The organism is Bradyrhizobium sp. Ec3.3 (assembly GCF_000472925.1).
Classification (GTDB): domain Bacteria; phylum Pseudomonadota; class Alphaproteobacteria; order Rhizobiales; family Xanthobacteraceae; genus Bradyrhizobium.
In genome coordinates this window covers 115,344-171,832 of record NZ_AXAS01000001.1, presented here as the reverse complement: position 1 = coordinate 171,832, position 56,489 = coordinate 115,344, and the positions used below count along the sequence as shown (strand labels likewise).

The following is a 56,489-nucleotide window of genomic DNA, read 5'->3' as shown; positions in this document are numbered from 1 at the left end:
GTTTCGTTGTCCGGCTTGAAACCAGGCGGCGCGACCATCTGCGGAGCGGGCCCGCGGGTCCATGCCATGTTCATGGCAGCCGAAACGTCCGGTCTCTGCGACCGCACACGCGCCCCCCCCATCTTCATGGCATGTATCGGCGCGCGATCTTTTGCCATTGAGCCCTTACGTCGGCCCGCGAGAAGCGATGGTTGCATCGACAGGCCGGACGGCAAGCAGGAGAGCTGAGATGGCAAGGAAAGCAGGAACGCTGAGCATCGGCTTGGCGATTGCGGCGCTGGCGGGTGCAGCGATGCTGTCGCTGGGCACAAGTCCGGCGCAGGCAGTGGTCTATTGCAAGACGGTCGGCGTGCCCAAGGGCTGCGTCGTGCGGCCCACCGCGGCGGTGGTGGCTCCGGCCGCGCCGGTCGCTGCCACTGTGGTAGCGACCCCCGGCGTCGGTGCGCCCGGGGTCGGTGTTCGAGCGGGCACGCCGATGAACCGCGGCGGCCCGGTCAACCGCGTCGGCGTGCGCTGAGCGAGCTCCTTCTCCACCTCGGCCGGTTTGCGGGGAGAGGAAGAAGATCTCGGGCGCAGGGATGCCTGCAAGCGCACCCCCTCTCTCCGCGCGTCGCCCACACGTTCGGGGAGGGGGCTTTTTCAGCCCTCGGCCGCATCGCTGTCGGGAAAGCGCTGCGGCAGTTGCAGCCGCACGGATGTGCCCGAAGGGGAGGAGTCGAGTTCGAGCGTTGCACCACAACGGCCGGCGCGGCTCTTCATGTTGCGCAAGCCCCGCGCGGTCTGGCTCGCCCCTGTCGCCTCGCCATTGCCGGCACCATCGATGGGAAGAGCAAAACCCTGGCCGTCGTCCGCGATGCTGATCACGCCGCGCTGATCTTGCGGCGCCCCGCCGAGCATCTCGATCGTCACCGTGATCCTGCGTGCCTTCGCGTGCTTGACCGCGTTGGTCACGGCCTCATCCAGGATGCGCACGATCTGGATGACGTGCCATGGCCGCAGCTCCGGATGCAGCGGCAGGCCCTGTGGCGTCGTCACGTGCCAGTCGAGCGCGATGTCGTGCGGGCGCAATTGTGCCGCGGCGCGCTCGCGCCATGAGCCGAGCGCCAGCATCAGATCGCCGCCGATATCGTCCATGGAATCGATCACGAGCCGCAGATCCTTCAGCGCGGCGCGCGCGGCGTCAGCGATCGGCCTGCCGTCCGCGCCGCGTTCGGAGAGCGCGACGATGCTGACGAGCTGACCGCCGAGGCCGTCATGCAGGTCGCGCATCAGCCGGGTGCGCTCATTGGCGAGGGCTGCGGCCCGCGCACGCTCCTCCTCGCGGGCAAAGCTTGCCTTCAATCGGTCCTCGGCCTCGCGCACGCGTGCGATCAACTGACCGGCGAAACTGTCGACCTGGTTCAACGCGCGGGCGAACCGCCAGGTCAGGCCGGCGCCGATCGCCACCAGCATCGCCGAATAGGACAGGCGCGAGACAAAGGTGCGTTCATTGGGCAGGATCTCGAACACCGAGAGCATGTCGTGGCCCCAGCAGGCCAGCACGATGGTCACCGCGCAGCCGAGTGTGAGGCTCGCCGCATCCTGGCGCCGTACCACCGCCGTTGCCGTGACGCCGGCCATCAGCAACAGGCAGATGCCGACCGTCGGGATGCCGAGAAGCAGAAAAAGGATGCGCGGCAGCGGCTGGCCCGCGACCAGCCCGACCGCGAACACGGAGAGACCGGGCGCGAACAGTAGCGTGCCATAGCGCGGCCAGCGCCAGCCGAAGAACAGCACGGCGAAAACCACGATCAGGGCGCTCTCGATCGGGGCGGAGGCCAGCAGCACCGCGGCGAGCCGCGAGGGGTGGGCTGGCGGCACCGGCGGCGGCAGGAACGCCTGGATCACGCCGAGCACCATCGCGATTGCCAGCACGCCATAGACCGGCTCGTGGCGCCGCATCAGCCACATGATCGCGAGAATGACCGCCAGGATCGATTGCCAGGCGGAGAACACCACGGGCAGCGTGACGAACAGCAGCATACGCGTCTCGTAGGCGCCGCGCAGGCTCTCATCCGGTCCGACATAGACGGTGTCGAGAAAGCCCTTCAACGGCCCCCACACGAACAGCCGCAACGTGAAGGTGTTGGCGCCGTCGCGCAACAGCGCCGACGGGATCGGTGCGATCTCCGGCGTGTTGCGGTCGGGCCGGTTGGCGGTGGCGTCGCGCCTCGAATCGAGGATCACCACGTCGTTGACCGCGACCTCCACGGCGTTGCTGAAGCGCGGCAGGAACACCGACCACGCCGCCGCGTCAGCAGTCCTGAAGGTGAAGCTGCCCGTGTAGAGCGGCGGATCCGCGAGCGAATAGCGCGAGTTGGTGAAATGCGGCAGCGTCACCGGGCGTGTCACGCCATCCTCCAGCTGCGTGAACTCGCTCAGCGCAAAATCGTCGGGGTCGCTCGGCTGCAACAGCCGCAGCACCAGGATGCAGGCGATCACGATCAGCACCTGGAGCAGCAGATAAGGCACCAGCCGCGCCAGCCGCAGCCGCGCCCTTGCGGTCACGAGCGGCTTTACGGCGACCTCGCTCACAGCTTGATCAGGCCCTGCTGCACCGCCTCGAACACAGCTTCGCTGCGGGTATGCACCTCGAGCTTGCGATAGATGTTCTTGATGTGGCCGGGCACGGTCTGGCGCGACAGGCCGAGATGGCTCGCGATCTCGGCGTAGCTGAAGCCTTTGGCGATGCCCCAGAGGATGTCGATCTCGCGCGGCGTGAGCCTTGCGGTGTTGAGCGCCGGCCCCGGCGGCGGCTCGGCGGTGGTTTGCGTTCGCCGCACGATGAAGCGCGCGATCGAGGCCGAAATCGGCGAATGCCCGGCGACCAGTTCGCGCACGGTGGTCGCGATGTCGGTCGGGAAGGCGTCCTTCAGGAGATAGCCGGTGGCGCCGACCGTGATTGCCGAGATCACGCTTTCCTCGTCGCCGAGTGCGGAGATCACCATGATCTCGGTGTCGGGAAAGCGCCGCCGCGTCTCGCGGATCAGCTCGATGCCATGGCCGTCGGGCAGGCGGAGGTCGGTCAAGAGCACCCGCGGCGCGCGTGCATTGAGGGCTTGGCGCGCCTCACCGAGCGTGCCGGCCGTGCGCACCTCGTACTCCGCCTTGACCAGCGCATCCTGCAAGCGCCAGCAGGTCGGCGCATCATCCTCGACGAGGAGTATGGTGATCGCAGCAGGAGCCCCGTCCCGTTCCGTCATGGCAAAAACCTTGGGCCGCGTGTCCCCCGCGGCGCAAAACCGAGCTTAGCTGCGCCGCGTCGCCTGCGACACCCATAATCATGGGGCGGAGTGGCGGAGTGCGTTGTTTGCGGATCAGGAGCGAGCTGCATCAAGTCGCGCGCGGACGTTTGACGGCCGCGGCGATCCTCTCCCCGCGGATCGTGCGGAGAGAGGGGGAGTCGTCTGACCTTCCGTTCCCGCGGCAACCGCCATTGGGGCCGATGTGATAGCCGCGCGGGCAGGCGTGGGCGGCGGGATTGGCGTAGTTCTTCAGGCAGCCGCCATAGGGTCCGCGATGCCAGCCGGCGCCGCAGCCGCCGGCCACCGCGACGATGTCGCTCGTCGCGGGCGTGCCGACCGGCGCGAGAGGAGCGGCCTGGGCGGAGCCGGTGATCGCGGCGAGCGCAAAGGCGGCGGCATGGATGTGTCGCATCATGTACTGTTCTCCGTCCGGCGGCTCAATGCGTGGCGGCAAAAGCGATACCGGCGCGCACTTCGGCGATCGCCTGGTCGATCAGGCCGAGCGCCTTCTCGCGGTGGCCGCCCTTGTTCGGTTCGGCCTTGGCGAGCTCGGCGCGGGCCTGTTGCAGGATCGTGACGCTCTCGTCCATGTGCGGCTGGGCGCCGATTGCGTAGCCGATGCCGAGGCTTGCGGCGATCGTCGCGCCGAGCGCGAGGCTGCGGGGTAGAGAAGTTCGCATGTCGTTGTCTCCTCCAGCGGGCGTCAGGCGGCGGCCGCCCGGATGCCGGGATGCGCCGGCGCGAAGACGAGCCCGACGCATCCGCGGCCTGAATAAGGCTCTCGCCCGCGCGCCGTCTTGGACTGTCCGGCGTCGAATGATTTCGGGTTTGGACTGACCGGCGCTGTTTAAATCACGTCATCGTGCTGATAGCCTGACGAGGTGCGTTCACCGGGCGTTCAGTCCGCGCCCGGCAAGTTCGCTCCGTTTCTTGCCAGTCAGTCTTCACAAGTCTCTCTTCAAAGTCCTTTCCCCAAAAATTCCTTCCCCGATGCCCGTCATCCGGAAAGCGTTATCGACCGATATGCTGCCGCAGGGGCTGTCTGAGCGGCAGCGCTTCATTCGCTTTGCGGAATTGTTCGAACATTTTTCCAACACCGGTGAGCTCGACCCCGCGTTCGACGTGCCGTTTCGCGCCGCCATGAACTCGATCCACATCGGCACCACCATGCTCGGACGCTGCGACGGTAGCTTCGTCACGGTGCGGCGTGAGAAGCGGCAGGTGATCGAGACCGGCGACGACCGCTTCTGTCTCGTGCGCAACACCGGTGATCGCGCTTCCTATGTGCGTCACCGTGGCCGCGAGATCACCTTGCGGCCGGGATCGATGGTGCTGCTCAAGCTCGACGAGCCGTTCTTCGCAGCTGACGGCGCGAACCACAAGCGCTTCACCAACGTGCATCTGCCGGTCGCAACCTTGCGCGCGATGGTCGCCGACGTCGATGAATTGGTCGGGCAGGAGCTTGCGCCCGGCGGGGCGCTGTCGCTCGCGATGGACTACAGCGATCTTCTGCTGCGCCATCCGGTCGCCGTCGACGAGGCCGGCATGGCGATTGCGGCGCATCTGCTCGACCTCGCGGCGCTCGGGCTCGGCGCACGCGCCGACATCGCGTCCGCCGCCAGCCGGCGGGGCCTGGGTGCCGTGCGGCTCCAGGCCGCGCTGGCGATCCTGCAAGCGCGTTTCCAGGAGCCGGATTTTTCTGCGCAAAAGCTCGCGGCTGCCGCCGGTCTTTCCGAGCGCTATGTCAACGAACTGCTGTTTGAGGCCGGCGCCAGCTTCACCACGCGCTTGAACGAGCTGCGCCTGCGCAAGGCTGCGGATCTGCTGGCCCGCAGCGAGGGACGCATCAGCGACATCGCCTTCGCCTGCGGATTCAACGATCTCTCCTATTTCAACCGCTGCTTCCGCCGCCGCTTCGGCCTGACGCCGACGGCGGCGAGGGGGAGGTGAGCGCTCGCTCTGGTGGGTTACGACGCCTCCAGTCGCGGCGGCGGATAGCGCCGCGCGAGCGCCGACAGCGACAGATGTCGCTCCTCCTCCGGCAACTCGAGATAGGCCAGCACCTGCGCCCGCTTCCAGCCGTCGACGCCGAAATCCATCGCCATCCATTTCTGCGGCTCGGGCCCTTCGAGCCCACGCACCCAGACGAAATAGCGGGGGAGGTCGCCTGGCTCTGCCTCGGTCGCGCGTCGTCTGGCCATCAAGCTGCTCGCTGAGTGGAGACCTGCGGAGGAGAATATAGGCGGACCAGATGATTGCTAGGGGAGGGCTTCGCTTCACTGCGAGAAGAACGGCGAGCCGGTCCGTCTTCGCCAGGTCCGTCTTCGCCAAGAGGCTTCGCCGCACACGCTTCGCGCTTTCGGTCTCGCATGGCTGCGCCACGCGAAGCCCGAAAGGGCGTAGCGTGGTGCCCTGGCCGATAATCAACTAGTCGCATAACAAATTGAATTTGCGATACTTTTAGTCGTCAATTGCCTCAGATACCGACAGGAATACCGACAAGATGATGGACGGGAGGCGCTCGCAAAAAATAAACTTGCGAGCGCTCTGCAGCACGCACAGTCTTGCGGTTCTTGTCTTCATAATCGCCGGCCGGAGTCGAACCCGGGTCAGACTCGAAATTATTGATTGTTCTTGCCCAGTAGCTGCCTCTTAATCAGCGGGTCCCAGGTTCGAGCCCTGGTGCGCCCACCATTTCAAGGCCCTGTTGATGCAGGGCTTCTTCATTTTCGGCATCAGAACAAAACGCGTCTCGTGCGACGCCTATGGGGTCGGACGTCGCGCGGCCAGCCTGTTGTGCGATTTCTTGTATCTTGACCTGTTCGATACAGCGCAGCCCCGATGATACAGGTCAATTGCCCGCTCGTCGTAGAATAGGATATCGGGGCGAGCAAAGCGGACAGTCTACCCCCATGATGCGAAGGGCGACGTGCTGCATGGAAGCAGGGGCGGTGATCCGTACCGAAACGAACGCACAGACCACGGCCCCGGCAAGTGTGCTGGCATGTAGCCCCAGCGCGATCGCAGTGGCGAGCGTCACAGCCATTGCCGTCATGGCGCATTGTCAGGCCCTTGTGCTGCGAAGATGCAGCGCCGCCACTTCGTCGTGAAATCCGGCAACCATGCCTCGCACAGTACACGCAACCGGAAATGGTCATGAGCCCGGTCTTGGAAAGCCGAAACGCGAGCGTCGGCCACCAAAAGAGATGAGAATCTGACGGTGGATCGACCAGGATCAGCGCCCACTCGCCGCCAGCCGCGAGCACCGCACCGGAGCACGACCACAGCGAAATTGCCTAGGCGACCACATCCGGCAAATGGATTTGTGGATCCCAATCCTTGATTGAAGTTGGTTGATACCGTAATACCGTTGCTGACGGCAACAAAGGTGCGGATCGGTGCGGACGATCATTGCTGACGATCACGCCATTATGCGGGAGGGTCTGAAGCAGCTTCTGTCGACCGTGGACGGGCTGATTATCAGCGGAGAGGCGGCGGACGCAGAAGCTGTTCATCGGCTGCTGAACGAATACTCCGCCGATCTTCTCATCCTTGATCTCGGCATGCCGGGTGTGAGCGGCTTTCAATTCATAGCTCACCTCAGAACCGCCTGGCCGGAGCTACGGATTCTTGTCCTCACCGCCAATGTCGAGCCGCGTTCCGTTCGAGCGGCTCTTTCCGCGGGCGCGAGCGGGTATTTGACCAAAAGCGGCGATCCGTCCGAACTCGTCGCTGCGATCGATGCCGTCAGGAAAGGCAACACCTATGTGGCGCAGGAGGTTCGCTTTGCGGTGGACCACCACGACGGCCCGAGCGAAATCCCCGAGCCCTCGGCAGCGAACATATCTCCGGTCACGCTGACAAGGCGCGAGCTGCAAATCCTGGCGATGATCCCTCACGGCGCCAGCAACCGCGACATCGCCAGCCGTCTCGGCATTAGTCTGCTCACGGCCCGGAAACATCGCGAGAATCTCATGCGGAAGCTGGATCTGCACAGTGGTGCGGAGTTGACCGCCTACGCGGTTCGTCTCGGCCTTCCAGCGGGGTAGCGCTACGGCAACTCGCAAAGGAAGCCGCTGTCGGCGCTTGGAGAGGTCTCGATGCAAGAGGACAAGATACGTGAAGCGCTCGTAGAGCTCCTGTATCGCAATTCCTATGGAGTCGTGGCTTCCAACGTCCTCATCTCCCTGGCGGCAGCATACGTACTGAGGACCACCGTACCGGCGAATTGGGTGGTCGGATGGCTCGGTGCGATTTATCTACTCACCGCCATACGCGTCCTGGCGGCGCGCCGGTTCTTCAGCCGGAAACGAGAACCAGCGTCTGTGTCGCGATGGGCGTGGCTCGCGGCCGGGTTTTCCTGCGTGTCGGGGCTGCTGTGGGGAATGCTCGGCTGGGTTGGGTTCGTTCCTGAACAGCCCGTTCCTTTCATATTCACCATTATTGCATTGGCCGGTCTGGTCTGCGGCACAGTTCCGTCGCTCTCGGCCTTTCCGCCGGCTCTCGTCGGCTCGATCATCGTAACTGTGCTGCCGGTCATGGTGCGCTCCTTTATCATTGGAGGTGATGGCTCCGGCGCATATCTCGTCCTGTTCACGGGGCTTGTGACCATCAATCTCTATTATTGCCGCACAACGCACCGTATGCTGCGTGAGTCCATCAGATTGCGTTTGGAAAATGTCGAGCTGGTTGGCCACCTCCAGGAAGAACGCGACCGCGCGCAAGCCGCCGATCATGCGAAAACGCGCTTCCTTGCTGCCGCCAGTCATGACCTGCGCCAGCCGATTCATGCCTTGAGCCTGCTGATCGCCACGCTGGCGGCGCTGGGTCGTCGCGGCGTCGTCCAATCCGGCGATGCGCGCGATCTCGCCGGCAAGGCAAAATCCATCGTCGGAAACCTCAGCGCTCTTCTGAACGGACTGCTCGACATCTCCCGGCTGGATGCCGGCGTCGTCACTGTTGCGAGGGAGACGATGAACCTGTCCCAGCTTTTCAACCAGCTCAGCAACGAATTCGGCGCGGAGGCAGAGGATCGCGGCCTTGACTGGCGTGTCGTTGAAAGCCGTCTCCAGGTGGACAGCGATCCCATGATGCTGAAACGGGTCCTGGGCAACCTGCTGTCGAATGCCTTTCGATACACGAGATCCGGAGGCGTTCTGCTCGGTTGCCGCAGGCGCGGTGCTTCGGTGGAGATCCAGATATGGGATACCGGACCCGGCATCCCCGCAGATCAGCAAACGATGATCTTCGAGGAATTCGTGCAGTTGCAGAACCCTGCCAGGGATCGCGCGCAAGGCCTTGGCCTCGGCCTAGCCATCGTTCGCCGCACTGCCGCTCTGCTGCAACATCCGCTGAAGCTGGTCTCCGTCGTCGGCCGCGGTTCGATGTTTTCCGTGACGGTTCCGCTAGCCAGCGCAGTAGCGCCTTCCCCGCCCGATCATAGGGCACCATCCGCAGACATCGCCGTCAGCGTCATGGTAGTGGAGGACGAGGAGGATGTTCTCGATATCATGGTGCAGCTGCTCACGCTGCAGGGGCATCGGGTCTATGCCGGCCGATCTGCCGCCGAGGTGCAAAAGATTCATGCGGAGGCGATGGCGGCCGGCGATGCGCCGGTCGATCTGATCGTGGCCGACTACCGCCTCGGGGGTGGTGCGACTGGCCAGGACGCAATCGAGGCTCTTTGCGCCTATATCGGCCGCTCCCTGCCTGCAATCATCGTGACTGGCGATACCTCGCCGGCGCGCATCAAGGAAGCCACCGCCAGCGGTCATCGTATTCTTCACAAGCCGATCACCGGCGAGCAATTGCACGAAGCGATCATTGCGGCCTTTGTAGATCGCAAGCGATCGATCAGTAGTGGCTGGCAAGAGCACGTGTAGCTGCTCCCAGGTGCGGCTACGGTTGAGATTGTGAGGCGGCCCTGATCTCGCACCGCGCCGCCGATTGCGGCGAGTTGGGCCTTTCGACATCAGCCTCCTGAGAGCGCCGAAATACGACATCTGCCGTATCGTCCGCGAATCGACCCGGCGATATCTTTCCCCACAACTAAACGCGTTTGGACAGCCCCCCGAACTTGAATCCGGCTGGGAGCAGGGCTGCACCATCACGAGGGCCTATCAAGACGGGGCAGCTTCGCTTCGAACGCGGACAGAAAGGTAATTTGGATATGGCAATGCCGATAGCTGCCACGCGCGGCGACCACCGCCGCCGCTCAAGACGTGGACAATCGCTGTCCTTGCCGGCTTCGGCATTTTGCACGTCGTCGCGGGAGACATGCTGCATCACGCGCCGGGTGACCACCCGGTCGAAACGGCAGCGATGGCGATCCACTGCGACTAGATGGATTGGTTATTTGTCGCCCGGTTGAAAACGTATTTTCCAGAAAACAATGCCATGTCGGATATAGCGGTTTATTTGGTGCTAAGCGCGGCGGTTTTTGCTGGCGCGTTTGTGTCTGGCCTATCCGGGTTTGCCTTCTCGGCGGTCGCGGGCGCCATCCTGCTACACGTGTTTCCGCCCATAGAAGCTGTCCCATTGATGATGGCCTGCAGCATCACCGTGCAAGCGGCCAATCTTTATGCGCTACGCAAGAGCATGCAATGGAAAACCAGCCTGGTGTTCATCGCTGGTGGACTATTGGGCATTCCGATCGCGATCTACCTGCTCCAGAATGTGGATACCGGCGTTTTCAGGCTGGGATTTGGAGCTCTGGTGTCGCTTTACGCGGCATATGCCTTGGTGCGGCCGACGGCTGCCTACCTGCGTCAAATGGAGAGCCAGAGCAGGAACGCGCTGGTGGGGTTTGGCGGCGGGCTGGTCGGCGGCTTGACCGCGATGCCCGGCGCGCTTCCTGTGATCTGGTGCGACATCCATGGTCTTCCGAAAACACAGCAGCGCGGCCTGGTTCAACCCTACATCGGGGTGATGCAAATATTTGCCCTCGCTCTCATGCTCTCGCATCACAGCCTCTCGTTAAAGGTCTTGATCGACTTTGGCATTTCTCTGCCCGCCCTGGCTGCCGGAACGGCTGCAGGGATCGTCCTGTTCGGTCGGATCAACGAAGCAGCCTTCAAACGCATCATCCTTGGCTTGCTGCTGATTTCTGGACTCTTCCTTGTGATCTAGCTGGGGTCTCGTGGCAAGGCGTGCGTGGCTCCTGCGTGCGGCCGGTTCGGAGTTCACGCTTTTGATCCAGTCGTGTCGCGGCAAGCGAACGGTCAAAACTTTGCCTGTGCTGGCGAGCAATATCTGCTTGAAAAAACGAAAGCGTTCCGGCCAAATCGAGCCTGGTCGAGAATGGCCCGGTGTGTTGCGGGGGCTGCATGAAACGAGGCACAGAGCGAATCTTTCGTGAAGCGGCCATCGAGCGGCTTTCGAATCCCGAGCAGCTCGACCATGTTGTCGGCGTTACCCGCCCGTTTGACTGGTTGGCCGCCGCGACGCTGGCGCTGGGTCTTGCCGTGCTATTGGCCTGGAGTGTGCTGGGGCGCATTCCAACGCGCGTATCCGGCGATGGCATTTTGCTAAGCAGTGGCGGTCGCCTGGTCGACGCCGTGTCCGCCGTGAGCGGAAAGCTGGCCTCGCTCGACGTCGGCATCGGCGACGAGGTCCGTCGTGATCAGGTGATCGCCCACGTCGCGCAGACCGAGACCGAGCAGCGGCTCGAGCAGGCGAGGGATGTTCTGCGCGAGCGCGAGCGCGAACATGCCGAGCTCACCGGCGCGATCTCGCGGGAGATCGATGCCAAGCTTGCCAACTATGCGGCTCAGGAAGCGGGTCTGGCCAACGTGATTGCGGCCGCCGAGAAGCGCACCGCCTATCTCACGGACGAGGTGGGCAAGCTCGAGCCGGCGGCGGCAAGCGGAATCGTGACGCGCAAATATCTCGAGGACCGCCGCGTCGAGCTCAACAATGCGCGGGAGCGCATTACCGACGCCAACAACGACATTCTCAAGCTCAATGCGCAGCGGCTGGATTTGCGCAGCCAACGCGAGCGTGATCGGTTGCTTTCGGAATTCAGGGTCAATGATGCGAAGCGGTCGGTTGAGCAGCTTGCGGCCGAGCTCGAGCGAGGGTCGCGGATTGTCAGTCCCGCAGACGGTCGTGTCGTCGAGGTCAAAGTGTCCGGCGGCGCCGTGCTCGCCCTGGGGACGCCCATTATCGAGATCGAGACCGCGGGGCAAAGGTTGGAGGCGACTATCTACATGCCGCCGGATCGCGGTAAGACCATCAGGCCCGGCATGGAGGTTCGTGTCGAACCGACGACGATCAAGCGGGAAGAATACGGCGCGATTGTCGGTAGTGTGGTGGCCGTCTCGGACTTCCCGGTGACGCCCCAGGGCATGCTGGCGGACCTTCACAACGACGCCCTTGTCAAACGCTTCTCGCAGGACGGGGCACCCTATGCGGCGAAGGTGGCCCTGGAGCGCGATCCTTCAACCTTCAGCAGCTATCGCTGGACGTCCGGCAAGGGGCCACCGATCCTGCTCTCGAGCGGTACGTTGACGCGCGCCGAAGTCACGACGCGCGAGCAGCCGCCGATCGATCTGGTGATCCCGTTGATGAAGCGGCTGAGCGGAATCGGCGGCTAGGATCGGCAGTGCATGATCCCATCGCGCCAAACCGACGCCCGGCCGCCGCTCCTCGATCGTCTCGGCAACTGGATCGGGCGTCTCCCGTTGCCGGGGCGGCGGCGCTGGGTCACGCCCACGGTGTTCCAGATGGAAGCACTGGAATGCGGCGCCGCCTCGCTCGCGATGGTCCTCGCCTATCACGGTCAGTGGGTGCCGCTGGAAAAGCTGCGCGAGGCATGCGGCGTGTCCCGGGACGGCAGCAAGGCCAGCAACGTGCTGAAGGCTGCGCGGCAGTTCGGACTGACGGCGAAAGGGTTCAGGAAGGAGCCGGCGACGCTCCATGAGCTTCCGATGCCATCGATCGTTCATTGGAACTTCAACCACTTCGTGGTCCTGGAGCGGCTGGACGCGAACTACGCCTATATCAACGATCCCTCGACCGGGCGCCGCAAGGTCGGTCACGACGAGTTTGACTCCTCCTTCACCGGTGTCGTGCTGGCGATGGAGCCGGGACCCGACTTCAAGCCGGGCGGGCGCGAGCCCGATTTCTTTCCGCTGCTGCTGCGGCGACTGTCGAATTCGGCTGCGGCGGCGCTGTTGCTGGTTGCGCTCAGCATGGCGCTCGTAGTGCCCACCATCCTGGTTCCGGCATTTGCAAAGATCTTCATCGATGACGTCCTGATCAAGCATGTCGAGGGCTGGTTCACGCCTTTGCTGATCGGAATGGCGATCACAGCCCTGGCGCGCGCGCTGATCACGGCGTTTCAACAGTCGCTGCTTCTGCGCATCCAGACCAAGCTGACGGTGACGATGGTCAGCCAGCTATTATGGCACGTCCTGACCCTTCCGATGGAGTTCTTCACCCAGCGGCACTCGGGCGACCTCGCCAACCGCATCGCCGCCAGCGAACAGATCGCCCAGCTGCTTTCGAACGGGGTGGCTGCCAATGCACTGAACCTGATCTCGGTCATCTTCATCGCCGTTACGATGGCGTGCTACGATGCTTTGCTGGCCGCGATCAGCATCGCCATGGCTCTCCTCAATGTCATCGTCCTCAGGCTGGTCGCGCGCCAGCGCGAGGACCTCAACCGCAAACTGTCAATCGAGCGTGCCAAGCTGAATGGAAGCACCATCGAAATCATCCGCACGATCGAAACCATCAAGGCCGGTGGTCTGGAGGACGACGCCTTTGCGCGCTGGGCAGGGTTTCAGGCCAAAGTCCTGAACGCCGAGCGTGATCTCGGCGTCTACTCCACCTTCCTCGACACCTGCCCGATCTTTCTGACCGGATTGACGACCGCGATGGTGCTTGGGTTGGGCGGCTTACGGATCGTCGATGGTGCATTGACGATCGGCGGCCTCGTCGCTTTGCAGGCGCTGCTCACCAGCCTGGTCGAGCCGATCAACGCGCTCGTGCAGCAGACCACAGCCTTCCTGGCCATCAAGGGCAACCTGTTCCGGATCGAGGACGTCTTCAACTATCCCGCCCGTCCCCTGGTGGGAATCGAACGCGCGCCGGCAATGCTACCGGCGAAACTGTCGGGCCGGGTCGAATTGAAGGACATCTCGTTCGGCTATTCGGCGCTCGAGCCGCCGCTGATCGAGGATTTTTCGCTGATCGTCGAACCGGGCCGCCGCGTGGCCCTGGTCGGATCGTCTGGCAGTGGCAAATCCACCGTTGGACGGCTCGTCGCCGGACTCTACCGCCCGTGGTCCGGCGACATCCGCATCGACGGCTGGTCGATGGTCGAGATCCCCCAGGAAATCTTCACCAACTCGGTCGCCTATATTGATCAGGAAATCCTTCTGTTCGAAGGCACGGCGCGCGACAACCTTACGCTCTGGGACGACACCGTGCTGGAAGCCAGCGTGTCGCGGGCGCTCAAGGACGCGCTGATCCACGGGGAGATTGCCGTCCGCGCCGGCAACTACGATTGCCATGTGGCCGAGGACGGCAGGAATTTCAGCGGCGGCCAGCGGCAGCGGCTCGAGATCGCGCGGGCGCTGGCGGGCAATCCTTCCGTCGTCGTCCTCGACGAGGCAACCTCGGCGCTGGACCCGATCGTCGAGAAGGCGATCGACGATAATCTCCGGCGCCGGGGCTGCACCTGCATCATTGTTGCGCACCGGCTCAGCACGATTCGCGATTGCGACGAGATCCTCGTGATGAGCAGCGGGCGGGTCGTGCAGCGGGGAACGCATCAGGAGCTGCTGGCCGAAGGTGGCGAATATGTCGAGCTGGTGTCGAGCGAATGAGCAGCGCCTACCAGCCTCCGCCGCTTGAAATCGCGCCCCGCCGTCCCGGCACGGCGTCCGCTCCGGTCGCGCTCGAGAGCCACCGGCCGTTGCCGATCAATGATGTCGATCTCGTTCTGCACGTCGTGAGCGGCTATGTGGACCTGTTCGCTGTGAGGGAGAGCGGGAACGGCGCGCCGAGCCGGCGGCACCATCTGTTCCGGGTCGAGCAGGGCGCCGTCATTTTCGGCCTGCCAACCATCGGCGATGGAAACGGGACTTCGCTGAGCGTCATTGCGGTCGGCGGCCTCGAGACCGAAGTCATGATCGTCCATCGCGGCCGTTTTGCCGATCGTGACGCGATCGACGCATGGACCGCGCTTGTGTCGGAGATCATCGCAACGTCTCCTCGAGGAGCGGTGGTGCAGCAGGCTGCGATCGGCTCGCGATACGCGCTGGCATCCGGCGATATTCTCCGGCTGTCCGGCCAGCGAACCGGCTGGATCGCGATCGAGCATGGCACCGTCTTCATGATGGAGATGCCGCAGCTGCATGGCGCCGGCGAGCGTCCCTTGCCGATGCCGGCGGGCTCGTGGATCGTCGCCCGCGAGGAGACGACGCTGGAGGTTTTGGAGAGCGCGGCATTCCCGCTTGCCGAGGTCTGGGCTGCGCTCGATCGCTTCCACCTGCGCGTCATGGAGAGCCTGCGTCGCAGGATCGACGAGGAACACGTTGCGGAAGCCGACCGTCTGCGCCTGCGCTCGAACCTGAACCGGCTACGCACAACCAGCATTGTCAGCCGTCTTGCCGGCATCATCACGGCCGGATCCGGCGTATCGCAAGCCAGCGCGGTTGGCGCCAGCCATCTGCTTTCCGCCTGTCGGGAGGTCGCCGACGCCATGGGCATTTCGCTCCAGGCTCCGGCCAGCATGATGTCCGGCAACGACGATTTCGTGGACGCCGTGATGATCGCACGGGCCTCGCGGGTGCGGATGCGGCGCCTGCTGCTACGAACGGATTGGTGGACCAACGGCGCCGGTCCATTCGTCGCGTTTCTCGGTGAAGACCGGCGGGCCGTCGCGATCCTTCCGGTGGCAGGCGGGCGCCACATCATCGTCGATCCCGGCGCCGGCACGCACCGCGAACTGACGCCGTCAACAGCCGCTGAACTCGCGCCCGAGGCGGTAATGTTCTATCGGCCACTGCCGTCGCGCGCCCTGACGGTCCGCGATCTCCTGCGATTCGGCGCCGCGACGGTTCGCGCCGATGTCCTGCGGATCATGCTGGCGGCCTTGTGCCTCGGCCTTCTCGCGCTGGCGACGCCCCTGGTCACCAAGCTGCTGATCGATTCCGTCATCCCGCGCGCCGAGGCGGACCAGCTCCTGATCTGCGCCATCGCGCTCATTGTCGTCACCCTGGTGGCCGGCGGTTTTCAGATGATGCAGGGCATCGCCATGCTGCGGCTCGAGAGCCGGTTGGACTGGGTCTTGCAGGCCGCGGTCGTCGACCGTCTGCTGCGGATGCCGGCGGCTTTTTTCCGCAACTTTTCCGTCGGCGACCTCGCGGATCGCACGCTTGGCATCGAGGCCGTCCGCACGGTCATCACCGGCCGGGCGATCCGCGGTTGCCTGGCCCTGGTGTCGTGCTTCTTCAGTTTTGCCGTGATGCTGTACCTCGATGTCAGGCTCGGCATGCTCGCGGCTGCGCTCGCGGGCGTGCGGGTCGCCGTGGTGGTGGCGATCAATCTGGCGCGACTGTCCAACGAACGGGAGAGCCTGCATCAGCAGGGACGGCTGGAGGGGCTGGTTCTGCAGTTTCTCACCGGCGTCGGAAAACTGCGGATTGCGAACGCGACCATGCACGCGCTTGCGATCTGGGTCGAACACTTCGGCGAGCAGAAGCGCAATTTCATCGCATCGCAGCGTGCGGCAAACCTCCAGAAGAGTTTTGATGCGGCGTTTCCTGCCGTGGCGACGCTGCTCATCTTTGCCCTCGCCGAGAACGTGTCCAGCCTCAGGCTGCAGCATGATCTCGGCACGTTCCTGGCATTTTACGCGGCGTTCGGGCTGGCGCTTGCCGCGATCGGCGAATGGGCGCTGGCGATCGGAGAGCTGCTAATCGCAATCCCCAGGATCGAGCGGCTGAGGCCGATCATCGCGAGCGCGACCGAAATCAGCGACGAGCAGAAATCGGTTGGTGAGATCGGCGGCTCGATCGAGTTTGCCAACGTGTCGTTCAGCTACGGCGAGGGCGGGCCACTGATTCTCGATGATGTCAGCTTCAGCGTGCGCAAGGGAGAATACCTTGCCATTGTCGGCCCCTCCGGAAGCGGCAAGTCGACGCTGTTCCGTCTGCTGCTCGGCTTCGAGAAGCCGGAATCCGGCGTGATTTTCGTGGACGGTAAATCGCTCGACACCATCGATCTCGGACTGTTGCGCCGCGAGGTCGGCGTCGTGCTGCAGAACTCCAGGCTCGCCTCCGGCAGCGTCTACGAGAACATCTGCGGCGGCGCCGAGCTGTCGCTTGATCAGGCCTGGGAGATCGCGCGCTTGGCAGGACTGGACCGCGACCTCGAGGCCATGCCCATGGGCATGCAGACACTCATTGCCGAGGGCGTCAGCACGCTCTCGGGCGGCCAGCGCCAGCGATTGCTGATCGCGCGGGCGCTGGCGCATCAGCCGCGGCTCCTGCTGATGGATGAGGCCACCAGCGCGCTCGACAACCGGTCCCAGGCTATTGTCAGCGATTCAATATCCAGGCTCAACCTGACCCGCATCGTCATCGCGCACCGGCTCAGCACCGTTCAGTCGGCAGACCGAATTCTCGTCCTGGCCGGCGGCAGGATCGTGCAGAGTGGCACCTTTGCCGAACTGATGGCGCAGCCGGGCCTGTTTGCCGATTTCGCGGAACGTCAACTGATCTAGGGGGTCACCGATATGCGCAAGGTCCTCTTCATATTCGGCGTGCTGAACGATTCCGACATCGACTGGATGGCCCGAGCCGGCTCCCGCCGCACCATCCCGGGGCAGGACGTCCTGATCGCCGAAGGCGTGCCGATCGATTCGGTCGTTCTGCTGCTGCAGGGACGAATGGGCGTGAGCGTATCGGGCATCGGCGAGATCGCCCAGATCGCGGCGGGCGACTTCATCGGCGAGATGTCGCTGGTCGATTCAGGGCCGCCCTCGGCCACGGTGGCCGCGAAGGTCGATTCGGTTGCCCTGTTCCTGGACAAACAGGTCCTGCTGCGCAAGCTCGCAGCCGATCACGCCTTTGCCAGCCGCTTTTATCGCGCGCTCGCCATCCTGCTGTCGGACCGCCTGCGCGCCACCGAGCGCCGGATGGCCTATGGCGAGCAGGACAGCGCTCTCGGCGACGAGTCCACGCGTTTGAAGGATGAGCTTGATCCTGCCGTGCTCGATCAGGTGTCGATGGCCGGCGAAAGGTTCGACCGGCTGCTCAAGCTTGTCGAGCAGGTCGCGATGAAGGGCGCCAAATCCTGAGGTCGAAGGCAGGGCTTTCGACACGTCCCCGTGACCGACGACGAAATACGACATCTGCCGTATCGCTCGCAAATCGATCCAGCGGTAGCTTTCGGTTTCAATGTAGGGTTTAGCCGATCAACATTGACCAAGGTGGAGATTGAATATGACAGGCGGGCAGGATACGAATTCGACGGCGCAAGCCGAGCCTGGCGAGAGCCTGAAGGACGGCGCTCAGAACCAGGCGTCCCAGATCTCGGCGACCTCTGATGCGCTCAGCGACAGCTCGCTGGACGAAGTGTCGGGCGGCTCTTGGCCGTACAATACCACTGTGCGTGCCGGCATCGGCTCCGCAGGTGGCGGGGGCTAGGTGCAGGGAGCCCTGTCACCCCCCGGGGGAAACAAGGGCGGGGAGAAAGCGCTCTCCCGCGATTTTGATGCGCTCAGCGACAGCTCGCTGGGCCATCTGTCAGGCGGCTCTTGGCCGTACGGTACCGCTACGTATGCCAGCATCGGCAGTTCAGGCCCGGGGGCTAACCGAAAAGCGCTCGCCGGGATCTGTGCCGCGGTCAGCCCGTACGCCAAGACGTTCTTCCGAAAATCATCGGAAACCATGCCAAGCTCCATTCCCTCCACGCTGGTCTATTCCAGCAGATCATCTTAGCCGTCGCGATCTTACACACCGCTTATTGCTCCCAAAGCAACGCGCCGTCTGTCTTGGCAATCACCGACCAGGGTCTCTGCAGCCGCCTTTACACGGTCTGATGACGGAATTCGGATGTCGCGTATTGGCCCCAAAGCGCACGTCCGATGGCATTTGCTGCGGCGTCAGCTTGTGTGAATCGTAGCGGGCTTTCTGCAATTCGATAGTATGTGCGCCACGTGTTGCCGTTTTCTGAAGGACGCGACGAGCGCAGCAGGTGGATCAGTTGGAACCTGGGATCATCATACGGCCGTTTGCCGAAGAGGACGCAGACCAAGTCCGTCGTCTATTTGTCAGGGTCAATCGACTTCTTGCGCCTCCACACAGGGCGGAAGCGTTTGAGCAGTACATCGCAGTGTCTCTGGATGAAGAGATTGGTCAAATCAGCCGCTACTACAGCCGGCGGCAAGGTGGGTTCTGGAAGGATAACGGTGACAGTGTACAAAACTCAGGTGGGCTGAGCAGAGGACTGTCGGTAATGAATCTCGGCGCGTATAATTTCTCTTTGCATCCCTGAGGTCGAAGGCAGAGCCTTTCGAAGAGGGGCCTTTCGACACGTCCCCGTGAACGACGACGGAAATACGGCATCTGCCGTATCGCGGGCAAATGGATCCAGCGATAACTTCACCCCCCGAGGCGCCTGAACCACAGGGCGGCGCCGGGAAACCGGTTCTCAAGCCCTTGAATATTCGGGAAATGACCTCATCGGACCGCTGCAAATTTTGAATTGGAGATTGAAGGATGACCAATAGGCAGGACACGAATTCCACGGCGAACGCGGCACATCAAGAGACTATCAAACCCGGCGATCCCGCCCCGGCGAAGACGCCCGTCGCGGCCCTGAATGAGGCGCTGCCGGATGATCAACTCGACGCGGTCTCGGGCGGCGCTTACCCGCTTGTCATTACCACGTACGCCAACACCGGCATCGGCGGTTAGTCTCCATCTGATCCTGGAAATACGAAGCTCAGTGCCGGCCTCAGGCGGCCGGCATTCCCGTTGATGTCGTTCTCGTATGCGCAAGCAGCCGGATCTACGATCGAGCGACCGACACGGTATTCGGACCATGGAGCGGTAGTCTGCGGACTGCTGGATGAGCATTGAAGTGAGGCATTGCTGGTGTGGTGCCTCTGATCTTGCGCCAGTCCGCCTTCGCCTTGCGAGCTTCGGCGTGACAGCCTTCACTCGCTTCGCCCGGAGTTCGTGGCACTGGCTTGCCAAGCCGAAGCTTGCGAACAGTTGTTCTCCCAAATACCGACAAAAATACCGACAACACGCACGGCTGGAGCGAATTTTTACGCGTGTTTTCAATGTGCGTTGAGAATTTTCCCGAAAATCTGGAATCGAACCATCATTGTAAGCTATTGTTATTATTGATGTTTTCGTCTTGGTGCCCCTGGCCGATAATCAACTAGTCGCATAACAGATTGAAGTTGCGATACTTTTAGTCGTCGATTGCCTCAGATACCGACAGGAATACCGACAAGATGATGGACGGGAGGCGTTCGCAAAAAATAATTTGCGAGCGCTCTGCAGCACGCACAGTCTTGCGGTTCTTGCTTTCATAACCGCCGGCCGGAGTCGAACCCGGTTCAGACTCGAAATCTTTAGGGAGGCGGGCGAGCGCTTACTCAGCAGCTTTCAGTTTTCTTCAAGAAGAGTGATCAAAGATTGTGAGTTTGACTCCCACTCTCTCCGCCATTTGCACGATTTTGTGCGCCAGTCTGCGATTTTCCACGATGGCGCTTTCTCGGTGGAAAGTGGCGCCGGCCGTAGAAACTTTGCGCGGCGGATTTATGCCTCTGTCCGCGAGGTGTTTGCGCACACTCAATCTCAGCACTCCGGCAGGTTGACCGCCAATCCGCCAAGGCTCGTTTCCTTGAACTTCGCATTCATGGCTTCGCCTGTCTGGCGCATTGCCTCGATGCAGTTGTCCAGCGGCATGAAATGCGATCCGTCGCCGCGGAGGGCGAGCGAGGCCGCCGCGACTGCCTTGATGGCGCCGATGCCGTTGCGCTCGATGCATGGGACTTGGACCAGGCCCGCTGCCGGATCGCAAGTCATGCCGAGGTGGTGCTCGAGGGCGATCTCCGCGGCATTCTCAACCTGTTCGGGCGATCCGCCCAGCACGGCACAGAACCCGGCCGCAGCCATCGCGGCCGCTGACCCGACTTCGCCTTGACAACCTGCCTCGGCTCCGGAGATCGAGGCGTTGTGCTTGATCAACCCGCCGATCCCCGCCGCCGTGAGCAGGTAATCGGCAATCTTGTCGGGCTCTGCCCCGATGCAGTGATCCAGATAGTATCTCAGCACGGCGGGCACGACGCCGGCGGCCCCGTTGGTCGGCGAGGTCACCACCCTGCCGCCGGCCGCGTTTTCCTCGTTCACGGCCATCGCATAGACACTCAGCCAGTCTGCTGCCGCGTGGGGTTGAGAGCGATTGGCCCGCCGCTCAGCCATCAATTGCTGATGAATCCGCGCGGCCCTGCGACGCACGTGGAGCCCCCCGGGCAACTCGCCTTCCTGGCTCAGCCCCCGTTCGATGCATCCGTTCATGACCGACCAGAGACGGGCGAGGCCGCGTTCGACGTCTTCAGGTGTGCGGAGGTGGATCTCATTCGCGCGCTTCATGTCCGCGATGGACAATCCGCTTTCGCGCGCCATGCGCAGCATCGCGCTCGCGTTCGCAAATGGATAGGGCCACGGTACCGCGTCAGCGGCAGCCGGAGGTGTTTCGCGCTCCCGCGCCGTCACCACGAAACCGCCGCCGATGGAATAATAGGTCTCGTTCAACATTACGGCCCCGGTGGAATCGCGGGCGGACAGAACGAGCCCGTTGGCATGGCCGGGCAACGGCGGTCCGTAGTCGAAGACGATGTCGAGGGCTGGGTCGAACCTGAGCGGTGGCAGCCCATTGGGGCGCAGCAAACGACTGCGGCGGAGCTCCTCGAGCTGGCGTTCGGCCGCGTCGAAATCGAACTCGGCGGGCGTCCAGCCGAGCAGGCCTAGCGCCACGGCGCGATCCGTGGCGTGGCCTTTCCCCGTGAATGCGAGCGACCCATGCAAGGTCGCTCCGACGGCGGCCGCTTGGCGACCGGACGGATGCTGCCGCAAGAGATTCAGGAAGTGCCCCGCGGCCGTCATGGGTCCCATCGTATGCGATGACGACGGGCCGATGCCGATCTTGAAGACGTCGAATACGCTCAGAAACATCACACGCCTCTGGTCGAACCTGTTTCCTGTGCGACAGGCCGTGCGTCAGTCGCCAACCTCAGACGGCGATTGCCATTCCATCGCGCTGCGGATCGGCTCCTCCCGTACAGGTACCGTCGACGATCCCGATCGCATGGAGCGCGGCGAAAGGGAACGTCTGGGCCGAACGTCTGACGTCATAGCCGGCGGCGGTGAGCTCGTCACTAACATTGCGACGAATGCGGTTCGAGATGTCGATCGCGTTTGAAACGCCCATGATCCGTGGCGCCGCCACGGCTTCGAAGGTCGACATGCCGAAATCGAGCATGTTCATGATGCCTTGCGCCACGGCCGGCGCGACATAGCTGCCGCCCGGCGCGCCGATCACGATCCGCGGTACTTCGCCATCGAAGACGATGGTCGGCGCGGCGGACGAAGCGCGGCGCTTGCCGGGTGCGATCGATGCCGCCCGCCCGGGGCGTGGATCGAAGCGGCTCATCGTCCCGTTGTAGATGAATCCGAGGCCGTCGGAGATGGCGCCGGAAGGGCTGCCCAGCGTGTGGGTCAACGCGACGGCGTTGCCTTCGCGGTCGATCACCGAGACGTGCGTCGTCTCACGCTGCGAGCGGTCAAGCCTTTCGACCACCGCACGCTCGCCACGCTTGATTGCGTCGGCCTGCTCGGCCGCGTGCTCTTTCGAGATCAGCCGCTCGACGGGCACGTCGACATAGGCTGGGTCGCCCATGAAGCGATCCTTGTCTATGGTCATGCGCTTCATGGCTTCGGCGAGCAAGGCGATGTGCTCGGCACTGCCGTGGCGCAGCGCGCCGATGTCGAAATTCTCGAGGATGTGCAGAATCTGCAACATGGACATACCGCTCGCCGGCGGCGGGCTCGTCGAGATTCGGCGGCCCCGGTACGAGCCCCAGATCGGGCTGGCGACGGATAGTTTGTATTCCGCGAAGTCACGTTCGGTGAGAAGCCCTCCCTGCGAGGCGAAGTCCGCTGCCATGCGACTGGCGAGCGCGCCATGGTAGAAGTCGTCCGGACCGCGTCTGGCGAGGTGCTCGAGCGTCGCGGCGAGGTCGGGGTTGGACAATGTGTCGCCGGGCCGCTTGGGGCTACCGTCGGGTCGAAAAAATACCTCTCGTCCGGTCCGGCTGTAGCGCAGCTTGTCGCCGGTGTTCACCTCGCCGCCGCCGCTTTGGTCCTGGGTCCAGAACCAATGCATGTGAGGCCTTACGAGCACGCCGCTTCGAGCCTGGCGGATTGCGGGCGCCATCACGTCCTGCCAGTCCATCGTGCCGAACTGCGAGAGCGCGTGAGAGTAACCCTTGACGCTCCCCGGCGTGCAGACGGCGAGGTGGCCGAACTCATTGATTCCGCCCTTGAGCAAAAAGGCAAAGCCGTCCCGCGTTTGCCCTTGCAGATGTTTCAGCCACATGTCGGGCGTGGCAGAGAGCGGAGCCCTGGCGTAGAACTCGACGATCTCGTGAACGCCGCGGCGCGGCATGTAGACCTGCATCGAGCCGAAGCCGCCGATGCCGCACATCAGCGGATCGACGACGCCCTGCATGAAAGCGCAGGCGATGGCGGCGTCGATGGCGTTGCCGCCGCGCTCCAGCACTTCGGCACCGGCCTCTGCCGCTTCAGGCTGCGGCGCGACGATCATCGCGTTCTTCATTGTAACCATGATGCAGCGTCCTCTTTCCCCGTCGCCAGGGCCATGAGCTAGAGTTGCAGAACCAGCCTGTCGCCGTCGACCGTCAAGGCGGCGCCGCTGGCGGCGGAGGAGGCGATCAAGGCGTCGCGCTCTCCGGACTCGTCGTGAACCGAACGGACGATCGTCCGACCTGCTTCGTCGCGGCGGACGAACGAGATCTGAAGGCGCCGGATCGACCGTTCGACGATCTCCGCGTGCACGACCATGCCGACCCAGTCTGGATGCGGTTTGTTGCCGTGCTCGTACAGGAACGCGAAGTTGCCGCCGCCGTAGATGACGGGCCGCCCGGCATGAAGCTCCAGCGGCATGATCATGTGCGGCCCGTGGCCAAGAACAATGTCGGCCCCGGCGTCGATCGCGGCATGCGCGAACTGGCGCTGATATTGCAGGACCTCGCGCCGGTATCCCCAGTGGAACGAGGCGATGACAATATCGGCGCGCGTCCTTAGTTCCGCGACTGCACGCGAAACCTCTGCCAATGAATCGGGATCGGCCCAGGTTACGACCTCCGGCGGCACGCCCGGGCGCGTGCGGGCAGCCTGCTGTTCGTATCGCGGACGATAGGCGGTGTGCGCCTTGACCACGGCCACGCCCGGTTGCCCAACCTGGACCTCGTGACCATCTGGCCAATACACGGCCGTGCGCTGCAAGAAGCCAAAGCGCAGCCCGTTCCGTTCGACGACAAGTGTCCGGTAGGCGGCCGCCGGCTCCAGCCCGGCGCCGACCTGCGCGATCCCGGCGGAGGCGAGCGCGGTCAGCGAGGAGGCGATAGCCTCCGCGCCGATGTTGACGTTGTTCGCTGCGCCGACGACCTGCAAGCCGCCGTCCCTCAGCAGCGCAGCCGATCGCGTCGGAACGTAGAAGCCGCGTTTCTCTGCGGCGTTTTCGGCGCCATCGAAAAGGCAGCACTCCAGATTCGCGAAGACCATGTCGGCCTTCGCGAGCCGGGGGCCGAGGACGTCGAAGATCCGGGCCGGATCGGCAATGCCTTTGAGATTGATGTCGCCAAGCAGATAGAGGGAATGTGTCACCGGCATCAGTCCTTCCGGACCTCCCAGAGCAGCGGCGCGCCGAACACGTTGGAGACGAAACCCTTGACGTTCTTGCGGCTCGCGCCCGCGGTGACCGTGCTGAACAAGGGGATCAGTGGGACCTGGTCGATCATGGCCGCGTGCAGCCGGTCGAATAGCTTCTGACGCTCCTCGTTTCGGGCTTCGCCGGTGACCTCTGCGAGTGCATCGAGCGCCATCTTGTCTTCCCAGACCTTGCGCGGTTGCGAGTCCTTTGGACCGACCGCACCCTCGTAGTTGAGCGCGGGGTCCATCCGGCTCGAATAGCTGAACGACATGATCTGATACTTGCCCGATTGCCAGCGATCCGTCTGCACACCCCATTCGAGCACTTCGACTTCGGCCTTGATACCGACAGCTTCCAGCATCGCTTGCAGGATGATGGCCGCATCGAAATTCGCCTGGTTGCGCTTGTTGGTCGTGATCTTGAGTGTCTGCCCCTTGTAGCCGGCTTCCTGCAGCAGCTTTTTCGCAAGCGCCGGATCATGGCGGAAGCCGTTCTGGTGCACGTTAGTGTGAAAGAGCGAGGCGACCGGGACAAGAGAGCTGTTGGACGTGGCAAGATCGTAGGTCACGCTGCCGACGAGCTCATCGTAATCGATCGCCGCCGCGATCGCCTGGCGCAATTTGACGTTCGACAGCAGCTTGTCGCGTGTCTGCAACAGGAAGGTCGTCGCAGCCAGGCCCGGCTGGGCGGAGATGGTGATATTCGGGTTCGGCTTGAGCTCATCCGCCTCCGAATACGGAAGTCGCGGCAGGATGTCGATGTCGCCGCGGATGAACGCCGCCTTCGCGGTTGCCGGATCGCTGATGACGACGAAGCGCACTTCATCAACCAGCGGCCGCTTGCTGCCGACATAGCCGTCCGGCTCGCTGTCGGGATTCGAATAGTCGTCGAAGCGGGCCAGGCTGACGAACTCCCTGCGGCGCCACTCGGCCAGCTTGAACGGCCCGGTGCCGATCGGCTTGTCCCAGCTGCCGTCCGGCTTCACCGACGAACGATGCGTGATCGCCGTCATGCCGCAGTCGCTGCGCGCGATGTTGGCAAGGAACAGGGGGGATGGCTCGTTGATCCGGATCGTGACGGTCAACGGGTCGACCGCCGTCACGCTCTCGACTTTCAGACCGACATCACCGTTGAAGTCGGTCAGGCAGCGCCAGCCTGTCTTGGGGTTCAGATAACGGTTCCAGCTCCACACGACGTCGTCTGCCGTGAGTGTCGCGCCATTGTGGAATTTCACGTCGGCGCGGAGCTTGAAGGTGTAGGTCAACCCGTCCGGGGACACCGCGATATTCTCGGCCAGAAGCGGCTTCGGCACTCCCCGCGCATCGTAGCCGACCAGGCCCTCGACCATGTGCAACACGACGCCATCGGTGTTGCCGTCCCGGTTGACGCCGGGGTCCGTGCTGCGGATGTCTGCGTCCAGATACACCCTAAGCGTCGTCGCGGTTGCTTGCCCGGCCGCAAAGCCGAAACCCGTCACGGCGGTGGCGAGGACTAATAGTGTCTTGCGCATGTTCCTCCCTCGCCTCTTGCTATGTCGACGCTGAAGCCGCCGCACCGGCGAGAGCCTTCTCCGCCTGGCTCAGCCGCCAGAACAATTTGACGCCTCCGTCGCCGGTGGATTCGAGGCCTGGGACGGCGGCGAGGAGCTTTTGGGTATAGGCGTGCTGGGGGGCGTCGAAGATGGCGTCGCGGGGGCCCTCCTCGACGATGCGGCCGTCCTGCATGACGATCACGCGGTCGGCGACCTGCTCGACTACACAGAGATCATGGCTGATGAACAGGCAGGAGAAACCGTGCTTCTTCTGCAGCTCATCGAAGAGCTCGAGTACCTGCGCGCGCACGGTGACGTCGAGCGCCGAGACCGGCTCGTCGGCGATGACGAAGCTCGGCCGGCGCACGACGGCCCGCGCGATCGCGATGCGCTGGCGCTGTCCGCCCGAGAGTTCGTGCGGATAGCGCTCGGCGAAGCCGTCCGCGAGCCCGACCTCGGCCAGGACTTCGGTGACGCGCGTCTTTCGCTCCGCCTGGCTCATGGCGGCGACCTGCCGCAACGGCTCGCCGACCAGCTGGCCGATGGTCATGCGCGGGTCGAGCGAGGAATAGGGATCCTGGAACACCATCTGGCAGTTGAGCCGATAGTCTCGGTAGGCCGCCTCGCTCTTCGCGATCGGCTTGCCGTTGAAGCGAATCTCGCCGCCGGCCGGCTTGATGAGCCCCGCGATCGACTGGCCGAGCGTGGTCTTGCCCGAGCCCGAGCCGCCGACCACCGCGACGACTTCGCCGGGTTGAATGTCGAGGCTGATGCCGTGGAGCGCGCGCTTGGCCGCCTCCTTGCGAAAGAAGCCTTGCCTGCCGGGATACTCGACGACGAGGTCGCGCAACGAAACGATCGGCGTGTTCGCCTGCGGGAGCGGCCGCGCCGGCAGTCGGTGCGGCATCGCCGAGAGCAGCTTGCGTGTATAGTCATGTTGCGGCCGGGCGAGGATGTCCTCGCTCTTTCCCTGCTCGATTACGTCGCCCCGGCACATCACGACGATGCGGCTGCAATAGCGTGCGACCATGCCGAGATCGTGCGAGATCAGCAGCACGGCGGTGTTGTTGGCCTTGGTCAGGTCGACCATCAGCTCCATCACGTCGCGCTGGACGACGGCGTCGAGCGCCGTTGTCGGCTCGTCGGCGAGCAGCAGCGCCGGCTTCAGCAGCATCACCGAGGCCAGCATGATGCGCTGGCGCATGCCGCCGGAGAACTGGTGCGGATAGGCAGTGAGCGCCCCTTCCGGATCGCGCAGGCCGATGCGCCTGAGCATCTCCAGGATCAGCGCGCGGCGCGCCGGCGCGGCGAGCTTGCGGTGCAGCGCCAGGCCCTCGTCGAGCTGGCGGCCGATCAGCGTGGAGGGGTTGAGCGAGGTCATCGGTTCCTGGAAGACCATGCCGACGCGGGAGCCGCGCATGGCGCGCAGGTCCTTGCCGCTCATTGCCATCACGTCCTGCCCGTCGAAGCGGATCGTGCCGGAAGCAAGCACAACGGCAGGCGGGACGAAGCCCATCACGGCGCGGGCGGCGAGCGTCTTGCCGGAGCCGGATTCGCCGACGATGCCGACGATTTCGCCGGGGAAAACCTGGAAGGAGACGTCGTTGACGACGGTGCGGCCGGTCGTGCCGACCTTGAGCGTCAAGCCGGCGACGTCGAGGAGTGGGGCGGTCATGGTCATCGCGCGCCCCTCATCCGCGGGTCGAGCTTGTCGCGCGCGGCGTCGCCGAGCAGGTTGATACCGAGCAGGGTCAGCGAGATGGCGAGACCCGGAAATACGCCGAGCCAGACGGCCTGGCCGATATAGGGCCGTGAGCCTGCGAGCATGTTGCCCCAGGTCGGGGCTGGCGGCGGCACGCCGAGACCGAGGAAGGAGAGCGCGCTCTCTGCCAGCAGCACATAGCCGAACATCGAGGTTGCGAGCACGGTCAGCGGCGCGATGCAGTTCGGCAGGATATGGCGGGCCATCGTGAAGGCCTCGGAGTTGCCCATGACGCGCGAGGCGGCAATGAACTCGCGCTCGCGCAGCGACAGCACAGCGCCGCGCACGATGCGGGCGACCGACGGCGTATAGGCGATGCCGAGTGCGACGATGATGCCGTATTTGTTGGCACCGACCACGGCGAGCAGGCCGAGTGCCAGCAGGATGCCCGGGAAGGCGAGCAGCGCGTCGTTGAAGGCCATGATCACCCGATCGACCCAGCCGCGCATGTAGCCCGACAACAAGCCGATCAGCGTGCCGAGTACGACGGCGAACGAGACGGTGACGAGGCTGACCCAGACCGAGGTCGTCGCGCCCGCCATCAGGCGGGAGAGGACGTCGCGGCCGAATTCGTCGGTGCCGAGCCAGTGGACGGAGCTCGGCGCCGCGAGTTTCGCGCGGAAGGAGAGCTTGAGCGGGTCGTAGGGCGTCCACAGGGCGCCGGTGCCAGCTGCTGCAAGCACGATGCCGATCAGCGTGCCGCCGACGATCGCATTGGGGGCGGGACGTTTCATGCGGCCGTCACCCTGGGATCGAACAGTGGATAGCAGAGGTCGATGACGAGATTCACCAGCACATAGGTGCAGGCGACGAACAGCAAGCAGCCCTGGATCACCGGATAGTCACGGGCAAAAATCGAATCGACCAGCAACCGGCCGAGACCAGGGATGGTGAAAACCGTTTCCACCACCGCGATGCCCCCGAGCAGATTGCCGAGGACGAGGCCGATCAGGGTCCAGGTCGGGCCGAAGGCGTTCTTGAAGGCGTGGCGCCAGAGCACCGCCATTTCCGAAAGGCCCTTGGCGCGGGCATGGGTGATGTAGTCGAGCCGGAGCACCTCCAGCGTCGAGGCGCGCGCCATGCGCAGAATCACACCGATCTCATGCAGGAACAGCGTCATGATCGGCATCAGGAGATAGAGCAGGCCGGCCTCGACGTTCTCCGAGATCGAGACATAGCCGACGACCGGCAACCATTCGAGCTTCAGGCCGAAGAACAGCAGGAACAGCAGGCCGAGCCAGAAGGTCGGGATCGAGAGCAGCAGCGTCGCCAGCGTGACCAGCGAGAGGTCGAGCGAGGAATTTTGCTTCCAGGCGGCGATCACGCCGGCCGGCACCGCGACCAGACTCGCCAGCAGCACCGCGACGAGCACGACCTGCGCGCTGATCGAGAAGCGCTGCAGGATGAGCGGCAGGACCGCTTGCTGCGACGCGATCGACTGGCCGAAATCACCGCTCAGGACTTTACCGAACCAGATGCCGAATTGTACCGGCAGGCTCTGATCGAGGCCGAGCCGGCCCCTGAGGTCGGCAAGGCTCGCCGGCGTCGCGAGGTCGCCCAGCATCAGCTGGGCCGGGTCGCCGGGGATCAGCCGGATCAGGACGAAGACCGAAACCGCCACGATCAGCAGCGTCGGCAATGCCATTCCTATCCGCGTCAGCGCAAATCGAAGCATGCCATTTATCCGGTTAGCCCCACCCTGGGGGCCAATCCGGCCATTGCTAATGCTTGCGCCTTCGAAAGAAAAACTAGAAGTTATTGTCAGATAGACAATTCAAATTTGTCGATGACAATTATGGCGACCATCCGGGCTCTGAAGACATTCCTATGCGTAGCGCAGTCCGGCAGCTTTGCTGCCGCAGCGGAGAAGGTGGGTCTCACGCCGGCCGGTGTCAGCCAACAGATGCGCCTCCTTGAGGATTCACTTGGCCATCAATTGTTTGATCGAATTGGCAAAAAGCTCTCGCTCAATGAGCGCGGCCTGAGATTCCTTCCGCGGGCTCGCCGGCTGATGGATCAGTTCGACGAGCTCATGACCAGTCCAGACGACGCGGACGATCCGGTCGGTACGATCAACGCCGAGGCGATTGCGTCTTGCATGAGCCTGCTGGTGAAGGCCACTTTCCACGCGCGTGAGCGATTTCGTCGCCTCACGATAAGACCTGCGGTTGGCTATTCTACCGATCTCAGCGCCCGCGTAGAGGCTGGACAGTCTGATGCAGCCGTCGCGGTCAGGAGTCAGCGCCCGATAGCGGCAGGAACGCTCTGGACGACGCTCTACTTCGAGCCGTTCGTTTTCATCGCGAACCGGCAATCGACGGAGGGCTTCGACAGGGAACGCCTGATGCACGAGCGCCTGTTCCTTCGCCCTACGCTCACCACACATACCGGAGCATTGATCGACAGGTTTTTGAAGGACAAGAGGATCAGCTTCGGTGAGAGTCTCGAAATGCAGTTGTCGCGGACGTTGGTCGAGTTGGTCGAGCAGGACGCCGGGGTGACGATCGTGCCGCTCGCCCGTTTCTCGTCCTGGGAGGAGAACCCAAGGCTCAGGATCGAGCATCTCGGCTTTCCCGACGGCAGGCGGGAAATCGGTTTCATGGAGAGCGAGCGAAAGCGGCAGCTGACAAGCCACTTGCGCCAACTGCTGATTGAACTAAGCCGCGAGCAATTTTTGTCCGCATGACGAAATCGACATGCCGCGTTGAACGGCGCCAGAGGACTGGACGTCGATCAAGCTAAACGGCCCGACGCCGATTTGTCTTTCCCTGGTCGCGTGATGGCATTGTCGGTGACAAAAACCTTATTGTGGACGTAGCTCGAACGGTGGGTTTTGGTCGGGGGAAGCCGAAAATGTCTTATGCTTCCATGGGGATTGACTGACACTCTCTCCGCCACGTACTGTTGATTATATGGGGATATTTCGAATTCTTATTTTACGACCCCCGGTGCAACCCCGTCGCGGTGACTCAAATCGCATCCATGTATGGCCCGTACCGTGGGTCCGAAACTTGCGCCTTAGGACTGTCATTGTCGAAACGGATCTGTGTGGTTGTGACTAGGGCCTCTCAAGGCTGAAATAGGGGTTCGATTCCCCTAGGGAGCGCCACCAGATGCTATGCGCGACGGCCTGGACGCCTTGTGCGTCGACCATCGGGTTACCAAAACGGGCCTGCTGGCGATCCTGCGGGACCTGCTAAAGGATCTCGACGAACGCATCGCGTACGTCGCGGCTACTTCGCCAAGCGGGTACCGGTTTGCGACGCCGCCAGAAAAGTATAGCGCTCAGAAGAACCGGTCGGAGACGCCGGACAAGTTCTTCGGGTGTGTCTATGGGGAGCAGCCTAACTCAGGCTGATCTCTCGTTTTGCAATGTGCTTCACCTTTGGTGCTCGTGCCATGCGCGGAAGCTTGCCAGTCTCGTATCCGGGATGCGAGCTCGCCACAGCCTCTAGAGGGGATTGATTTTCTCCGATAACGAGTTGCTTGGTAGAGTGACGGCCTGCAGCGGGTAGTCGAACCGATTGCACTGCAGACCGGGCCGACCAATGACGTGTGATCTCAACAAGCTCGAGGCGGAGCGGTGGTGTAGCTCAAACGCGCCAACGCTCCGGCCTAATTTCAACATCGGTGTCAGATGGGGCGAATTGAAGTTACGACCTCTTCTGAGCTGCGATCCGTTCATCCCGGCGAGATCGGAGTGTGTTCCCTTTGCTTCTACTGAAAGCGCTCGCGCGCTATCTGACGACCGATTAGGCGAGCAAGCGTCCAGAGGGTCTGATCTCCGCGGATCGAAATGACGGCGTGTCGGCACGCTCGCGAGCGGGCGGATCTACACGATAATGCCAAGTGCGAGGACGGGAGCGATACCAGCTCAATCAAGGTGACATGCGTTTTCAGCCGCGCTAAGCGAGATGGTCATAGAACCACTCAGGCTCTCTCCTGGTTCGAGAACGAATGTTCCGGTGTCGGGCTGTCCATCGGCGGACAGATTGAATCCATCCGCGACGTGGCTCACAGGCTCTACACAAAGATGCTCTGCGCTTGCTGGTCGATGCAAGACGAAGTGCGAAAATATCGGATCCGCGCGCATCTCGATCCGATCGCCATTGGCGCGATCGATGACGCAGAGACCGCGCCATCCGCCGCGATAGAGCGTGACCTCACCAAGTGGTAGCGGACCAGCATTGGCCCGATCGCAGCGATCTCGCGGCAGTGCTGCAAGATAGTCCGTCCTCACCGGCCAATCGATCGGGGCGTCGAACGCGATGCGGTCCTCAGAGCCGTGCAGGAAGTAAGGATGCAGTCCGATTCCGCCCGGCATCGGCGATTGCCCATCATTCTGAAGGCTCAATGAGAAGAGGGCGCGGGTCGGTTCGAGCTCGATGTCCAGCGTCGCACTGAACGGCCACGGCCATTCGGCGCCTCCACTGTGGCTGTATCGCATCGTCACCCGAGATTGGATCTGCGCGACCGTCTCCCAGGCCATCCTGTGGGCATGTCCGTGCAATGTATGCGGGTGGGCGTCGGGATGCGGCAACAGGTCGTATCGCCTGCCCCGGAACAGAAGGGTCCCATCCTTGATGCGGTTGCTGTAGGGAACGAGTGGATAGATTCCGCCCTTGGGCCAGTGCAGTAGCTCGTTCGGCGCGACGCCGTCCGGAAACGGCCGCAACACGTCACGCGCGACATCGCCTCGCTCAGTTCGGCCCAGCCGCAGCGAAGTGACGCGACCGCCCGCCACTGCGGAGAAGCCTAGACGCGCCGCGCCGGCAATCAGGAGGGGTACCTTACTCATGGAGGATCCTTCAGTCGCTCGGCCGACGGCTCAGTGCTCCGCCGACTCCGAGACGAAGCTGGCCAGTTCGGGCGTCGCGGGGGTGCGAAGGATGTCCGAAGATCCCATTTCATGGACCTTGCCGTCCCGCATGTAGATCACCCGATCCGCTACCTTGCGGGCGAACGCCATCTCATGCGTGACCAGGATCATGGTCATCCCATCGGCGGCGAGCTGCTCCATGACGCGGAGCACCTCGCCGGTGAGTTGCGGATCGAGCGCCGAGGTGACCTCGTCGAACAGCATCAGCTTGGGCTCCATGGCGAGGCTGCGGGCAATTGCCACGCGCTGCTGCTGCCCGCCGGACAGCTGTTCGGGATAGTAATCCATCTTCTCGCGTAGCCCGACCTTTGAAATGACGGTATCAGCGATCTCGCGCGCTTCTTTGGCCTTGATGCCCTTCACCATGCGCGGCGCCAGCATGATGTTCTGGACGACGGTCAAATGCGGGAAGAGATTGTAGCTCTGGAAGACCATGCCGACGTCGCGGCGCAGCGATTTCAGGTCGACGTCGTCATCGTGAAGCTGGTGACCGCAGATCAGCATCGAGCCGCCCTGGATCGTCTCAAGGCGGTCCATGCAGCGCAGCGCCGTGCTCTTGCCTGAGCCGCTCTGGCCGATGATTGCGGCGACCTCGCCCCGGTTGACGTTGAAGGTGACGCCCCTGAGGACCTCGAGATTGCCAAAACTCTTGCGGACGTCCTTCAGTTCAACGATGGCCGACATTGAGTTTCCTTTCGAGAGCCCTGCTCTGGACCGACAGCGGATAGCAGATCGCGAAGTACATCAGCGCCGCGATCCCGAAATAGAGGAACGGCTGAAACGTCGCGTTGTTAATGATCTTGGCGTTGTAGGACAGCTCGGCGTAACCGACGACGAGCGAGGCGATTGAGGTGTTCTTCACAATCTGAACCATGAAGCCGACAGTCGGTGGGATGGCGATCCGCAGCGCCTGCGGCAGGATGACTGCGCGCATGCGCTGCCAGCGGGTGAAGCCGAGGCACTCGGCGGCCTCCCATTGCGGCTTCGCGACCGCCTGGATGCAGCCGCGCCAGATCTCACCGAGATAGGCGCTGGCATAGAGTGTGAGCGCGAAGGTGGCGGCCGCAAGTGGAGAGAAAGAATCGTAGCCGAAGATGCTAGGCCCGTAGAAGCACAGCCCCATCAGGACCAGAAGCGGCAGGCCTTGCGTGATTTCGATGTAGGCGGCGGCCGCGCGCGAGACCGCCGCGATCGGCGAGATGCGGGCGAGGGCGATGACGAAGCCGATCAGGCCGCCGAACAGGAAGGTCAGCAGGCTCAGGACGATGGTGCCCCAAAGTCCCTTGAGCAACGAGAGGATGAAAGCGCTGTTCATGGGCCAATTTCCAACGCTTAGAGAGAGGTTCCGAGCTTGCGGCGGCGTGGAAACATTGCGAGCCCGAGCAACGTAAATCCTGTGCGTACAAGCATGGCGAGCAGCAGGTAGATAATTCCAAGAACCACGAAGATTTCGAAGTTGCGAAATGTCTCGCTCTGTATCCGGTTCGACATTCCAAAGAGTTCCTCGACGCCGACGGACGAGACGATGCTGGAGGCCAGCATCAGGAGGACATATTGGCTCGACAGCGCGGGATAGACGCGCTCGAGCGCGGGCCGAATGACCACGTGCAGATAAGTTTGCGTGCGGGACAGGCCGAGGCACGTCGCCGCCTCGAGCTGGCCGCGATGGATGGATTCAATGCCCGCGCGGACGATCTCGGTCGTGTAGGCACCGATATTGACCGTCAGCGCGATGGTCGCGCCAACCAGGATCGGCAGCCGGATGCCGAGGCTCGCGATACCGAAGATCAGGAAGTAGGCCTGCACCAGCAGGGGCGTGTTGCGGATGAACTCGACATAGAGCGAGATGACGGCGCGTGCCCAGGATGAACCGCCGGTCCGGATCACGGCGCAAAAGGCGCCGATCAGGATGCCGAACACGGTAGAGAAGAAAGTGAGGCGGAGCGTCGTCCAGATGCCCTCGAGCAGGAGGGGCCAGTAGGCCAGCACGGCTCCGAAGTCGAATTGATATGTCATGGACCCTCGCTTGGCCACCGCCGAATGCGACATCACTGGGATGCGGCGGCGACCTCTTTGGGAAGATCGGTGCCCTGAAACTTCTTGAATATCTCCTGCAGCTTGCCGTTGACGACGTTCGTCTTGACCCAGCCGTCTACCCACTGCTTCAGCTCCGTGTCCTCCTTGCGCAGGCCGACGCCCATCAGCGCGGTACGAAGCGGCAGCTTCGGCTCGAGGTGCTTGTCCGGGCTCTTCTTGTTGATGAGATCGATCAGGGTCGGCACCTGGGCCACGAGATCGACCTGATTCGACACCACCGCGGTCATGGTCGTGGCCTCGTCCTCGAAGCGGATGATTTGGGCATCACGGGGCGCCGCTGCGGTCAGGTCGGCGTCATTGGTGGTCCCGCGCGTGACTGCAATGCGCTTGCCCGAAAGGTCGACGAAAGTTTTGATGTCCATGCTCTTTGGCGCGGCGACGTACGTTGTCGCGCCGGCGTAAGGAAGCGAGAATGCGATCAGCTTCTTACGTTCGTCGGTAATCGACAGGGCCGACATGATGACATCGGCTCTGTTGGAGAGCAGGAACGGAATGCGGTTGGCGCCGTTCGTCGCAACGATCTCCATCCTCGCACCGAGATCCGCTGCCAACAGCTTGGCGGCCTCGACTTCCGATCCCGTGGGATTCAGGTTCTCGTCCTTGAATGACCATGGCGGCACGCTGAGATCGATCGCGATCCGGATCGTGCCGGCTGATTTGATCTTCTCCAGCGTGTCGGCGGATGCCACCTGGCCCATCGCGACGAGCGAGACCATGGTGAACGCGAAGAGGCTTGCAAGACGTTTCATTCGTCCCTCCTGATGGAAATGATTGGTCAGAGCACCGGCGAATTTATTCCGCCGAGTCAGCAAGACAGCGGCGAAAGTGTATCGACGATCAACTTGAGCGAATTTTTCCAATTCGTCCTCCCGAAGCTCATCGGTTGTTTTGATTACTTGATCGAGACGTTATCTAGCGCCGGCTTCAAGGAGAAGCGCATCTTTCGCAGCTCAGAAATAGTCGTCTCACTTCGTGAGACTGTATGCGGTGGTCATGCAGTCGCGACGACCGACCGAAGATGACGGCCGCGCCTCCCGGCGCCGCACAGATTGCTGATGCCGCTTGCAAATAGTGGTCGGTCCCTCAGCGCTTGCCGAGCATGAACGCGAACAGCAGATCGATCTGGCCGTCCAGCATGTGAGTGCCGTCCCGCGTTGCGCAGCCGCATTTTGCGGCCTCAAGGAGCAATCTCGTCGGCACCGGATCGGTGATGACGTCGGCGACGACCATCCGCGATGTAAGTTCGCCCGGATTGACGGGAAGCGGATCACTGTCACGCAAGCCCGCCGAGGTCGCATTGACGACTATCTCGCAATCCGGTGGAACCGTGGTGCCAACGGCAACCCGGCCGCCGTATGCTGCGCTGAGTTTGGCGAGTAATGTGTTCTGGCTGTTGGCGTTGATGTCGTGGAATGTCAGGTGACGCGCGCCTTCCTCCAGCATGGAAACGCCAATCGATGATCCCGCGCCGCCGGCGCCGATCATGTATACGCCCTTGCCTCTGATGGTATGCCCGGCCTTCTTGAGCCCGGCGGTCAGGCCAGCGCCGTCGAAATTGTCTCCGAACCAGCGGCCATCTTCTTCGCGACGCATTGCATTGATGGCGCCGAGTACCCGCGCGCGCTCCGATAGACGATCGCAGTGAGCGATCGCTCCGAACTTGTGCGGCAGGGTAATGAGGATGCTGTCGATGTTCGGCATCGCCTTGAGCACAGGCAGCGCCCAATCGAGACTGCCTTTCTCGACCTGCAGGGGAACCAGAACGCCGTCATAGCCGGCCTCTCGCATCCGCTCGGTCAGCCAGCCCGGCGCGAGAACCTGGGCAATGGGCGAACCGATCAGCGCATGAACGCGCGTCTTTCCAGTGAGTGCAGGGGCCATGACGATGATCCGAGTTCCGTTCGCCGCTCAGGACAATTTCGGCGCCGGCGAGGGCGGCGTCATGGCATAACCTCTGGCCTCGTAATCGAACGCGTAGAGCTTGTTCACGGGCTCGGCCTTGTTGACGGGCGAGGCGTAGTAGGCACGGATTTCGGTGATGCGCGTGATGTCGTCATTGAAGACGTACCATTCGTCGCCGCGCAGGACCTCGCCGATGGCGGTCTTCCAGTGCGTCCATTCGATGACGGCTTCGCGCCCATTCTCGCTCGCAAGCACCTTCTCGATCGTCCAGCGCGACCCCAAGGTATTGACGCACCACACCCAGCCGTCTGCGATCGCCTCGGCACCTCGCCAGGGCGCGCCGGGCAGGCCCGGCGGGAAATAGTGGATGGCGTCGGCCGTGAAGCAATCGAGCAGCGCGCGATGATCGGCGTCGTTGCAGGCGTCGAAGTAACGCCGAATGAGAGCTTCGGCTTGCTGGGCCTTGGTCGGCGCGGTCATCGGCTCACTCCGCCGCCTGCTGACGTGCACGCCATTCGGCGTATTCCTTCAGCGTCACCTCGTTCGGCGGGTAGGTCCCCCACAGCGGCGCGCCTGCATCGATTTTCGTGAACAGGAATTTCTCGCGAAGCTCCTGTTCGTAGGAATCGTTCGCCAACTCGTCGGCGATCGTGCGCGGCACGACGACCACACCGTCGCTATCGCCGACAATGATGTCGCCGGGATAGACGGCGACATCGGCGCAGCCGATCGGCAACTGCATGTCGACGGCGCGATGATAGGCCGGGCGTGTCGATGCCGTGTTGGCCGTGCAGTAGGCGGGAAACGGCATTTTGGAGATTTCCGTTCCGTCGCGGAACGCACCGTCGGTGATCGCGGCTGCGACACCCTTGCGCATCATGCGTGTCATCAGCATGTTGCCCGCGGACGCCGCGCGTGGATCGTTGCGGCTGTCAATCATCAGAACCTGGCCCGCACCGATCGCTTCGACCGCCTCCCACTGCATGTTGTCCTCGCCGCGCTTCCGCAAATCAGCCAGATCCCAATCCTTGTCTTCGCGCGAGGGAATGAACCGAAGGGTGAAGGCTTCACCGGCAAACGATCCGGCATTCGGATTGAGCGGCTTCACGCCGACGAGGAACTGCTGGCGATAGTTGCGCTTGAAAAGCTGCGTGGTGAGCGTCGCGGTCGAACAGGCCTTCAGCTTGTCCAGGACTTGGTTTGAAATCGGGGCCATTGTGGTCTCTCTCCAGAGTGATCGGCGATCGAATGACGGAGTGTGCCTTCACGCAAAGCGTCGCGCCCAGCGCTCCTTGACTGAGGGCACCATAGCTCCGGTTGACGCGGAGGAAAGGTCTGCCGGCTGCCGCGGTGACACGGCGTCTCATATCGTGAGATCACGTCCAAACTGCATAGCACTCGATGATATCGAGATTGGCTTCAAAACCGATTCCACTGTTGTTCGATGCCGTGATGAAACCTTCGATCGGCTCTGGAGTCGCGGCGAGCCACGCCGCTGGTTCGACGAACAGGAATTCAACCAGCGTTTCCTTGGGCATCAAAGGCAGCATTGCCAATGTCGCAAAATATCCCGGCCCGAAATACGGGGTGTGTGGCATTGGGATTTTTCCCGCCCCCTTGCAGGCCGCCAGGACCTTGAGAAACTCAGATACTCCGCCGACCTTCGTCATGCTCGGCTGCGGGTAGGTGACATTGCTGATGATGCGGTTGAAATCGAAGGCGGTGCAGGCGTTCTCGCCGGTTCCGACCCGTACACCAGCCGCCTCGATCTCAGCCATGGCCTGATAATCGTCGGGTGGAAACACCGGCTCTTCTACCCAGAGCAGGTCACAGCTCCTGAAGGTGTCCCGCAGCGCCAACGTCTCCTCCACTGACCAGGCGCAATTGGCGTCCACCATCAGCGGGATGCCGGGCCCGATCGCCTCGCGGGCGCGCGTGATGACATCGGGTGCGATCTCATGCAGCTTGATATGACGGTAGCCAAGCCCAATCGCACGCTCGCACTGCCGGGTGACCAGGTCCTTCTCACCGTATCGGACGAGACTTGCATAAGCGTGGTGCGACGTTGGAGCCTCAGCTCCAAGCAAGCGCCAGAGCGGCAGGCCATGGCGCTTCGCCTTCAAGTCCCACAGCGCGATGTCGACGCCGGACAGCGCGAACAGCGTGATACCGTAGCGGCCGAACAGATGCAGTTTGCGCTGCACGTCGAAGTTCCATGCAGGGATGTCGTCAATGCTCGCCATCGTGACGAAGGGTGCGATCATGTGGTCGACCGCAGCCTTCACCGCCTCCAGGCAGAAGTAAGCGAAGGCATCGCCCCAGCCGACGTTTCCTGCCTCGTCTTCGAGGCGGATGAGCACTATGTCCAGCATGTGCCAGCGAGAGGGCGTGCCGCCCGTGCCAGGTCCACCGTCGGCAAACGGAATCCGGACCGGAAAGGTTTGCAGCGAGACGATTTTCGGCACGGCGATGCTGTTGCGGTCGACGGTCATGAATTTTCCTAGGCGTTGGCGATCGGCTCGGCGAGGCCGCGCTCGCCGACGTCAATCGACAGGAGGTGGCCGGACAAGGGAGCCTTGGTGAGACTTTCCCGGGAGAGACCGGTTCGCGCGCTGGTTACAAAAAGCTCAGACAAGGACGCCCCGCCGAAGGTGATACCGGTCGGGTTTGGCACCGGCAGCGCAACCGTTCGCTCGATTTCTCCGCTGTCATTGAGCTTGATGACGCTCCAGCCATCGGATAGGCCGATCCATGGATTGAAGCCTTCGTCGACGGCGAGGGCGCACGGCGCGCCGGCGACTTTGGGGATGTCGGCGAACTTGCGCCGTCGGCCGGTCTTGCGTTCCAGGGAGTAGACGCATTGCCGTCGTGGCTGTGTGGCGAACAGCGTTGCATCGCTAGCGAAGGCGAGGTCGGCTACCTCGCCCTGTAGTTCGAACGCGGGCTTGACGCCTGACTGTTTTTGCCAAGGCCCGATCTTGGAAAGGTTGGCCTCCGCGTCGAACGCTGCGGCCCAAATCTCACGATCCGGAGAGACGCGAAGGACTTTGAGCGAGATGCCCGGCGTTCCCGTGATGCGCACCTGCCGACCTGAAAGGTCGTCGATGACCACGTCATTGCCGACGGCAAAGGCGACGCCATTTTCGACGAGGCAAATCGAGTTGATACTTTCGGACAGATCCTGCAGCGAGATCATGTAAGGGCGCTCGCCGTCCGCCCTGATGGCGGGCGCCAGAAGGTCGGCCCACACCAATGTCCGGGTCCGCAAATCCCAGTGCGGGGCCGATCCGATGAAGGCGGCGTCCTTGGTCCAGACCTTGTAACCATCGGGTGCATGCCTGGCGCTCTTGATCGCGGGTGCAAGCAGGTCCGAGATTCGCTTGGCGACCTCGACGAGCTCTTGTCCCAATTGCTCGGCGCGCTGAGCGGTGATGCGGAAGGTCGGACCGGCCACACTGATGGCTGCCAAAGGCTTTCCGCCGGGGTCAAGAATTGCCGTTCCGACGCAGCGGGTGCCGAGGATGATCTCCTCGTCGTCGATGGCATAGCCGCGCGCGCGTACGACCGCGAGATGAGCGCGCAATTGCTCGGGATCGCAGATGGTATTGTCGGTAAATTTCGCGAGTTCGGTGCGCAGCGCGAACTCAAGCTGGGTGTCAGAGAGATGAGCCAGAATCGACTTGCCCTGGCTCGTGCAGTGCATCGGCTTCAGTGCCCCGAGCCTTGCATTGGATCGCTCGGAATGGACGCTTTCGAAACGGCCGAGCGACAGTACATGACAACCCTCTTGCACCGCGAGGTAGGCGGTCTCACCCGTCAGGTCGCGTAGTCGCCGCAGTTCGACGGAGGCGATCGATGCCAGGTCCGAGGACGACCAGGCGTTCTGCGCCAAATCGAGGAAGTTGAAGCCGAGCGTATAGTTCTGCGTTCGGGGATCGGCGCGGATCAGCCCGCGCGAGATCAACGCAGCCAGGATGCGGTAAAGCGTTGCACGTGGAATGCCGGTCTGCTCGGCCAGGGTCGCTTGATCCAGCGAGCCCGGCGATCTGCCGATCAATTCGAGGACGTCGCAGGCCTTGCCCAGCAGCGCCGTTCCGGCGACGCTTTTGGGATGGATCAAGTCCGGTGACCAATCGATCTCGCGTTCAGGCATGGCTCGATTCTAGTTTCAATGGATGAGACGATCCAGACTGCTGCGCTGCACCCACGCGCCTCAAGTGCCTGAAGTGCCCACATCATGAGACTTGGCTGCGGCGTGGGCGATCATGTCTCCGCACCCCGACCTCAAGTCCGAAAGCTCAGTTCGCGCAGCCGTGTCAGAAAGGGATTCTTGTTGTCGCTGCGCCAGATGGCATGCAACTCCGCGAAGACCGATGGGCCGAGCCGAATCGGCCGGAACACAACGTTGTCGAAGCAGGCATTGCGGGTCTCGCCGGGAACAATCGCCAAGCCAAGACCCGTGCTGACCAGCGCGAGAATGGCCTGGGCCTGGCTCATCGATTGGACGAAGTTCGGCCGAATTCCGGCGGCGGCAAACGCCAAGGTCAGCAGCGCATTCATATAGGGCCCTGCCTTCGAATACATGATGAAGGGTTGGCCATCGACCTGGGCAAGCTCGGGACGGCGACGCACCGCCAGCGGATGATCCAGCGGCAAAGCGAGCGCCAAGTCCTCGCGAAAGACGCAGGCGCTCCTGATCGGGTTGGCCGTCTGCAGTGGCCGCACCAGACCGAAATCGATCTGACCGGACTTCAGTGCCTCGAGCTGCTCGCGTGAGGTGAGTTCGACGAAGTCAGTCTCGACATGCGGCAGCTCGGCGTGGAGGCGGGAGGCCAGCCAAGGCAGATATCCGTAAGTGGTGGCGCCGACGAAGCCGATCCTGAGTGAGCCGCCGGTGCGGACGGCGGCTTCTCGCGCAGCTTTGATCGCATTCTCCCGCTGCTGAAGCAGCGTACGGGCTTCAATCAGGAAGGCACGACCGGCCGCAGTCAGTTCGACCAGGCGGCTTGTTCGTTCGAGCAGCGTCACATCGAGCTGCTGCTCGAGCAACTGGATGTGTCGGCTCAGCGGCGGCTGCGTCATGTTCAGACGCTTGGCCGCGCGTCCGAAATGCAGCTCATCAGCCACCGCCACGAAGGCGCGGATTTGGGCGAACTCGATCATTGATACTCATTAGGTATTAATCTGATCTAAAATTGAACTTAGACGTGAATTGATCCGCCGTCTAGGTTCGCGCTCGCGATCGACGCGAGATCGATCCAAAAAACTTCGACGGGAGGAGGATCAAGCATGCCGGGGATTCGGTTCAGGCAAATTCAATATCGTTTCGTGATCTTGGCGCTCATCACGATGCTTCTGGCGTTAAGCAGCGGCGACCGTGCGACCTTGTCGATCGCAGGTCCCAACATGTCTAAGGACCTGGGTATCAGCCCGGTCGAACTCGGCTGGATGTTCTCTGCATTCGCCTGGGCCTATGTGCTGGCTCACATTCCCGCAGGCTGGATCACCGACAAGCTCGGCGCGAAAGTCACGATCCTAGTCGGATTGACGCTCTGGTCGATCGTTACCTTCCTGATGAGCGGCGTGGGGTGGCTGGCCTATCCGTTTCTGGCGATGCTGGCGCTGCGCTTCCTGCTCGGCGTCTTTGAGTCTCCAGTTGGCCCGGTGGCCGGCCGCATCATCGCCGCCTGGTTTCCGTCGAGCGAACGCGGCATCGCGGGCGCGATCTTCAACAGTGCCCAGTATGTATCGCTCGTGATCTTCACGCCGCTGATGGGCTTTCTTGACCATCGCTTCGGGTGGGAGCACATCTTCACCGTCATGGGCGTGCTGGGCCTTGCATTCGCGGCCCTCTGGTTCATCACCTACTTTCCACCGGCAGTTCATCCCAAGGTCAGCCCCGTCGAACTGGATTACATCCGGGCCGGTGGCGCACTTGTCGATTTGGGATCGACGCCAGCGAACGCCGCCGAAAATGCCGGACCGAAATGGTCTGACCTCGCCGAGATTTTCCGCAGCCGAATGCTCGTCGGCATCTTTCTCGCGCAATACGGCATCAGCTCGATCACCTGGTTCTTTGTGTCGTGGTTTCCGAGCTATCTCGTCAAGGCGCGCGGCTTTTCCGTGCTGGACGCCAGCCTGATCGCAACCATCCCGGCGATCGCGGGCTTCATCGGCGGCGTGGCGACAGGCTTTTTCTCGGACTGGCTGTTGAAGCGGAGCGGATCGCTCGGCGTTGCGCGAAAAACCCCGATCACGATCGGTCTGTTGATGACGATGCTGATCATCGGCTGCAACTACACCGACTCGACTGCCCTGATCCTGGCTCTGATGAGCGCAGCCTTCTTCGGAAAGGGATTTGGCTCGCTGGGCTGGACCGTCGTTGCCGATACCGCGCCGAAGGAAGTGGTTGGACTGACCGGCGGCGTGTTCAACGCGATCGGCAATACGGCCGGCATCGTGACGCCCGTTGCGATCGGGTACATCCTGGCCGCGACCGGATCGTTCAACGGCGCGCTGCTCTATGTGGGCCTGCACGGCCTGCTCGCGATCGTCAGCTATTGGGTCGTCGTCGGCCCCATCAAGCGCATGGTCATTCGGGAGAGCGCAGCGCTGCCTGGCGGCGCTCCTGTTCCGGCTGAATAGAAAATCCCCTCAAAGCACCTCTCAAGGAGAAAGCAGAGATGAACTTCATGCAAAACGCGCCGCGGATCATTGCCAACCCGCTAGCGGCAGGGTTGGCGCCGGGCGAGGCCACGACCGACCGGATCGCTTGGGTCAAGCTGTCGCTGGTGATTCTGCCGCTGGCAGCGCCGATCAGCGACGCCAAGGTGCTCACGGGGCGGCAGAAGCCGCTGACCGAGATCGCATTCCTGTTCGCCGAGATCGAGACCGAGCAGGGTCACAGTGGCATCGGCTACAGCTATTCCAAGCGCGCCGGAGGTCTCGGTCAATTCGTTCACGCCAAGGAGATTGCCGGCGAACTCGTCGGCGAGGATCCGAACGATATCGCGCGCATCTGGGACAAGCTCGTTTGGGCCGGCGCGTCGGTCGGCCGTAGCGGCCTCTCCACGCAGGCGATCGCGGCGTTCGACATCGCGCTGTGGGACCTCAAGGCCAAGCGGGCAAAACTCCCGCTCGCCAAGCTGCTCGGCGCGCATCGCGATTCCGTGCGTTGTTATAACACGTCGGGCGGCTATCTCTCCATGCCCATCGAAGAGGTCAAGGAGCGCGTCTCGATGGCGCTCGACAAGGGCATCGGGGCGATCAAGCTGAAGGTCGGTCAGCCCGATCCCATGATCGATCTCCAGCGCATCGAAGCCGTACGCAAGCACATCGGCGACGTGCCGCTGGCCATCGATGCCAATCAGCAATGGGACCGCACCACCGCGCTACGCTTTGGGCGCATTGCCGAACAGTACAGCCTAACCTGGATCGAGGAGCCGCTCGACGCCTACGATTACGAAGGACATGCCGCACTTGCCACGGAGTTGGCGACGCCGATCGCCACGGGCGAGATGCTGACCAGCGTTGACGAGCACTATGAGCTGATCAGGCACAATTCGGTCGATTTCATCCAGCCTGATGCGCCGCGGGTCGGCGGCATCACGCCGTTTCTCAAGATTCTTGCGCTCGCCGATCACAAGAAGCTGCAGCTCGCGCCGCACTACTGTATGGAGATTCATCTTCATCTCACGGCTGCTTACGGCCGTGAGCCCTGGGTCGAGCATTTCGAGTGGTCGGAGGCGATGTTCAACGAAACGCTGGAGGTTCGTAACGGCCGTATGATCGTGCCGAACCGTCCCGGCCTCGGCTTCAGCCTGTCGGAGCAGGCCCGGGCGTGGGTGCGAAATACTCACGAGGTTGGTAAGAGACCATAACGACCGAGGATGTTTGGCTCGGGAAACCGAGCCAGAATCCGGGCCGACTTACCCAGAGATGTACAGCAGCCGTTGGCGATCAGTCTCGCTTTCGTCATCGTTGCAAATCCGCAACTAAACTCCCTTGTCATTGGGATTTGCGACTGCGTCTTTTAGCGGCTGCGTCATCGGAAAATTCAAGTTGACGTTCTTGGGCGGTATCGAACTCATGAACCATTTTGCATAGAGCTTCTGAAACTGATCGTCTTTCATCATGGCGGTCAGTGTCTTGTCGACCAACGTTTTGAATTCCAGATCGTCCTTGCGGATAATGAGGCCATAGGGTTCGGTTCAAGCGAGTTTGACAGATCGAAGAAGCCATGGAGCTGCGGCCCGCTGATGCGGAAATCCTGGATCGACCCGTGCCGCGTCGGCCGGACGCTGGCGTCGCAGAAGTCGACTTCAACAGGATGGATGACTTACAAGTAAGTTGAAGCAATCGGCTCCCGCGTCAGGCTGCGCTCGTGCGTCATTTTGTGGCTCTCCGATCAGGTCAGGTTTTACGGTGTTGCGGTGAAAAGTGTATCGGGAGCGGCCACCGGCAGAAGACTGTTGAGCAGCAATGGTCGGCAAACCTCTCGCTCCTGCGGCAGCAGGCTATTGGCATAAGTTTTGCTTTCGGATCGAAAGTTGTTTCGGCAAGTCTGGTCAAATAGTGTTGGATGATGGAAATTGAGTTACCTCGTGCGATAGAATACCCGCAGCGTCGGAAAGAGAGCGTCCGGTGATCAACCGAACTCGCTGCTGCGATCATACTTTTAAGTTTTGTGCAGTCACGGCGAGAAGTTCGCTGTACCTCTCGCGATAATCCGCATGGATCTTCGCCAACTTCGATATTTTGTTTTCGTTGCAGATCTTCACAGTATCGCACGGGCATCTGCTCACCTGGGTGTGGCCGGCCCAGCACTCAGTCGGTCCATCAGCGCTCTCGAGGAAGAGCTGCAAACTGCGCTCTTCGAGCGGGACGGTCGCGGCATGCAGATGACGCCCGCCGGCGTCCTTCTGCACCGCAGCGCGTCGCAAATCCTTCGGGATGTCGAGCTTGTCCGCCAGGAGGTGATGGCCGAGGGTAAGCACCTCACGGGGGACGTCATCATCGGCGCGACGCCGTCTGTCATTGCGATGGCCGGCGCGGAACTCGTCAATAGATGTCGGGAGCGATTGCCGCGCGTCCGCCCTCGTCTGCTCGAGGGGTACAGCGGATATCTTCAGAACTGGGTCCTCACGGGCTCGGTCGACATTGCGATCGTGAATGGGCTTCAGCCAGACAGTCCGAGGCTCGTCAGCGAGTGTTTGGCTGTGGAACGGCTGTTCGCCATCGGACCTGCCGGTAAATTTGAAAACCCGCCCAGTATTGCGCTCGCCGAACTGCTCCAAAGCCCGCTCCTGCTTCCGTCAGCGCAAAATCCGGTTCGGGGGCTTCTCGACGCCGGCGCTGCGAACCTTGGATTGAGTGTCTCGACAGTGTTGGAGATCGACTCGGTCACGCTGCTCAAGGATTTGGTCCACCAAGGTCTCGCTCCAGCCGTGCTTCCTTTCGGCGCGATCAAACATGAACTGAGGACGGGAGCGTTGAGCGCCTGTCCGATCGTCGATCCCGAAATCAGAAGCGATCTCAATCTCATATATCTAGCCGATCGGCCCCCGACCCGTGTGGCCGCGCAGGTGATCGAACTCCTTCTCGAAACCCTACGGCGGATCGTGTCGGACGAACCACGGCATGGCTTCATTGAGGTCCGTGACCGCAAAAACATTCGACGCAAGGCCAATACCGAGCCTTAAAGCTGAATTGCCCAAACGGTAATTCGATCGTCACTGCATTGTCGCTAATCCTACCAAATCCTGAATTTGGAGGAGCGGATGCGTTTAGGCGCCGATATTGGGGGAACATTCACAGATATCGTCCTCGTCGACGACACGACCGGGCTGTTTCGCCTGGGTAAGGTTTTGACGACGCCAGATCAACCCGATAACGGCGTCATCAATGGTATCAAGCAAGTTATCAATGGTGACGCAGGCGATGTATCGCATGTTGTCCACGGAACGACACTCTTCACCAATGCCCTGATCGAGCGGAAGGGAGCGCTCACCGCTCTCGTCACGACCCGCGGCTTCCGCGACGCTGTCGAAATCGCCCGCGAGCATCGCTACGACATGTACGACCTCCGGCTGCGCCGCCCCGCGCCGATCGCGCGTCGTCGCCACCGGTTCGAAATCTCCGAGCGCATTCTGTCGGATGGGACTATTCGCCAAGTGCCGGACGTGGAAGAGATCGAGCGCCTCGCCGAGGAAATGCGTGGCATTGGAATTGAGGCGGTCGCGGTCAGCCTCATCAATGCCTATGTCCGTCCCGATCACGAGCGTATCGTTGGCCGGATCCTGCGGGAGAAGTTGTCGGGAGTCGCGATCACGCTTTCAAGCGACATCTCTCCCGAGATCAAGGAATTTGAACGCTCCACGACGGCTCTCTGCAACGTCTATGTGAAGAGTATCGCCGAGAAATATCTCACGCGCCTTGAAAAGCGTACGCGCGACGAACTGAGCGAAGCGTCGGGTCTCTACGTCATGCAGTCGAATGGCGGCCTGCTCACCGCCGGCCAAGCCATCGAGGCGCCGATCCGTCTCGTTGAATCAGGTCCGGCAGCCGGCGCGCTAGCGGCGGCACATTATGCCAAGTCGCTTGGGCTATCCGACGTTCTCTCCTTCGATATGGGTGGCACGACCGCCAAGGCCTGCCTGATCGTAAACGGCGAACCTTTGCTGGCACCGGAATTCGAAGTTGACCGCCAATATCAGTTCAAGAAGGGAAGCGGTCTTCCGGTCAAGGTGCCCGTCATCGAGATGATCGAGATCGGCACCGGCGGTGGGTCCATTGCGCAGATCGATGCGCTGGGTCGCCTCAAGGTCGGACCTCACAGTGCGGGCTCCGTGCCCGGGCCTGCCTGCTACGGAGCGGGTGGGCAAAAGCCCACCGTCACAGATGCGGATTTGCTGCTCGGCTATCTCAACGCAGGCTTCTTCCTCGGTGGCGACATGAAGCTCGACAGTGCCGCCGCAGAACATGCAATCACGAAACAGGTGGGCGAGCCGCTCAATCTCGACGCCATCGCGGCGGCCTGGGGTATTCACCAGCTCGCGAACGAAGCGATGGCCTCGGCTGCGCGCATCCACGCGATCGAGCGTGGTCGCATGATTTCCCAGTTTCCGATGTTTGCCTTCGGTGGCGCGGGACCGGTTCATGCCTATGGCGTCGCTCGCGTGCTGAAGCTGCCCAAGATCATCTATCCGTTTGGGGCGGGCGTTATGTCGGCGGTTGGCTTCCTCACGGCCCCGCTGGCGTTTGATTTCGTCCGGTCGAGCCCCGCGCGGCTCGAGCAAATGGACTGGGATGCAGTCAACCAGTCCCTGACCGAAATGGAAGACGAGGGCCGCAGCCGCCTTGCTCATTCGATGGGTGACCAGGAGGTCTCATTCCGCCGTTGGGCCGACATGCGTTATCGCAAGCAAGGCTTCGACATTCGCGTTCCGATCCCTGCCGGCAAACTCGGGCCGGACAGCATCGCAGAGATCACTGCATCGTTCGAGCGGGTCTATGCCGAGCTCTACGGACATACCGTACCCAACACTCCGATCGACGTGATGTCCTGGCGCGTAGTGGCATCTGGGCCTAAACCTGACTTCAAGCTGCCGGTCAATACGTCGAAATCGGATAATCCTCGCAAGGGCTCCAGGAAGATCTACGTGCCCGACGCGGGTCTCATCGATGTGCCGGTCTACGACCGTTACCGGCTCGGAGCCGACGATCGCCTGCAGGGCCCAGCGATCATCGAAGAACGTGAATCGACCGTCGTCATCAATGGTCCCGGCGAAATCAGTATCGATCAGAACCGCAATCTCATTGTTGATCTCGAGGTATCCCGATGAGCGCCAAGGAACTGGATCCTATTACGCTCGATATCATGTGGGGGCGGCTCATTGCCGCCGTGAACGAGCAGGCGGCGGCCCTGATGCGTTCTTCCTTTACGTCCATCGTGCGCGACGCGGAGGATCTTTCTGCCTGCGTGTTCGATCGTCGCGGTCGAATGATCGCCCAATCTGTCACGGGCTCGCCGGGGCACATCAATTCGATGGCCACGGGCATGGAGCACATCCTGAAGACGTTCCCGGTCGATACACTCAAACCGGGCGACGTCATCATCACCAATGATCCCTGGATCACGGTCTCCCAGCTCCACGACATCACGATCGCAACGCCCGTGTTTCACAACGGACGGGTCGTGGCGCTCTTTGCGAACTGCTGCCACGCGCTCGATATCGGTGGCAGGGGGCTGTCGTGTGATGCCCGCTCTGTCTACGAAGAGGGGCTCTTCATTCCGATCATGAAACTGCATTCGCAAGGCGAGCCGGTCGAAGCCGTTTACCGGTTGATTGCCGCCAATGTGCGGACACCGGATGAGGTGATTGGCGACATCCATGCGCAGATCACCGCGAACGAAGTCGGCGCGAAGCAGCTCAAGTCTTTCCTTGAGGAGTTCGATCTCGCGGATATCGAAGCGGTCGCCGATGCTATCGTCGCGCGCACCGAGCGGGCGATGAGGGCCGCCATTGCGGCGCTGCCCAACGGCTCCCATCCCTTCAAGATCACGATCGATGGGTTTGACAAACCGATCGAGATCCATAGCAGGGTCACCATCAAGGACGACGAGGTGATCGTCGACTATGAAGGGTCCTCGTCGACGGTGGATCTCGGCATCAACGTCGGTTTCAACTATACTGTTGCTTACACCACCTATGGCGTGAAGTGCGCGATTGCGCCTGATGTGCCCAATAACGCCGGTTCGTTCACCCCGATACGCACGATCGCCGCCGTCGGATCGATCCTGAACGCTCAGCACCCTGCGCCTGTTGCCGGCCGTCATACGGTCGGTCACTTCCTCCCGTCCGCCATCATGGGCGCGTTGTCGGGAATCCTGCCGGACAAGGTGATGGCGCCCGGGGCCGACAGCCTCTGGAATACGCATATCAGCGGGTTCGACAAGCGTGACAACCGGTTCTTCTCGTACACCTGGTTCTCGACCGGCGGTACCGGCGCGCTCAAGGGGCTCGATGGACTTTCAGCAACGTCCTATCCGAGCGGCGTTGCGGGTGTGCCGGTCGAAATCATCGAGGCTCTGACCCCTCTGGTCGTGCGGCAAAGGGCGCTTCGACCCGACTCCGGCGGCGCCGGCGAACATCGCGGCGGCTTGGGCCAGATCATGGAAATCGAGGTGCTGACCGAGAAGCCCTATCTGTTCTCGGGCATGTACGATCGCTGCAAGTATCCTGCGCCGGGACTCTACGAAGGCAAGTCAGGAGCGACCGGTTCGATCACGAGCTCGAACGGTGAGGAAGTTGTTCCGAAACTCAGCCGAATGCTGCCGCCCGATACGGTGGTGACCCTCTCGCTGCCGGGCGGCGGCGGGTTCGGCGATGTCAAACATCGCAGCCGTGAGGCAATCGCCGATGACGTGCTTGATGGTTACGTCACGCCGGAAGCGGCGCAACGCGACTACGGCTTTGAACACACCCTCCCTCAAAAGCAGCGTCGGAGTGCCTAATGCCCATCCAATCCCGCTTTGTCCTGATTGCTTCAATGGACGTTGATCCCGCGCACGAAGATCTTTTCAACGAGGTCTACGACGGGGAGCATGTCCCGCATCTCCTAAAGGTGCCAGGCGTTCACAGCGTTACGCGCGTCAAGGGTGTGCCCTTCGCGTTCGCCATCGCCAACGGTATCAAGGACATGCCGGCGCCCGAGCCGGTCTACACGGCCATTTATGAGATCGACCATCCCGACGTCCTCAAGAGCGCCGAATGGGCAAAGGCCGTCGAGGCGGGTCGATGGGCGAGCGAGGTGCGGCCAAACACGCGGAACAGGCACCACGCGGTCTATGAGAGGCAATCAACCAGCCCGTAAAGGACGCGCCAAAGGTAATCAACGTCGTGATGCTGCCGGGGTGTCAATGACGCCCAGATCAAGTGACAACCCCAGGAGAAGAGGATGACGACAAGCGTAGAGACGACAATGACGCCGCAGCTTGAGAGCGTTGGTCTGACGAAGGCAGGTAAGATGCGACGCCTCGCTCTTGCCAGCATGGTCGGTACCTCGTTGGAATGGTACGAGTTCGTGATCTACAACTCGATGGCAGCGTTGATCTTCAACAAGCTCTTCTTCCCGTCGTTTGATCCGATCGTCGGTACGATCCTCGCGTTTTCCACGTATGCTGTGGGCTATGTCTCACGTCCCATCGGTGGAATTATCTTCGGGCGTCTGGGTGACAAGGTCGGACGCCGGGCTGTCCTCGTGTACACGCTCGCCCTGATGGGCGTCGCTACGCTGGCGATGGGCTTGCTGCCGACTTACGGAAGCATCGGAATCGCGGCACCGCTGCTGCTCGTCGGTCTGAGAACCATTCAGGGTATCGCGCTCGGTGGAGAGTGGGCTGGCGCCATCCTTCTTTCAGTGGAGCACGGCAAGCCACAGAACCGCGGGCTCAATGCGTCGTGGACACAGGTCGGACCGTCCGCAGGTACTCTTCTCGCCGCGGGTGCAATCGCCGTCACGACGACCCTGCTGAACGAGGCCGATTTCCTGTCCTGGGGCTGGCGCCTTCCGTTCCTGGCCAGCACTGTGCTGGTGTTCTTCGGGTTCTGGATCCGCCGGAGCGTGGAGGAGACGCCTCATTTCCACCAACTCCAGGCCGGCCATGCGACGACAAAGGCGCCGATTGCCGAAGTGCTGAAAAACCACTGGCGCAGCTTGTTTGTGGCGGGCAGCGTCCGGATCGGTTCGGACGTGGTTTACGGGCTGCTCGCGGTATTCACCCTGACCTATGTCACTCAGAAGCTGGGGTTGAGCCGCACGTTGGCCCTGACCGCCGTTCTGATCGGCGCTGGCGTGCATGCCGTATCCGTCCCGCTGCTGGCGGCGCTCTCTGACCGGATCGGTCGGCGCACTGTCTATGGTTTCGGTGCTTTGGCGTCCATCGTGGGCAGCTTCCTTCTGTTCGGCCTGTTCGACACAAAATCCCCGGCCATCATCATTGCCGCGGTTTCGGTCGGCATGGTGTTTCAGGCTGCGATGTTCGGACCGCAGGGCGCTTTCGTGACCGAACAGTTTCCCACACGTGTGCGTTACACCGGATCCTCACTCGCTTATACGTTCGCAGGTGTTCTCGGTGGCGGTTTCGCGCCGTTGATCTTCGCGACCTTGTTGCGGGAGTATCCCGACACGTACGCGATTCCACTTTACGTCACGGGAGCGCTCGTCATTACCCTGGTTGCCCTGCTTGCCGCGACGGAAAAAGCCGGCCGCGAGATCGACTAGCTTATATCCTGCTGGGGCCGGCACTACGCATCGGCGATGTGTGGTGCCGGATCTCCGAAATTGATTGGATGTATCGACGTATGAACATCAAGACCGCACTGACGAGCGTACCCAAGCCGGCGCCCGAACTGATTGAAGCCTTCAAAGAGGCCCCGACCTCGGTAATCTCAGACAATCTCGACCGCTTGGCGGGCGCCGTTGGCTTGAGGCCGTTCCATCGCTCCGGGCGACTGGTCGGGACGGCCTTCACCGTGCAGACGCGGCCGGGAGATAATCTCGCGATCCACAAGGCGCTCGAACTGGTCGGCCCCGGCGACGTCATTGTCGTGGACGGCGGTGGCGACGAGACGCGGGCGCTTGTGGGTGAGATCATGAAGAACATCGCGCAGGAGAGGGGCGCGGCAGGCTACGTGATCGACGGCGCCATCCGTGATGTCGCGGCCTTTGCCGGGGCGGATTTTCCCTGCTTTGCCCGCGCTGTGATTCATCGCGGTCCCTACAAGAGCGGCCCGGGCTCGATCAACGTGCCGGTGTCGATCGGTGGGTCGGTGATTGTGCCTGGCGACATCGTCGTTGGCGACGAGGACGGCGTGGTATCCTTTTCACCCGCGATCGCAGCTACGCTGATCGAGGCCGTTCGCGCCCAGATCGCGCGTGAAGAGGAGACGCTCAAGGCGATCCGCGAGGGTCGGTATGAAGGCTCTTACGGACGATAGCGAACCAGGATCGAGGACGACATGACGGATCAGAAAAAGGAATTTCACAATCTCGATGCGCCGGATGACGGGCTGCTTCGTGAGCTGGCACCTGGACTCTCGACCCGTATCTTTTCGGGTGAACAGGCAATGCTCTCGGTGGTGAGCTTCGCGCCGCACGCCGAAGGCGTGCTCCATCATCATCCCGAGGAACAGTGGGGCGTGCTGCTGGAGGGCTCCGCCATCAGAGTTCAGGGTGGGGAGGAGATTCCGGTACGCAAGGGGGACTTCTGGCGTACGCCGGGCAATGTCCCTCATACCATGCGGGCCGGTCCGGACGGCGCCCGTGTGCTCGATATCTTCAGCCCACCTCGGCCGGAGTACAAGAAGGCGGGATCCGGTTTCGGACAATCGTAGCCCAGCCGCGGGTTCTCGCTGGGAAGCGAGAGCCCGCGTGCCCGCTGACGCCTCGCAGGGAAGCCGTGCAGGAAAACCGTGAATTCAATCTGGTTCGGCTCTCGTCACAGGTGGACGGGGTCGAATTGAACGTGTCGGCGATTCATCGCGCCGGAAAATCGGCGCCGATCGTTTTCCTGCATGGCTTCGGATCTACCAAGGAAGACTACGCCGACATCGTCCGCCATGAAGCGCTCGCAAACTATCCGTTCCTCGCCTACGACGCTCCGGGCTGCGGAGAGACGCATTGCGCGGACCTGTCGGCGATATCAATTCCTTTCCTTTTGAAGACAGCACGGCACGTGATCGAGCATTTCAAGCTCGACCGGTTTCATCTCGTTGGCCACTCGATGGGAGGTCTGACGGCCCTGCTGTTGGCGCACCACTATCCCGATCAAGTGCTCAGTTTCGTCAACATCGAAGGAAACATCGCGCCCGAAGATTGCTTCCTCAGCCGGCAGGTCGTGCAATATCCGGAGCAGAATGCCGAACGGTTCTTCACGGATTTCATCGAACGAATCCGGCATATGCCGGCCTATGCCAGCGCGCTCTATGCCGCCAGTCTTCATCACAAGGTGAGGACTGCTGCGGTGTCGGGGATATTTCGCTCGATGGTGGATCTGTCGGACACGGGCGAGCTGATGGGAAAGTTCATCGGCCTTAGCTGCCCGAAGATGTTCATGTATGGTGAACAGAATGTAACGCTTTCCTATCTCGACCTGATCCGCGCCAATGGCGTGCGACTCGCGGAGATCCCGGCGTGCGGTCATTTTCCGATGTATTCCAATCCGCTCGCAATGTGGTGGCAGATTGCGGACTTTTTAGCAGAAATTTAGGGATAACCAGCAAATCGTGTAGTGGAGGGAGGCTCGATGCAATAGTTCCGATCGCTTTCATCCGTCCATCACGGCACTGACGGGAGGAGAGAGCAAGCGCGAGGCGTGGCTTGGCGGCCAGATCGTGCTGGCGTTGGGCACCCGACTGTGTACTCGGCGCCCTTAATCAATCCTTTCCGCGATGATTGGAGAGGATTTCGATGTGAGCCGTCGCTGCCCACGTCGTAGAAGGCGCAATTCGCGATGCGATGTCGCTTTAGACCTCCGACCTTTCCTGCTTTGCAGGTACCTTTATCTATTGCGCGCCGGAAGGAAGCGGGCTCGGGGATCGTAAGTTGCGGTCCTTAATCAAGTCTATTCCAGGGGGCTTCCGAGCAAGAGCGCAATGATCGCCGGCAGCGTGACGGCCGATAGGAGGGTGCCCACTGCGACCGCTGCGGACGTCGAGTTCGTCAGCTGCCGATACTGTGTAGCGAAGAGGTAAGCGTTCGCGCCTGCCGGCATCGAGGCAAACAGGACAATCACGTTGCCAACCAGAGGCGGTAGATGCAGGAGTGGAAAGGCTAACGTCCACGCAAAGAGCGGCATCAGAGCAAGCTTCATGACACACATGACCGCGAGGCTTAGCGCTTCTCCGCGAATTTTGAAGCGCACAAGGCCAAGGCCCAACGCGATTAGGGCGGTCGGAGATCCCGCCTGCGCCAGTTGTTCGCACGTACGATCGAGCAGCGGATGTAGCCCGAACCCAGTTGCGCGCCAGAGGAAACCAGCCACAATCGCTAGGATGATTGGGTTGCGGATAAGATCAAGTAGCAGAGGAAGGATAATCACCGGAATCGAAGCGCTGTCTTTCCGTTCAATCCACGCGACTTGGAGGGTGCCGCAAAGCCAGAGCAGGGGTGTATTTACGGCAAGAATTAGCGCCATCGGACCCGCCGCTTCTGGGCTGAATGCAGCAAGTGTGAGCGGAATACCCAGCATCGCAATATTGCCGTAGACGGCGCTGGTGGCCGCGACAACGCCGGCCGTCGGTGTCACTCGGAGTAAGCGTGCTGATAGAGCGAGGGTAAACAGCCAGGTGAGTGCGACGGCACCATAGTAAGCGCTCCAGACTAAGAGTGGGTTGATTGCTGTAAATTGCGAGATGATGATAGTGCGAAATAGTACGACAGGTATGGCGATCGAGAATGCAAACTCCGAGATGCCCTTCTGCGCCCCTTCAGAGATCAGTCCGCTAACTGCTACTGCGTAGCCGGCCGCAATAAGGCCAAAGGTCGGAGCGACGATCGTGACTACGTCCATGGACAGGTCAACTGCGGTCTCGGTATCGATGCGGACGGATTAGTCTGACGGGCCGTTCTGGTCCATGCCGAATTTCACACTCAATCTGCCGTTGCCCGAAGATCTTTTCTGGATAGCGGTCGGGTCGTGCGACCTCATAAACGACCTTCGGAGGAATTGGGAAATTGGTGCGGTGACCGAGGCGCCTGACCAGCCAATTCTGGGTCCTCGCCACAAGTCGAACAGCCAGTCGAATATCCAAAAATGTCACGAAGGTCCTAGGATTGGGGTGCTGATGTGGCCTCGCGGCGGCGTGAGGCACTTTAGCCCCCGCGGTGGTCAAACGTCAGATCAATTGTTCATTCTCGGAATCTAACCCTCCACCGTCGGCAAGCGAAAGGAGCAAGCTCGCAGCTCGTTTGCGCTCGGCCTCTGTGAATGGCGAAAAGCCCGCCAGCTCGAGGAACCAAAGTCCTTCAACGGCAAGATAGACGAGAGCTGCCCGATCAAACCCGACGCCCTTGCTGATCGCATCCAGGCGTTCGCGATGGTGGGCCGAACCTTCGGCGGCATCCCAGAGTCCCGACGTCATGATCTTGGCGCTGACAGCATCAAGCTGCGATCGATTGTAGAGGGCAGCCAGCGCCCAGCCCTTCAGTTCTCGCGATGGCCCCTCGGGCAGACTCTCCGTCGCCTCACGCCTTGCCGCGCGATAGCGGTCGCGAACGTGGAGTCGCACGGCCTTGTTCAACTCATCCCGGTTCGGGAAGTGGTAGAGCACCCCTCCCTTGCTGAGCCCGGACCGCGCCGCCAGCCCTTCGAACGTGAGCCCTTCGACGCCCTCGTCGAGGATAATGTCGAGCGCCACGTCGAGCAGCGCCGAGCGCGCGCTGGGACGACCGATCGGCACCGGCTCTTTCTTGATCGGCCGGCGCGCTTTCATTTTCAGGGTCATTGGTACAGTAAATCCCGTTTCTCGCGGCATGATCAGGTTCGCGAATTACCTTTTGATTCTCAAGGATAAAGCCAGCCCCTTGCCCCACCAGATATCCGCATGGCCTGCATAGCATTGCGACTACGGCAATAATAGCGCAATCGCGACACGAATCCCCGGTCGCACAGTGGCTCTGCGTCGCCAGGTGAGATGCACGGCACCGGCCATGAACTCCGCCTCGCCCGATTGACAGCCGAACGCCTCGCTGATTTACTGTACCAAATGGTCGGTTTCGTCGGAGCCGCAATTCGCGGAGATCGCGGCACCACAACCGAACCGGTTGCGAGGCCGAAACGTCGGCGACCTCGCAAGGACCAATGACCTGCCGACGCGAGTGGGATTTCGATGGCTTCGTCAGGTAACTTCCCGAATGCTTTGAATGGCGGACTCTCGCGTCGCACCGTGTTGTCCGGCTTGGGCCTTGGTTTGAGCGCCTTGGCTGCGTCCGCGGTCGTTCCCCTGCGAGCGGCGACGATTACGCCCGAGTTGAAGACGGTTACGC

The 56,489-nt window shown here is 62.1% G+C and carries 51 protein-coding genes and 1 pseudogene (1 of these 52 only partly in view); 26 read left to right on the top strand and 26 right to left on the bottom strand.

Annotated elements, in window-relative coordinates:
* Positions 1–229: 229 nt before the first annotated feature.
* Complete coding sequence (locus tag YUU_RS0100845) at positions 230–517, top strand: hypothetical protein (protein WP_027520637.1); 288 nt, start codon at positions 230–232, stop codon at positions 515–517.
* 122 nt (positions 518–639) lie between these two features.
* On the opposite strand, the gene YUU_RS0100840 is transcribed toward YUU_RS0100845, so the two are convergent.
* The 4 genes and pseudogenes from YUU_RS0100840 to YUU_RS0100825 form a co-directional block, all read right to left on the bottom strand.
* Positions 640–2,574 (bottom strand): ATP-binding protein, encoded by a 1,935-nt coding sequence (locus YUU_RS0100840; RefSeq protein WP_027520636.1) that lies wholly within the window; start codon positions 2,572–2,574, stop codon positions 640–642.
* Positions 2,571–3,242, bottom strand: a complete 672-nt coding sequence (locus YUU_RS0100835; RefSeq protein WP_027520635.1) for a response regulator transcription factor — start codon at positions 3,240–3,242, stop codon at positions 2,571–2,573. Before YUU_RS0100835 ends, YUU_RS0100840 begins: the two co-directional genes overlap by 4 nt.
* 208 nt (positions 3,243–3,450) lie before the next feature.
* Positions 3,451–3,699, bottom strand: a pseudogene (locus tag YUU_RS49795) (GCG_CRPN prefix-to-repeats domain-containing protein); the annotation flags it as partial.
* A gap of 22 nt (positions 3,700–3,721) precedes the next feature.
* Positions 3,722–3,964: a hypothetical protein gene (locus tag YUU_RS0100825; RefSeq protein WP_027520634.1), complete on the bottom strand. Its 243-nt coding sequence runs from the start codon at positions 3,962–3,964 to the stop codon at positions 3,722–3,724.
* 310 nt (positions 3,965–4,274) lie between these two features.
* On the opposite strand from YUU_RS0100825, the gene YUU_RS0100820 reads away from it, so the two are divergent.
* Positions 4,275–5,234: an AraC family transcriptional regulator gene (locus YUU_RS0100820; protein ID WP_027520633.1), complete on the top strand. Its 960-nt coding sequence runs from the start codon at positions 4,275–4,277 to the stop codon at positions 5,232–5,234.
* 17 nt (positions 5,235–5,251) lie between these two features.
* On the opposite strand, the gene YUU_RS0100815 is transcribed toward YUU_RS0100820, so the two are convergent.
* Positions 5,252–5,485, bottom strand: coding sequence for a hypothetical protein (locus YUU_RS0100815; protein WP_027520632.1), 234 nt, complete (start codon positions 5,483–5,485; stop codon positions 5,252–5,254).
* 1,197 nt (positions 5,486–6,682) lie between these two features.
* On the opposite strand from YUU_RS0100815, the gene YUU_RS0100800 reads away from it, so the two are divergent.
* The 10 genes from YUU_RS0100800 (at position 6,683) to YUU_RS0100755 (ending at position 19,216) form a co-directional block, all read left to right on the top strand.
* Positions 6,683–7,333 (top strand): response regulator transcription factor, encoded by a 651-nt coding sequence (locus YUU_RS0100800; protein ID WP_027520631.1) that lies wholly within the window; start codon positions 6,683–6,685, stop codon positions 7,331–7,333.
* 51 nt (positions 7,334–7,384) lie between these two features.
* Positions 7,385–9,166: an ATP-binding protein gene (locus tag YUU_RS0100795; protein WP_035660704.1), complete on the top strand. Its 1,782-nt coding sequence runs from the start codon at positions 7,385–7,387 to the stop codon at positions 9,164–9,166.
* A gap of 514 nt (positions 9,167–9,680) precedes the next feature.
* Positions 9,681–10,412, top strand: coding sequence for a sulfite exporter TauE/SafE family protein (locus YUU_RS0100790; RefSeq protein ID WP_027520629.1), 732 nt, complete (start codon positions 9,681–9,683; stop codon positions 10,410–10,412).
* 197 nt (positions 10,413–10,609) lie between these two features.
* Positions 10,610–11,878 (top strand): NHLP bacteriocin system secretion protein, encoded by a 1,269-nt coding sequence (locus YUU_RS0100785; RefSeq protein WP_027520628.1) that lies wholly within the window; start codon positions 10,610–10,612, stop codon positions 11,876–11,878.
* Positions 11,879–11,890: 12 nt separating this feature from the next.
* On the top strand, positions 11,891–14,116 hold the full coding sequence (locus YUU_RS0100780) for an NHLP family bacteriocin export ABC transporter peptidase/permease/ATPase subunit (protein WP_198031672.1): 2,226 nt from the start codon (positions 11,891–11,893) through the stop codon (positions 14,114–14,116).
* Positions 14,113–17,019, top strand: coding sequence for an NHLP bacteriocin export ABC transporter permease/ATPase subunit (locus tag YUU_RS0100775; RefSeq protein WP_051389561.1), 2,907 nt, complete (start codon positions 14,113–14,115; stop codon positions 17,017–17,019). The genes YUU_RS0100780 and YUU_RS0100775 overlap by 4 nt, the downstream gene beginning before the upstream one ends.
* Before the next feature lie 12 nt (positions 17,020–17,031).
* Positions 17,032–17,595: a cyclic nucleotide-binding domain-containing protein gene (locus YUU_RS0100770; protein WP_027520625.1), complete on the top strand. Its 564-nt coding sequence runs from the start codon at positions 17,032–17,034 to the stop codon at positions 17,593–17,595.
* Positions 17,596–17,740: 145 nt separating this feature from the next.
* Positions 17,741–17,944 carry a hypothetical protein gene (locus YUU_RS0100765; protein WP_027520624.1) on the top strand — a complete coding sequence of 68 codons (204 nt, stop codon included), beginning with the start codon at positions 17,741–17,743 and terminating at the stop codon, positions 17,942–17,944.
* A 550-nt stretch (positions 17,945–18,494) separates the two neighbouring features.
* Positions 18,495–18,794: a hypothetical protein gene (locus YUU_RS58275; protein WP_156944025.1), complete on the top strand. Its 300-nt coding sequence runs from the start codon at positions 18,495–18,497 to the stop codon at positions 18,792–18,794.
* A gap of 224 nt (positions 18,795–19,018) precedes the next feature.
* Positions 19,019–19,216 (top strand): hypothetical protein, encoded by a 198-nt coding sequence (locus YUU_RS0100755; RefSeq protein WP_027520622.1) that lies wholly within the window; start codon positions 19,019–19,021, stop codon positions 19,214–19,216.
* An 894-nt stretch (positions 19,217–20,110) separates the two neighbouring features.
* Here YUU_RS0100755 and YUU_RS0100750 read toward each other — a convergent pair.
* From YUU_RS0100750 to YUU_RS0100720, 7 genes are read right to left on the bottom strand one after another with little or no spacing between them, the layout of a single operon-like run.
* A complete protein-coding gene (locus YUU_RS0100750) occupies positions 20,111–21,490 on the bottom strand; it encodes an L-serine ammonia-lyase (RefSeq protein WP_027520621.1) in 1,380 nt (459 codons plus the stop codon).
* A 58-nt stretch (positions 21,491–21,548) separates the two neighbouring features.
* Entirely contained in the window at positions 21,549–23,153 is a 1,605-nt protein-coding gene (gene ggt, locus YUU_RS0100745; protein ID WP_027520620.1) for a gamma-glutamyltransferase, read from the bottom strand.
* A 47-nt stretch (positions 23,154–23,200) separates the two neighbouring features.
* The gene (locus YUU_RS54900; RefSeq protein WP_051389560.1) at positions 23,201–24,229 is read right to left on the bottom strand and encodes a CapA family protein; all 1,029 of its coding nucleotides are present in this window, start codon (positions 24,227–24,229) and stop codon (positions 23,201–23,203) included.
* Entirely contained in the window at positions 24,229–25,779 is a 1,551-nt protein-coding gene (locus tag YUU_RS0100735; RefSeq protein WP_027520619.1) for an ABC transporter substrate-binding protein, read from the bottom strand. Before YUU_RS0100735 ends, YUU_RS54900 begins: the two co-directional genes overlap by 1 nt.
* Positions 25,780–25,798: 19 nt before the next feature.
* Positions 25,799–27,481, bottom strand: coding sequence for an ABC transporter ATP-binding protein (locus YUU_RS49785; RefSeq protein WP_035660702.1), 1,683 nt, complete (start codon positions 27,479–27,481; stop codon positions 25,799–25,801).
* Positions 27,478–28,296 (bottom strand): ABC transporter permease, encoded by an 819-nt coding sequence (locus YUU_RS0100725; RefSeq protein WP_027520618.1) that lies wholly within the window; start codon positions 28,294–28,296, stop codon positions 27,478–27,480. Before YUU_RS0100725 ends, YUU_RS49785 begins: the two co-directional genes overlap by 4 nt.
* Positions 28,293–29,237, bottom strand: coding sequence for an ABC transporter permease (locus YUU_RS0100720; protein WP_027520617.1), 945 nt, complete (start codon positions 29,235–29,237; stop codon positions 28,293–28,295). The genes YUU_RS0100725 and YUU_RS0100720 overlap by 4 nt, the downstream gene beginning before the upstream one ends.
* 111 nt (positions 29,238–29,348) lie before the next feature.
* Here YUU_RS0100720 and YUU_RS49780 point away from each other — a divergent pair, with 111 nt between their 5' ends.
* Positions 29,349–30,248 (top strand): LysR family transcriptional regulator, encoded by a 900-nt coding sequence (locus YUU_RS49780; protein WP_051389559.1) that lies wholly within the window; start codon positions 29,349–29,351, stop codon positions 30,246–30,248.
* 432 nt (positions 30,249–30,680) lie between these two features.
* A complete protein-coding gene (locus YUU_RS0100710) occupies positions 30,681–30,920 on the top strand; it encodes a hypothetical protein (protein ID WP_027520616.1) in 240 nt (79 codons plus the stop codon).
* 516 nt (positions 30,921–31,436) lie between these two features.
* Here the strand turns inward: YUU_RS0100710 and YUU_RS49775 are convergent.
* The 5 genes from YUU_RS49775 to YUU_RS0100685 are packed head-to-tail and all read right to left on the bottom strand — an operon-like array spanning position 31,437 to position 35,287.
* Complete coding sequence (locus tag YUU_RS49775) at positions 31,437–32,360, bottom strand: hypothetical protein (protein WP_084801298.1); 924 nt, start codon at positions 32,358–32,360, stop codon at positions 31,437–31,439.
* Between the two features lie 30 nt (positions 32,361–32,390).
* Positions 32,391–33,125: an amino acid ABC transporter ATP-binding protein gene (locus YUU_RS0100700; RefSeq protein ID WP_027520615.1), complete on the bottom strand. Its 735-nt coding sequence runs from the start codon at positions 33,123–33,125 to the stop codon at positions 32,391–32,393.
* A complete protein-coding gene (locus YUU_RS0100695; RefSeq protein WP_027520614.1) occupies positions 33,109–33,756 on the bottom strand; it encodes an amino acid ABC transporter permease in 648 nt (215 codons plus the stop codon). Before YUU_RS0100695 ends, YUU_RS0100700 begins: the two co-directional genes overlap by 17 nt.
* A 17-nt stretch (positions 33,757–33,773) precedes the next feature.
* Positions 33,774–34,457 carry an amino acid ABC transporter permease gene (locus YUU_RS0100690; RefSeq protein ID WP_027520613.1) on the bottom strand — a complete coding sequence of 228 codons (684 nt, stop codon included), beginning with the start codon at positions 34,455–34,457 and terminating at the stop codon, positions 33,774–33,776.
* Positions 34,458–34,489: 32 nt separating this feature from the next.
* Positions 34,490–35,287, bottom strand: coding sequence for a transporter substrate-binding domain-containing protein (locus YUU_RS0100685; RefSeq protein WP_027520612.1), 798 nt, complete (start codon positions 35,285–35,287; stop codon positions 34,490–34,492).
* A gap of 12 nt (positions 35,288–35,299) precedes the next feature.
* Between YUU_RS0100685 and YUU_RS0100680 the strand changes: the two genes are divergently transcribed.
* Positions 35,300–35,560: a hypothetical protein gene (locus YUU_RS0100680; RefSeq protein WP_027520611.1), complete on the top strand. Its 261-nt coding sequence runs from the start codon at positions 35,300–35,302 to the stop codon at positions 35,558–35,560.
* A gap of 61 nt (positions 35,561–35,621) precedes the next feature.
* On the opposite strand, the gene YUU_RS0100675 is transcribed toward YUU_RS0100680, so the two are convergent.
* The 6 genes from YUU_RS0100675 to YUU_RS0100650 form a co-directional block, all read right to left on the bottom strand.
* A complete protein-coding gene (locus YUU_RS0100675) occupies positions 35,622–36,419 on the bottom strand; it encodes a shikimate dehydrogenase (protein ID WP_027520610.1) in 798 nt (265 codons plus the stop codon).
* A gap of 27 nt (positions 36,420–36,446) precedes the next feature.
* Positions 36,447–36,920 carry a nuclear transport factor 2 family protein gene (locus YUU_RS0100670; protein ID WP_027520609.1) on the bottom strand — a complete coding sequence of 158 codons (474 nt, stop codon included), beginning with the start codon at positions 36,918–36,920 and terminating at the stop codon, positions 36,447–36,449.
* 4 nt (positions 36,921–36,924) lie between these two features.
* Positions 36,925–37,656 (bottom strand): dimethylmenaquinone methyltransferase, encoded by a 732-nt coding sequence (locus YUU_RS0100665; protein ID WP_027520608.1) that lies wholly within the window; start codon positions 37,654–37,656, stop codon positions 36,925–36,927.
* 160 nt (positions 37,657–37,816) lie between these two features.
* Positions 37,817–38,932 (bottom strand): mandelate racemase/muconate lactonizing enzyme family protein, encoded by a 1,116-nt coding sequence (locus YUU_RS0100660; protein ID WP_027520607.1) that lies wholly within the window; start codon positions 38,930–38,932, stop codon positions 37,817–37,819.
* A gap of 8 nt (positions 38,933–38,940) precedes the next feature.
* Positions 38,941–40,593 carry an IclR family transcriptional regulator C-terminal domain-containing protein gene (locus tag YUU_RS49770; protein WP_051389557.1) on the bottom strand — a complete coding sequence of 551 codons (1,653 nt, stop codon included), beginning with the start codon at positions 40,591–40,593 and terminating at the stop codon, positions 38,941–38,943.
* A gap of 131 nt (positions 40,594–40,724) precedes the next feature.
* Positions 40,725–41,603 (bottom strand): LysR family transcriptional regulator, encoded by an 879-nt coding sequence (locus YUU_RS0100650; protein WP_027520606.1) that lies wholly within the window; start codon positions 41,601–41,603, stop codon positions 40,725–40,727.
* Between the two features lie 126 nt (positions 41,604–41,729).
* Between YUU_RS0100650 and YUU_RS0100645 the strand changes: the two genes are divergently transcribed.
* Together YUU_RS0100645 and YUU_RS0100640 are read left to right on the top strand one after the other, a co-directional pair.
* Positions 41,730–43,085: an MFS transporter gene (locus tag YUU_RS0100645; RefSeq protein WP_027520605.1), complete on the top strand. Its 1,356-nt coding sequence runs from the start codon at positions 41,730–41,732 to the stop codon at positions 43,083–43,085.
* Between the two features lie 38 nt (positions 43,086–43,123).
* Entirely contained in the window at positions 43,124–44,320 is a 1,197-nt protein-coding gene (locus YUU_RS0100640) for a mandelate racemase/muconate lactonizing enzyme family protein (RefSeq protein ID WP_245287915.1), read from the top strand.
* Positions 44,321–44,434: 114 nt separating this feature from the next.
* On the opposite strand, the gene YUU_RS55990 is transcribed toward YUU_RS0100640, so the two are convergent.
* Positions 44,435–44,629 carry a hypothetical protein gene (locus YUU_RS55990; protein ID WP_371260464.1) on the bottom strand — a complete coding sequence of 65 codons (195 nt, stop codon included), beginning with the start codon at positions 44,627–44,629 and terminating at the stop codon, positions 44,435–44,437.
* A 543-nt stretch (positions 44,630–45,172) separates the two neighbouring features.
* Here YUU_RS55990 and YUU_RS0100630 point away from each other — a divergent pair.
* The 8 genes from YUU_RS0100630 to YUU_RS0100595 all read left to right on the top strand — a co-directional run bounded on the left by YUU_RS0100630 (position 45,173) and on the right by YUU_RS0100595 (position 53,712).
* The gene (locus tag YUU_RS0100630) at positions 45,173–46,141 is read left to right on the top strand and encodes a LysR family transcriptional regulator (RefSeq protein WP_156944024.1); all 969 of its coding nucleotides are present in this window, start codon (positions 45,173–45,175) and stop codon (positions 46,139–46,141) included.
* A 66-nt stretch (positions 46,142–46,207) separates the two neighbouring features.
* The gene (locus tag YUU_RS0100625; RefSeq protein WP_198031670.1) at positions 46,208–48,283 is read left to right on the top strand and encodes a hydantoinase/oxoprolinase family protein; all 2,076 of its coding nucleotides are present in this window, start codon (positions 46,208–46,210) and stop codon (positions 48,281–48,283) included.
* Entirely contained in the window at positions 48,280–49,956 is a 1,677-nt protein-coding gene (locus YUU_RS49765) for a hydantoinase B/oxoprolinase family protein (protein ID WP_035660699.1), read from the top strand. Before YUU_RS0100625 ends, YUU_RS49765 begins: the two co-directional genes overlap by 4 nt.
* On the top strand, positions 49,956–50,315 hold the full coding sequence (locus tag YUU_RS0100615; RefSeq protein ID WP_027520601.1) for a DUF4286 family protein: 360 nt from the start codon (positions 49,956–49,958) through the stop codon (positions 50,313–50,315). The genes YUU_RS49765 and YUU_RS0100615 overlap by 1 nt, the downstream gene beginning before the upstream one ends.
* 84 nt (positions 50,316–50,399) lie before the next feature.
* Positions 50,400–51,725, top strand: coding sequence for an MFS transporter (locus tag YUU_RS0100610; RefSeq protein WP_084801296.1), 1,326 nt, complete (start codon positions 50,400–50,402; stop codon positions 51,723–51,725).
* 80 nt (positions 51,726–51,805) lie between these two features.
* Positions 51,806–52,441, top strand: a complete 636-nt coding sequence (locus YUU_RS0100605) for an RraA family protein (protein WP_027520599.1) — start codon at positions 51,806–51,808, stop codon at positions 52,439–52,441.
* 21 nt (positions 52,442–52,462) lie between these two features.
* Positions 52,463–52,837 (top strand): cupin domain-containing protein, encoded by a 375-nt coding sequence (locus YUU_RS0100600; protein WP_027520598.1) that lies wholly within the window; start codon positions 52,463–52,465, stop codon positions 52,835–52,837.
* Positions 52,838–52,968: 131 nt separating this feature from the next.
* Positions 52,969–53,712, top strand: coding sequence for an alpha/beta fold hydrolase (locus YUU_RS0100595; protein ID WP_245287913.1), 744 nt, complete (start codon positions 52,969–52,971; stop codon positions 53,710–53,712).
* A 354-nt stretch (positions 53,713–54,066) separates the two neighbouring features.
* Here the strand turns inward: YUU_RS0100595 and YUU_RS0100590 are convergent, their stop codons facing one another.
* Both YUU_RS0100590 and YUU_RS54895 read right to left on the bottom strand, forming a co-directional pair.
* Positions 54,067–55,014 (bottom strand): AEC family transporter, encoded by a 948-nt coding sequence (locus YUU_RS0100590; RefSeq protein WP_027520596.1) that lies wholly within the window; start codon positions 55,012–55,014, stop codon positions 54,067–54,069.
* A gap of 325 nt (positions 55,015–55,339) precedes the next feature.
* The gene (locus tag YUU_RS54895; protein ID WP_084801295.1) at positions 55,340–55,978 is read right to left on the bottom strand and encodes a TetR/AcrR family transcriptional regulator; all 639 of its coding nucleotides are present in this window, start codon (positions 55,976–55,978) and stop codon (positions 55,340–55,342) included.
* Positions 55,979–56,422: 444 nt separating this feature from the next.
* Here YUU_RS54895 and YUU_RS49755 point away from each other — a divergent pair, with 444 nt between their 5' ends.
* Positions 56,423–56,489, top strand: the start of a protein-coding gene (locus tag YUU_RS49755) for an ABC transporter substrate-binding protein (RefSeq protein WP_198031669.1). Its footprint extends 833 nt past the window's final position; 67 of the gene's 900 nt are visible here — the first part of the coding sequence; the start codon lies at positions 56,423–56,425; its stop codon lies off the right edge, out of view.

What these genes read in the sequence shown, in the direction of transcription:
- YUU_RS0100845 (WP_027520637.1), top strand. Translation starts at nt 230, where the DNA reads ATGGCAAGGAAAGCAGGAACGCTGAGCATCGGCTTGGCGATTGCGGCG.
- YUU_RS0100835 (WP_027520635.1), bottom strand. Translation starts at nt 3,242, where the DNA reads ATGACGGAACGGGACGGGGCTCCTGCTGCGATCACCATACTCCTCGTC.
- YUU_RS0100825 (WP_027520634.1), bottom strand. Translation starts at nt 3,964, where the DNA reads ATGCGAACTTCTCTACCCCGCAGCCTCGCGCTCGGCGCGACGATCGCC.
- YUU_RS0100820 (WP_027520633.1), top strand. Translation starts at nt 4,275, where the DNA reads ATGCCCGTCATCCGGAAAGCGTTATCGACCGATATGCTGCCGCAGGGG.
- YUU_RS0100815 (WP_027520632.1), bottom strand. Translation starts at nt 5,485, where the DNA reads ATGGCCAGACGACGCGCGACCGAGGCAGAGCCAGGCGACCTCCCCCGC.
- YUU_RS0100795 (WP_035660704.1), top strand. Translation starts at nt 7,385, where the DNA reads ATGCAAGAGGACAAGATACGTGAAGCGCTCGTAGAGCTCCTGTATCGC.
- YUU_RS0100790 (WP_027520629.1), top strand. Translation starts at nt 9,681, where the DNA reads ATGTCGGATATAGCGGTTTATTTGGTGCTAAGCGCGGCGGTTTTTGCT.
- YUU_RS0100785 (WP_027520628.1), top strand. Translation starts at nt 10,610, where the DNA reads ATGAAACGAGGCACAGAGCGAATCTTTCGTGAAGCGGCCATCGAGCGG.
- YUU_RS0100780 (WP_198031672.1), top strand. Translation starts at nt 11,891, where the DNA reads ATGATCCCATCGCGCCAAACCGACGCCCGGCCGCCGCTCCTCGATCGT.
- YUU_RS0100775 (WP_051389561.1), top strand. Translation starts at nt 14,113, where the DNA reads ATGAGCAGCGCCTACCAGCCTCCGCCGCTTGAAATCGCGCCCCGCCGT.
- YUU_RS0100770 (WP_027520625.1), top strand. Translation starts at nt 17,032, where the DNA reads ATGCGCAAGGTCCTCTTCATATTCGGCGTGCTGAACGATTCCGACATC.
- YUU_RS0100765 (WP_027520624.1), top strand. Translation starts at nt 17,741, where the DNA reads ATGACAGGCGGGCAGGATACGAATTCGACGGCGCAAGCCGAGCCTGGC.
- YUU_RS0100755 (WP_027520622.1), top strand. Translation starts at nt 19,019, where the DNA reads ATGACCAATAGGCAGGACACGAATTCCACGGCGAACGCGGCACATCAA.
- YUU_RS0100750 (WP_027520621.1), bottom strand. Translation starts at nt 21,490, where the DNA reads ATGTTTCTGAGCGTATTCGACGTCTTCAAGATCGGCATCGGCCCGTCG.
- ggt (WP_027520620.1), bottom strand. Translation starts at nt 23,153, where the DNA reads ATGAAGAACGCGATGATCGTCGCGCCGCAGCCTGAAGCGGCAGAGGCC.
- YUU_RS54900 (WP_051389560.1), bottom strand. Translation starts at nt 24,229, where the DNA reads ATGCCGGTGACACATTCCCTCTATCTGCTTGGCGACATCAATCTCAAA.
- YUU_RS0100735 (WP_027520619.1), bottom strand. Translation starts at nt 25,779, where the DNA reads ATGCGCAAGACACTATTAGTCCTCGCCACCGCCGTGACGGGTTTCGGC.
- YUU_RS49785 (WP_035660702.1), bottom strand. Translation starts at nt 27,481, where the DNA reads ATGACCATGACCGCCCCACTCCTCGACGTCGCCGGCTTGACGCTCAAG.
- YUU_RS0100725 (WP_027520618.1), bottom strand. Translation starts at nt 28,296, where the DNA reads ATGAAACGTCCCGCCCCCAATGCGATCGTCGGCGGCACGCTGATCGGC.
- YUU_RS0100720 (WP_027520617.1), bottom strand. Translation starts at nt 29,237, where the DNA reads ATGCTTCGATTTGCGCTGACGCGGATAGGAATGGCATTGCCGACGCTG.
- YUU_RS49780 (WP_051389559.1), top strand. Translation starts at nt 29,349, where the DNA reads ATGACAATTATGGCGACCATCCGGGCTCTGAAGACATTCCTATGCGTA.
- YUU_RS0100710 (WP_027520616.1), top strand. Translation starts at nt 30,681, where the DNA reads ATGCGCGACGGCCTGGACGCCTTGTGCGTCGACCATCGGGTTACCAAA.
- YUU_RS49775 (WP_084801298.1), bottom strand. Translation starts at nt 32,360, where the DNA reads ATGAGTAAGGTACCCCTCCTGATTGCCGGCGCGGCGCGTCTAGGCTTC.
- YUU_RS0100700 (WP_027520615.1), bottom strand. Translation starts at nt 33,125, where the DNA reads ATGTCGGCCATCGTTGAACTGAAGGACGTCCGCAAGAGTTTTGGCAAT.
- YUU_RS0100695 (WP_027520614.1), bottom strand. Translation starts at nt 33,756, where the DNA reads ATGAACAGCGCTTTCATCCTCTCGTTGCTCAAGGGACTTTGGGGCACC.
- YUU_RS0100690 (WP_027520613.1), bottom strand. Translation starts at nt 34,457, where the DNA reads ATGACATATCAATTCGACTTCGGAGCCGTGCTGGCCTACTGGCCCCTC.
- YUU_RS0100685 (WP_027520612.1), bottom strand. Translation starts at nt 35,287, where the DNA reads ATGAAACGTCTTGCAAGCCTCTTCGCGTTCACCATGGTCTCGCTCGTC.
- YUU_RS0100680 (WP_027520611.1), top strand. Translation starts at nt 35,300, where the DNA reads ATGGAAATGATTGGTCAGAGCACCGGCGAATTTATTCCGCCGAGTCAG.
- YUU_RS0100675 (WP_027520610.1), bottom strand. Translation starts at nt 36,419, where the DNA reads ATGGCCCCTGCACTCACTGGAAAGACGCGCGTTCATGCGCTGATCGGT.
- YUU_RS0100670 (WP_027520609.1), bottom strand. Translation starts at nt 36,920, where the DNA reads ATGACCGCGCCGACCAAGGCCCAGCAAGCCGAAGCTCTCATTCGGCGT.
- YUU_RS0100665 (WP_027520608.1), bottom strand. Translation starts at nt 37,656, where the DNA reads ATGGCCCCGATTTCAAACCAAGTCCTGGACAAGCTGAAGGCCTGTTCG.
- YUU_RS0100660 (WP_027520607.1), bottom strand. Translation starts at nt 38,932, where the DNA reads ATGACCGTCGACCGCAACAGCATCGCCGTGCCGAAAATCGTCTCGCTG.
- YUU_RS49770 (WP_051389557.1), bottom strand. Translation starts at nt 40,593, where the DNA reads ATGCCTGAACGCGAGATCGATTGGTCACCGGACTTGATCCATCCCAAA.
- YUU_RS0100650 (WP_027520606.1), bottom strand. Translation starts at nt 41,603, where the DNA reads ATGATCGAGTTCGCCCAAATCCGCGCCTTCGTGGCGGTGGCTGATGAG.
- YUU_RS0100645 (WP_027520605.1), top strand. Translation starts at nt 41,730, where the DNA reads ATGCCGGGGATTCGGTTCAGGCAAATTCAATATCGTTTCGTGATCTTG.
- YUU_RS0100640 (WP_245287915.1), top strand. Translation starts at nt 43,124, where the DNA reads ATGAACTTCATGCAAAACGCGCCGCGGATCATTGCCAACCCGCTAGCG.
- YUU_RS0100630 (WP_156944024.1), top strand. Translation starts at nt 45,173, where the DNA reads ATGGATCTTCGCCAACTTCGATATTTTGTTTTCGTTGCAGATCTTCAC.
- YUU_RS49765 (WP_035660699.1), top strand. Translation starts at nt 48,280, where the DNA reads ATGAGCGCCAAGGAACTGGATCCTATTACGCTCGATATCATGTGGGGG.
- YUU_RS0100615 (WP_027520601.1), top strand. Translation starts at nt 49,956, where the DNA reads ATGCCCATCCAATCCCGCTTTGTCCTGATTGCTTCAATGGACGTTGAT.
- YUU_RS0100610 (WP_084801296.1), top strand. Translation starts at nt 50,400, where the DNA reads ATGACGACAAGCGTAGAGACGACAATGACGCCGCAGCTTGAGAGCGTT.
- YUU_RS0100605 (WP_027520599.1), top strand. Translation starts at nt 51,806, where the DNA reads ATGAACATCAAGACCGCACTGACGAGCGTACCCAAGCCGGCGCCCGAA.
- YUU_RS0100600 (WP_027520598.1), top strand. Translation starts at nt 52,463, where the DNA reads ATGACGGATCAGAAAAAGGAATTTCACAATCTCGATGCGCCGGATGAC.
- YUU_RS0100590 (WP_027520596.1), bottom strand. Translation starts at nt 55,014, where the DNA reads ATGGACGTAGTCACGATCGTCGCTCCGACCTTTGGCCTTATTGCGGCC.
- YUU_RS54895 (WP_084801295.1), bottom strand. Translation starts at nt 55,978, where the DNA reads ATGCCGCGAGAAACGGGATTTACTGTACCAATGACCCTGAAAATGAAA.